This is a genomic window from Paralcaligenes ginsengisoli (assembly GCF_054781135.1).
Window position 1 is genome coordinate 1 of sequence record NZ_BAAGUZ010000010.1, and the last position, 43,978, is coordinate 43,978.

At 57.7% G+C, this 43,978-nt stretch carries 37 protein-coding genes and 1 tRNA gene; 19 read left to right on the forward strand and 19 right to left on the reverse strand.

The genetic code is table 11. The features are described 5' to 3' along the window. Positions 1-184 (forward strand): hypothetical protein (locus tag ACYVIS_RS07205; RefSeq protein ID WP_460873618.1); only part of this gene is annotated, 184 nt, incomplete at its 5' end. Between the two features lie 54 nt (positions 185-238). On the opposite strand, the gene dut is transcribed toward ACYVIS_RS07205, so the two are convergent. The 6 genes from dut to ACYVIS_RS07235 all read right to left on the reverse strand — a co-directional run bounded on the left by dut (position 239) and on the right by ACYVIS_RS07235 (position 6,997). After that, the gene (gene dut, locus ACYVIS_RS07210) at positions 239-688 is read right to left on the reverse strand and encodes a dUTP diphosphatase (protein ID WP_232742861.1); all 450 of its coding nucleotides are present in this window, start codon (positions 686-688) and stop codon (positions 239-241) included. Positions 689-895: 207 nt separating this feature from the next. Next, a complete protein-coding gene (locus ACYVIS_RS07215; protein ID WP_232742862.1) occupies positions 896-1,330 on the reverse strand; it encodes a hypothetical protein in 435 nt (144 codons plus the stop codon). A gap of 10 nt (positions 1,331-1,340) precedes the next feature. Next, the gene (gene coaBC / locus ACYVIS_RS07220; protein WP_232744511.1) at positions 1,341-2,573 is read right to left on the reverse strand and encodes a bifunctional phosphopantothenoylcysteine decarboxylase/phosphopantothenate--cysteine ligase CoaBC; all 1,233 of its coding nucleotides are present in this window, start codon (positions 2,571-2,573) and stop codon (positions 1,341-1,343) included. A 111-nt stretch (positions 2,574-2,684) separates the two neighbouring features. Continuing rightward, positions 2,685-3,212: a signal peptidase II gene (gene lspA / locus ACYVIS_RS07225; RefSeq protein WP_232742863.1), complete on the reverse strand. Its 528-nt coding sequence runs from the start codon at positions 3,210-3,212 to the stop codon at positions 2,685-2,687. Further along, the gene (ileS, locus tag ACYVIS_RS07230; RefSeq protein ID WP_232742864.1) at positions 3,205-6,042 is read right to left on the reverse strand and encodes an isoleucine--tRNA ligase; all 2,838 of its coding nucleotides are present in this window, start codon (positions 6,040-6,042) and stop codon (positions 3,205-3,207) included. The genes lspA and ileS overlap by 8 nt, the downstream gene beginning before the upstream one ends. Continuing rightward, a complete protein-coding gene (locus tag ACYVIS_RS07235) occupies positions 6,032-6,997 on the reverse strand; it encodes a bifunctional riboflavin kinase/FAD synthetase (protein ID WP_232742865.1) in 966 nt (321 codons plus the stop codon). Before ACYVIS_RS07235 ends, ileS begins: the two co-directional genes overlap by 11 nt. Before the next feature lie 48 nt (positions 6,998-7,045). On the opposite strand from ACYVIS_RS07235, the gene purN reads away from it, so the two are divergent. The 5 genes from purN (at position 7,046) to ACYVIS_RS07260 (ending at position 14,027) form a co-directional block, all read left to right on the forward strand. After that, positions 7,046-7,723 carry a phosphoribosylglycinamide formyltransferase gene (purN, locus tag ACYVIS_RS07240; protein WP_460873619.1) on the forward strand — a complete coding sequence of 226 codons (678 nt, stop codon included), beginning with the start codon at positions 7,046-7,048 and terminating at the stop codon, positions 7,721-7,723. Positions 7,724-7,900: 177 nt separating this feature from the next. Next, entirely contained in the window at positions 7,901-9,175 is a 1,275-nt protein-coding gene (locus tag ACYVIS_RS07245; protein ID WP_460873627.1) for an RsmB/NOP family class I SAM-dependent RNA methyltransferase, read from the forward strand. Positions 9,176-9,277: 102 nt separating this feature from the next. Further along, a complete protein-coding gene (locus ACYVIS_RS07250; RefSeq protein ID WP_232742867.1) occupies positions 9,278-10,492 on the forward strand; it encodes a DesA family fatty acid desaturase in 1,215 nt (404 codons plus the stop codon). Further along, positions 10,489-12,855: a UvrD-helicase domain-containing protein gene (locus ACYVIS_RS07255; RefSeq protein ID WP_232742868.1), complete on the forward strand. Its 2,367-nt coding sequence runs from the start codon at positions 10,489-10,491 to the stop codon at positions 12,853-12,855. The genes ACYVIS_RS07250 and ACYVIS_RS07255 overlap by 4 nt, the downstream gene beginning before the upstream one ends. An 851-nt stretch (positions 12,856-13,706) precedes the next feature. Continuing rightward, a complete protein-coding gene (locus ACYVIS_RS07260; RefSeq protein WP_232742869.1) occupies positions 13,707-14,027 on the forward strand; it encodes a DUF1330 domain-containing protein in 321 nt (106 codons plus the stop codon). Here the strand turns inward: ACYVIS_RS07260 and ACYVIS_RS07265 are convergent. The 5 genes from ACYVIS_RS07265 to dapC all read right to left on the reverse strand — a co-directional run bounded on the left by ACYVIS_RS07265 (position 14,015) and on the right by dapC (position 20,203). Next, positions 14,015-15,967, reverse strand: a complete 1,953-nt coding sequence (locus tag ACYVIS_RS07265; RefSeq protein WP_232742870.1) for an ABC-F family ATP-binding cassette domain-containing protein — start codon at positions 15,965-15,967, stop codon at positions 14,015-14,017. The two genes, ACYVIS_RS07260 and ACYVIS_RS07265, sit on opposite strands and share 13 nt — an antisense overlap. Continuing rightward, complete coding sequence (prmB, locus tag ACYVIS_RS07270; protein ID WP_232742871.1) at positions 15,964-16,860, reverse strand: 50S ribosomal protein L3 N(5)-glutamine methyltransferase; 897 nt, start codon at positions 16,858-16,860, stop codon at positions 15,964-15,966. The genes ACYVIS_RS07265 and prmB overlap by 4 nt, the downstream gene beginning before the upstream one ends. Before the next feature lie 85 nt (positions 16,861-16,945). After that, positions 16,946-18,082, reverse strand: a complete 1,137-nt coding sequence (dapE, locus tag ACYVIS_RS07275) for a succinyl-diaminopimelate desuccinylase (protein WP_232742872.1) — start codon at positions 18,080-18,082, stop codon at positions 16,946-16,948. Beyond that, positions 18,082-18,903, reverse strand: a complete 822-nt coding sequence (gene dapD, locus ACYVIS_RS07280; protein ID WP_232742873.1) for a 2,3,4,5-tetrahydropyridine-2,6-dicarboxylate N-succinyltransferase — start codon at positions 18,901-18,903, stop codon at positions 18,082-18,084. Before dapD ends, dapE begins: the two co-directional genes overlap by 1 nt. A gap of 103 nt (positions 18,904-19,006) precedes the next feature. Then, entirely contained in the window at positions 19,007-20,203 is a 1,197-nt protein-coding gene (dapC, locus tag ACYVIS_RS07285; protein ID WP_460873620.1) for a succinyldiaminopimelate transaminase, read from the reverse strand. 209 nt (positions 20,204-20,412) lie between these two features. Here dapC and ACYVIS_RS07290 point away from each other — a divergent pair. Beyond that, positions 20,413-20,497: transfer RNA gene (locus ACYVIS_RS07290), tRNA-Leu, on the forward strand. 545 nt (positions 20,498-21,042) lie between these two features. On the opposite strand, the gene ACYVIS_RS07295 is transcribed toward ACYVIS_RS07290, so the two are convergent. Then, positions 21,043-21,990 carry a LysR family transcriptional regulator gene (locus ACYVIS_RS07295; RefSeq protein WP_232742875.1) on the reverse strand — a complete coding sequence of 316 codons (948 nt, stop codon included), beginning with the start codon at positions 21,988-21,990 and terminating at the stop codon, positions 21,043-21,045. Positions 21,991-22,157: 167 nt separating this feature from the next. Here ACYVIS_RS07295 and ACYVIS_RS07300 point away from each other — a divergent pair, with 167 nt between their 5' ends. The 5 genes from ACYVIS_RS07300 to thpD all read left to right on the forward strand — a co-directional run bounded on the left by ACYVIS_RS07300 (position 22,158) and on the right by thpD (position 25,974). After that, positions 22,158-22,700: a MarR family winged helix-turn-helix transcriptional regulator gene (locus ACYVIS_RS07300; RefSeq protein WP_232742876.1), complete on the forward strand. Its 543-nt coding sequence runs from the start codon at positions 22,158-22,160 to the stop codon at positions 22,698-22,700. A 64-nt stretch (positions 22,701-22,764) separates the two neighbouring features. Then, on the forward strand, positions 22,765-23,298 hold the full coding sequence (ectA, locus tag ACYVIS_RS07305; protein WP_460873621.1) for a diaminobutyrate acetyltransferase: 534 nt from the start codon (positions 22,765-22,767) through the stop codon (positions 23,296-23,298). Between the two features lie 45 nt (positions 23,299-23,343). Beyond that, positions 23,344-24,648, forward strand: coding sequence for a diaminobutyrate--2-oxoglutarate transaminase (gene ectB, locus ACYVIS_RS07310; protein ID WP_232744513.1), 1,305 nt, complete (start codon positions 23,344-23,346; stop codon positions 24,646-24,648). Continuing rightward, complete coding sequence (locus ACYVIS_RS07315) at positions 24,645-25,040, forward strand: ectoine synthase (RefSeq protein ID WP_232742878.1); 396 nt, start codon at positions 24,645-24,647, stop codon at positions 25,038-25,040. The genes ectB and ACYVIS_RS07315 overlap by 4 nt, the downstream gene beginning before the upstream one ends. A gap of 25 nt (positions 25,041-25,065) precedes the next feature. After that, positions 25,066-25,974 carry an ectoine hydroxylase gene (gene thpD, locus ACYVIS_RS07320; protein WP_305072058.1) on the forward strand — a complete coding sequence of 303 codons (909 nt, stop codon included), beginning with the start codon at positions 25,066-25,068 and terminating at the stop codon, positions 25,972-25,974. A gap of 46 nt (positions 25,975-26,020) precedes the next feature. Here the strand turns inward: thpD and ehuA are convergent, their stop codons facing one another. From ehuA to ACYVIS_RS07345, 5 genes are all read right to left on the reverse strand, one after another. Then, complete coding sequence (ehuA, locus tag ACYVIS_RS07325; RefSeq protein ID WP_460873622.1) at positions 26,021-26,797, reverse strand: ectoine/hydroxyectoine ABC transporter ATP-binding protein EhuA; 777 nt, start codon at positions 26,795-26,797, stop codon at positions 26,021-26,023. After that, a complete protein-coding gene (gene ehuD, locus ACYVIS_RS07330; RefSeq protein WP_460873623.1) occupies positions 26,794-27,486 on the reverse strand; it encodes an ectoine/hydroxyectoine ABC transporter permease subunit EhuD in 693 nt (230 codons plus the stop codon). Before ehuD ends, ehuA begins: the two co-directional genes overlap by 4 nt. Before the next feature lie 2 nt (positions 27,487-27,488). Beyond that, entirely contained in the window at positions 27,489-28,160 is a 672-nt protein-coding gene (ehuC, locus tag ACYVIS_RS07335) for an ectoine/hydroxyectoine ABC transporter permease subunit EhuC (RefSeq protein ID WP_460873624.1), read from the reverse strand. Positions 28,161-28,184: 24 nt separating this feature from the next. After that, positions 28,185-29,048, reverse strand: coding sequence for an ectoine/hydroxyectoine ABC transporter substrate-binding protein EhuB (gene ehuB / locus ACYVIS_RS07340; RefSeq protein ID WP_232742881.1), 864 nt, complete (start codon positions 29,046-29,048; stop codon positions 28,185-28,187). Positions 29,049-29,307: 259 nt separating this feature from the next. After that, positions 29,308-30,186, reverse strand: coding sequence for a lipid A biosynthesis lauroyl acyltransferase (locus ACYVIS_RS07345; RefSeq protein ID WP_460873625.1), 879 nt, complete (start codon positions 30,184-30,186; stop codon positions 29,308-29,310). Positions 30,187-30,432: 246 nt separating this feature from the next. Between ACYVIS_RS07345 and tig the strand changes: the two genes are divergently transcribed. From tig to lon, 4 genes are all read left to right on the forward strand, one after another. Beyond that, complete coding sequence (tig, locus tag ACYVIS_RS07350; RefSeq protein WP_232742883.1) at positions 30,433-31,743, forward strand: trigger factor; 1,311 nt, start codon at positions 30,433-30,435, stop codon at positions 31,741-31,743. Continuing rightward, complete coding sequence (gene clpP / locus ACYVIS_RS07355; RefSeq protein ID WP_232742884.1) at positions 31,744-32,400, forward strand: ATP-dependent Clp endopeptidase proteolytic subunit ClpP; 657 nt, start codon at positions 31,744-31,746, stop codon at positions 32,398-32,400. It begins immediately after the preceding gene. A gap of 108 nt (positions 32,401-32,508) precedes the next feature. After that, positions 32,509-33,816 (forward strand): ATP-dependent Clp protease ATP-binding subunit ClpX, encoded by a 1,308-nt coding sequence (clpX, locus tag ACYVIS_RS07360; RefSeq protein ID WP_232742885.1) that lies wholly within the window; start codon positions 32,509-32,511, stop codon positions 33,814-33,816. A 156-nt stretch (positions 33,817-33,972) separates the two neighbouring features. After that, positions 33,973-36,441 (forward strand): endopeptidase La, encoded by a 2,469-nt coding sequence (gene lon / locus ACYVIS_RS07365; RefSeq protein ID WP_232742886.1) that lies wholly within the window; start codon positions 33,973-33,975, stop codon positions 36,439-36,441. 891 nt (positions 36,442-37,332) lie between these two features. Here the strand turns inward: lon and ACYVIS_RS07370 are convergent. Then, entirely contained in the window at positions 37,333-38,319 is a 987-nt protein-coding gene (locus ACYVIS_RS07370; RefSeq protein WP_232742887.1) for a Bug family tripartite tricarboxylate transporter substrate binding protein, read from the reverse strand. Positions 38,320-38,560: 241 nt separating this feature from the next. Here ACYVIS_RS07370 and ACYVIS_RS07375 point away from each other — a divergent pair, with 241 nt between their 5' ends. After that, a complete protein-coding gene (locus tag ACYVIS_RS07375) occupies positions 38,561-40,108 on the forward strand; it encodes an AMP-binding protein (protein ID WP_232742888.1) in 1,548 nt (515 codons plus the stop codon). A 53-nt stretch (positions 40,109-40,161) separates the two neighbouring features. Here ACYVIS_RS07375 and ACYVIS_RS07380 read toward each other — a convergent pair whose 3' ends face one another. Further along, positions 40,162-41,067 carry a LysR family transcriptional regulator gene (locus ACYVIS_RS07380; protein WP_232742889.1) on the reverse strand — a complete coding sequence of 302 codons (906 nt, stop codon included), beginning with the start codon at positions 41,065-41,067 and terminating at the stop codon, positions 40,162-40,164. A gap of 101 nt (positions 41,068-41,168) precedes the next feature. On the opposite strand from ACYVIS_RS07380, the gene ACYVIS_RS07385 reads away from it, so the two are divergent. Then, complete coding sequence (locus ACYVIS_RS07385; protein WP_232742890.1) at positions 41,169-42,332, forward strand: acyl-CoA dehydrogenase family protein; 1,164 nt, start codon at positions 41,169-41,171, stop codon at positions 42,330-42,332. A 12-nt stretch (positions 42,333-42,344) separates the two neighbouring features. Next, positions 42,345-43,481, forward strand: a complete 1,137-nt coding sequence (locus tag ACYVIS_RS07390; RefSeq protein ID WP_232742891.1) for a CaiB/BaiF CoA transferase family protein — start codon at positions 42,345-42,347, stop codon at positions 43,479-43,481. Positions 43,482-43,978 lie beyond the last annotated feature (497 nt).

The following is a 43,978-nucleotide window of genomic DNA, read 5'->3' on the forward strand; positions in this document are numbered from 1 at the left end:
CCGACCGCTGGACGTGCCGGACTACACAGCACCGCCCACCCTGCGGCGTCTTTATAGAATTAACCGTCACCAACACCGCAACGCACAGCCCAAAGTCATCGCTCAAGCCAGTACAGCCTACCCAAGCCTAAAAGAAGCTCAAAACAAAAGTCACAGAAACACGTTCAGCGCCGTAAACACCTAAACCGAAAATGCACTAGCCTTCGTTGCTTCGAAGCGATCTTGTGGCCGCCACCGCTCAGGCGCGGCCGGTGCTGCCGAATCCGCCGGCGCCGCGCTCGCTGCCCTGGAAATCGTCGACGATATCGAATTCGACCTGCTGCACGGGCACGATCACGAGCTGCGCCAGACGCTCCATGGGCTGCAGCACGAATTCGCGCTGGCTCCGATTCCATGCCGAAATCATTAATGGCCCCTGGTAATCCGAATCGATCAATCCCACCAGATTGCCGAGCACGATTCCATGCTTGTGTCCGAGGCCGGAGCGTGGCAGGATCATGGCGGCATAGGCTGGGTCGGCGATATGTATGGATAAGCCGGTAGGTATCAGTTCGCTTGCGCCTGGCGCTATGGTAATTGGCGCATCCAGGCAGGCGCGCAGGTCAAGGCCGGCAGAGCCTCCGGTGGCATACGCCGGCAAACAATCGTTCATGCGGGGGTCTAGAATTTTCAATGCAATTTTTTTCAATTGATGACTCGGTTTGGCTGATATTCGGAGGGTGGTTCAGGTTCGGCGTTGATCGTTGCGAACAAAAAAAGCAGCCTCGATCTAGGGCTTCAACATTCGGGGTAATGATAATTTAAAGTGGCGATTCAAAAACAGGAGTTCAACTTGGGCTCCGGGTGGATCTGCCGATATTGCGGTATGCGCTCGATGGCGCGTAGCGTTGTCCAATCAGTAATCGACATGTTCCGGAAAGCTTTTGCCTGGGTCCTGAGGCTTGGTGCGGGGATTGCGCGCGGCGCGCCCCGCGCCAAGCAGCAGGCGCGCGGCAATGAGCATGAAGCCGACTGGAATCCAGTCGTCGATGCTGGCGGGAGAAGTTTGCATGATATGAATGCCTTGCCGCAAGGCGGCAAAAAGCAGCACATAGGCGCTTATGCTCAACAGTATTCCTATGCGACGCGGGGCCTTGAGTGTCGCGCCGGAATCGACCCTGGCGGCTGGCTTACCTGCGGCTTTTCCCGGCTGAGGCGATTTCCCGGCGCGGATGGAGTGGCCTGTTTGGACGGGTTCTTCAGTACCGGGCGTGTCTACGGGTTTGTGCTTGCCCAGGTTTTCGATGTATTTGGCGTAATCGCCATCGTGAGGACCCATATGTTGCGCCATGGCCAAGCCCCTACTGAGCCGCTTTGCGGGCCGTAACGGCCTTCAGGCCGTGGGGCAATCTAAGGGCAATGGCTTCGATCAATCGCCGTGCGGCTTCGATTTTAGGCAGCACGGGCAGGGCTGTCTGGCCCTGATCGTCGAACAGCACCAGTTCGGTGTCGTCGGCGTTCATGGCGTACTGCGCCAGGTTGCCTACCAGCAGGGGTATTTTTTTGCGCTGGCGTTTGGCTTCGGCATATTCATGCAAATTTTCGGTTTCGGCGGCGAAACCCACGCACCATGGGCCGTTGGCCAGTTGTGCCACCTCGGCCAGAATGTCGGGGTTGGGCGCAAACTCGATCTCGGGTGCGGTTGCCGTGCCGGTTTTTTTGATTTTGCTGTTACTGGCATTGCTTACGTACCAGTCGGCGACGGCGGCAACGGAAATGAACAGATCGGCTCTGCTTACCGAGTTCATGACCGCCGCGTACATGTCTCTGGCGCTTTCCACATTGATCCGGCTTACTCCGTAGGGAGAGGCCAGCACCGTCGGCCCCGAGATCAGGGTAACCTCGGCGCCGGCTTCGCGCGCCGCCTGGGCGATGGCATATCCTGTCTTGCCCGATGATCGATTGCTGATGACCCTGATCGGATCGATTTTTTCCGCGGTTGGGCCGGCGGTAATGACGACATGCCGCCCTGCCAGAATCTTGGGCTGGAAGAATGCAATCAGTTCGCTGAGAAGCTCGTCGGGTTCAAGCATGCGGCCGCTGCCGATCTCGCCGCAGGCCTGGTCGCCGACTCCCGGGCCCAGGATGGCGGCGCCGTCGTCCCGAAGTTGACGCACATTGCGCTGGGTGGCCGGATGCAGCCACATTTCGCGGTTCATTGCCGGAGCAACCAGCAGCGGGCACTCGCCCTTGGCCACGCAAAGCGTGGACAAGAGATCGTCGGCCAGGCCATGAGCCAGCTTGGCCATGAAATCGGTACTGGCTGGCGCAATCAGAATGGCGTCGGCCCCGCGAGTCAGGTTGATATGGGCCATGCTGTTGGGTATGCGGGCATCCCAGGCTTCGACGTACACCGGCCGTCCCGACAGGGCCTGCAGGGTCGTTGGCGTAATGAAGTGCGTGGCGGCTTCGGTCATGACGACATCGACAATGGCGCCCCGTTCGATCACGCGGCGTATCAGTTCGGCGGCCTTGTAGCAGGCAATGCCGCCGGTCAAACCTAAAACAATCCGTTTTTGTGCGAGGTCTTGTATCACAGAGGTGTGCTCGTAATAAGGTCCAGGGGTGTGCAGAGGCGTTGGTTAACGGTTGGTACAAGAGTTGATCATACCTCTACGCCGCGCTTCCTGGGATCACCCCCTTGCCTACGAAAGGCGACGACGCTCGCGCCGGAAACGCAGCAATTCGTCCAGTATGAGCAATATCGCGCCGCAGGTAATGGAGACATCGGCGATGTTGAATGCCGGAAAATACCAATTATTCCAGTAAAACAGCAGAAAATCGATTACGTGTCCGTGCTGGATACGATCAACGACATTGCCGACCGCGCCGGCCAGGATGGCCATGAGCGAGCAGCAAAACAGCCATTGGTTCGGATCGCGCCGCAGCAGATTGATGATCAGGGCCGCCGCGCCCAGCGCAATAGCTGTGAATAGCCAGCGTTGCCAACCGTGCCCTTCGGCCAGGAAGCTGAAAGCCGCACCGTTGTTATGCAGCAGGGTGAAGTCGAAGAAAGGCAGCAAATGCCAGCGTTCCGCATATTGCAGGTGTGTATTGAAGTATGTCTTGCTGAGTTGATCCAGGATCACAATCAGCAGGGCTCCAAGCAGCCAGCCCCAGAAACGTCGCGCGTTTTTCGGGCGGGCCGGGGCTGAGGAACCGGGCTTAGGCATGATGACGCGACTCGCCTTTGCCGAACAGGTTGTCGACGCAGCGGCCGCATATTTCCGGATGCTCGGGATCGCTGCCCACATCGGCCCTGTGATGCCAGCAACGTTCGCATTTCTTGTTGGACGTCGCGTTGACTTCAATGCGCAGGCCGCCTTCGCTCTGATGCAGTGTGGCGCGCGACACGATATAGACAAAACGCAAATCGTCTTCCAGCGTGGCAAGCAATTGATAGTCGTCGCCGCTGGCGTATACATCGAGTTCGGCCGCCAGCGACGAGCCTATATCGCCCGTGCCGCGTACATCTTCGATTTTACGCATGACATCGGCCCGTATTTCGCGCAGCCGGCACCATTTTTCGATCAGCACGTGCGCGTCGACCTGGTTGGGCAGCGCGTGAAAGAGTTCGGTAAAAATAGTGGCGACTTCGCGGCCGGCATGCAGGTCTTTCCAGGCTTCCTCGGCGGTGAAGGAAAGTATTGGGGCGAGCAACTTGAGCAGCGCGTGCGTGATGTGGTGAAGCGCGGTTTGCGCCGAGCGCCGCGCCGCGCTGTTCTGAGCGGCGGTGTACAGGCGGTCTTTGAGCACATCGAGGTAGAAAGCGCCGAGATCTTCCGAGCAGAAAATTTGCAGTCGCGAAACCGCGGGATGAAACTCGTAGCGCTCGAAATTGGCGAGTACCTCGGCCTGCATCTGTGATGTCATGGCCAGGGCATAACGATCGATTTCGAACATTTTCTCAAGCGGCAGCGCATCGGCGCCGGCGTTGAAATCGTGGATATTGCCCAGCAGGAATTTCAAGGTATTGCGGATGCGGCGATAACCTTCCACAACCCGTTTGAGGATTTCGTCGGAAATGGACAGTTCGCCGGAGTAGTCTGTCGTCGCTGTCCACATGCGCAAGATTTCAGCGCCCAGAGAGTCGGATATTTTTTGCGGCGCAATGACATTGCCGACCGACTTGCTCATTTTGCGGCCCTGGCCGTCGACCACAAAGCCGTGCGTCAGCAAGGCCTTGTAAGGCGGTTCGCCGTACAGCATGCAACTGGTCAGCAGTGAAGAATGGAACCATCCGCGGTGCTGATCCGAGCCTTCGAGATACAGGTCGGCGGGCCATTTGAGTGCATCGGCATGCGAGCCTTTGATGCCGTGGTCCCGGCCACCGAGTACAGTCGCATGGGTGCTGCCGGAGTCGAACCAGACATCGAGGGTGTCATGATTCTTGACATACTGGTCGGCTTCGTCGCCGAGCAGATCCCTGGGGTCGAGCGACTGCCATGCTTCTATGCCCTGCTTTTCGACGCGCAGGGCGACTTGTTCCAGGAACTCCACGGTACGCGGGTGCAGTTCGCCGGTTTCCTTGTGCACGAAAAAGGCCATGGGCACGCCCCATTGGCGCTGGCGCGACAAGGTCCAGTCGGGCCGGTTGGCGATCATGGCATGCAGACGGGCGCGTCCCCAGGCTGGGAAGAATTCGGTTTTATCGATCCCTGCCAAGGCTGTTTCGCGCAATGGCTTGCCGGTATTTGGCTGGCGATCCATGCTGGCAAACCACTGGCTGGTGGCGCGGTAAATGATCGGCGTCTTGTGGCGCCAGCAGTGCATATAGCTGTGTTTGTGCTGTTCTACCTTGAGCAGGCTGCCTGTCGATTCCAGCGCTTCGACAATTTTTGGGTTGGCTTTCCAGATCATCAGGCCGCCGAAAAGGGGCAGGCTTTCAACATAGTGGCCATCGCCCAGGACCGGGTTGACGATCTGTTCATCGGTCAAACCATGGGCTTTGCAGGACAGGAAGTCTTCAATGCCGTAGGCGGGAGAGGAGTGCACAACGCCGGTGCCGGCGTCGAGTGTTACGTAATCGCCCAGATAGACCGGCGACATGCGCTGATAGCCGGGATCCAGGTCGTATAAGGGGTGCTTGAATTCCAGGTTGGCCAGGGCCGAGCCTTTGGCCGTGGCCAGAATCGTTCCGCTCAGCTCCCATTGCTTCAGACAGGCATCGACCAGATCCGCCGCTATCAGTAAAACGGGACCAGTGGCGCGCGGTTGATCGAGCCTGACCAGTGCGTAGTCGATGTCGGGGTGTACATTCAAGGCCTGGTTGGCAGGCAGCGTCCAGGGGGTGGTGGTCCAGATGACGACAGCTCCGTCGTCGACGCTGGGCAGGCCGAAGGCATGGGCCAGCTTGGCCTTGTCGCTGAATTTGAACGCCACATGCACGGCGGGGTCTTTGCGGTCGGCGTATTCGACCTCGGCTTCGGCCAGCGCCGAGCCGCAGTCGAAACACCAGTTCACCGGCTTGAGACCGCGATAAATATAGCCTTTGTCGAGCACGCGCGCCAGAACGCGCAATTCGTCGGCTTCGTTGCTGAAATTCATGGTCAGATAGGGATTTTCCCAATCGCCAAGAACGCCCAGGCGCTTGAAATCCTTGCGCTGGCGGTCGATCTGCTCGAGCGCGTAAGCGCGCGCTTTGGCCTGCACCTCGGCAACCGGCAGGTTCTTGCCGTATTTCTTCTCGATCTGGATTTCGATCGGCATGCCGTGGCAATCCCAGCCCGGCACATAGGGTGCGTCGAAGCCCGCCATCGAGCGGCTTTTGACGATAATGTCTTTCAGGACCTTGTTGACGGCGTGGCCGATATGGATGTCGCCATTGGCGTAGGGGGGGCCGTCGTGCAACACGAATTTGGGGCGGCCTTTGCTGGCCTCGCGTATCGCCGCATAGACTTTTTTTTCTTCCCATTCGGCAATCCATCCCGGCTCGCGCTTGGCGAGATCGCCCCGCATGGGGAATGGGGTTTCGGGCAAATTGAGCGTGTTTCTATAGTCCATGGAAGGCGAAATAATTACGAGCGCTTTGCGCATCGTTGTCGATGGCGGCGATCATAGTGGGTAGGTCGGGAAATTTTTCTTCGTCCCGCAAGTATTTGAGGAACTCGATCCGTATGAGTTTACCGTATGCGTCGACCCGGCAGTCGAGCATGTGCACTTCGAGGGTTACAACGCCGCTGTTGCTGACGGTAGGCCGCACGCCCAGGCTGGCTACGCCGTTGATGGCCTGTCCGGCCAGGCCATGCACGCGCACCACATAAACGCCGGAACGCGCGGCACACAGGGGCGGGACGCGAAGATTCAGGGTTGGGTAGCCTATGGTGCGCCCGAGTTTCTGCCCATGCACTACATGGCCGCTTATGTGGTAAGTGTGGCCCAGCAGGTGTTCGGCGCGTTCCAGGTCGCCCACGGCCAGCGCGGTGCGCACTTCGGAGCTTGAAATCCGGTGCCCATGCTCATCGGCTACGTCGGCAATGGTTTCGACGTCAAAATTGTGCCGCTTTCCCATTCGCCGTAATAGATCGATATCGCCGCTGCGCTTGTGGCCGTAGCGGAAGTCTTCGCCGACCAACAGCCAGCGGGCATTCAAGCCGCGCACCAACAGCTGTTCTATGAAGGTTTCAGCCGACATGTCGGCCAGTTGCCGGTTGAAGCGTTCGAGTACGATCTGTTCTATGCCGTGATGCGCCAGGGACCAGATTTTGTCGCGCAGGCTGCTGATTTGCGTGGGGACGAGTTCGGGGCGCTGCCCGCGCGAAGCGAAATAGGCGCGGGGATGCGGTTCGAAGGTCATGACCGTCGGCGCCCAGCCACGTTCGGCAGCCAGTGCGCCGACACGGGCGAGGATGGCCTGATGGCCGCGATGCACACCGTCGAAATTGCCTATCGTTACCGCGCTGGGGCAGCGGGAATCGAAGCGGGGCAGGGAACGATAAATTCTTTGAGTGGTTTTCACATCCGAGAGTTTACAATTTTAGATTGCCTACGCTTGGGAATTTTTATTTTGCCTGCCACTTTTTCTCGCCCGCGCCGTCTTGTCGTGCTCATCTCCGGGCGTGGTTCCAATATGCAAACCATTGTCAATACTGTGCGTGAGCAGGATTTGCCGGCTGAAATTTGTGCGGTAATAGCCAACAAGGCCAACACCTTGGGCCTCGATTGGGCGCGCGCCCAGGGAATTGAGGCTAAACTGGTCGCTCATCGCGATTACGCCTCGCGCAGCGAATTCGATCAGGCGCTGGCGCAAGTCATCGATACCTACCAACCCGATTATGTCCTGCTGGCAGGCTTTATGCGTGTCCTGACGCCCGAGTTCGTCGAACGCTTCAATGGCCGCCTGCTCAATATCCATCCGTCTTTATTGCCGGCCTTCCCAGGCATGCATACGCACCAGCAGGCCCTGGCGACCGGAGTGCAATGGCATGGCTGCACCGTTCATTTCGTGACCCCGGTGCTCGACCACGGTCCCATTGTGGCCCAGGGCGCTGTCCAGGTTCTGGCCGGGGATACTCCCGAGAGTCTGGCCGAAAGGGTGCTGGGCATGGAGCATCTGGTTTATGCCCGAGTTGTGCGCTGGCTCGCGGAAGGCCGGGTCACCCTGGATACAATGCAGCGCGTACACGTGCACGGGGTGGGTAGCCGGTCGTTTGTAATGATGCCCGATAACGGCCAATCAGAATAAGAGTAGAAAATGAACAAGGCAGAAAAATCCGGGCGCACCTTCACAAAGCGCTCCACAACCCGCGATGGCGGGAGCCGTGGCGGTTCGGCGGCGGATCGTCCGCGGCGCGACGCAAAAAGCGGACAGCGCCCTGTCGCGCGGAAGACGGCGCCGGCTGACGAGGCGCCGCGCTATGTCATGGCTGCCGTGCGCATCGATCAGGTGCGCAGCGTACTGGGTGAAATTCTGCAATGGGAATACCCGGCCGATGCGGCCTTGTCGCATTGGCTGCGTGCGCACCCCAAGCTGGGTTCGCGCGATCGCGGCGAGGTGGCCGAAGCCGTATTCGACGTGTTGCGCCATTTGCGCCGGTATCGCCATTTTGCGGAAAGCGGCTTCGGTCCGGCGGCGCGGCGCCTTGCCATCCTGGGCCTGGCCTCGGTTTTCAGCAAAGATGTTTTGTATGCCGGCCTGCATGAGGGCGAGCAGGAATGGCTGGCGCGGGTGCAGAGCATCGATCCCAAAAGCCTGCCGCGAGCAGTGCGCGACAGCTTGCCCGATTGGCTCGACGAGCGGTTGGCGAAACTCGATGACCCCGACGCCTTGATCGAAGCCTTGAACCGCTCGGCGCCGCTGGATGTGCGTATCAATCCACTCAAGACCGACCGTGCCGCCATGCTGCAAAAAATGCGCGAAGGCGGCGCTTTGCGCTACGATCCGGAGCCCACGCCTTATTCTCCGTGGGGCATACGCCTGCAGGGACGTCCGCCCGTGAATCGATGGCCCATGTTCGAGAACGGCGAGATCGAGGTTCAGGACGAGGGTAGTCAGATCCTGGCGGCGCTTGTGGGACCCAAGCGCGGCGAGATGATCATAGACTACTGCGCCGGCGCCGGCGGCAAAACCTTGCTGATCGGGGCGCTGATGCGATCTACCGGACGCTTGTACGCCTTTGATGTGTCGGCGGCCCGCCTGGCTCGAGCCAAGCCTCGCCTGGCCCGCAGCGGCCTGTCGAATGTGGTGCCGGTGGTGATCAGTGCCGACAACGACCAGCGCGTCAAGCGCCTGAGCGGCAAGGCTCATCGTGTGCTGATCGACGCTCCCTGCAGCGGCCTGGGAACCCTGCGCCGCAATCCCGACCTGAAATGGCGCCAGCATCCCGAGTCCCTGGCTGAATTACAAAAGGTGCAAGCACGCATTCTCAAGCAGGCGTCGCGCTGCGTCGCTCCGGGAGGGCGGCTGATTTATGCGACGTGCAGTATCCTGCCCGAAGAAAACGAGCAGCAAATAGAGGTGTTTTTGGCTGAACATCCCGACTTTAAACTGCTGGATGCCAGCAAAATCGTACTTGATCGTTGCGAAAATCTGACACTTGACGGTCCTTATCTGTCCATGCGCCCCGACCGGCACGGCACCGATGGCTTTTTTGCCGCTGTACTGGAGCGCTCCGTACCCTCTGAAACCCTTGCTTAGTCATTGATTTTCCTCAAAAACTATTTTGAGGTTTCACTGTCATAAGAATACCAAGTGGGCTAAACTGCTAGGTGTCTTCAAAGCGAGGCCTTAACAAGGTTTATGGACTACATACTTAATTTTCTCTCGGGTGGCTTGCTGCAGCTGTCGTGGTGGCAGGTTGTTCTGGTTACTTTGGTGTTGACCCACATCACGATTGTGGGCGTTACCGTTTTCCTGCACCGCAGCCAAGCGCACCGGGGGCTGGACCTGCATCCGGCCATCATGCATTTTTTCCGTTTCTGGCTGTGGTTGACTACGGGCATGGTCACGAAAGAGTGGGTAGCCATTCACCGCAAGCACCATGCCAAATGCGAACGCGAAGGCGATCCTCATTCGCCGGTCGTGTTTGGCATAGGCAAAGTTTTTTTCCGTGGCGCCGAACTTTACCGTGAAGAAGCGACCAATCCCGAAACCCTGAAGCGTTTCGGCCATGGTACGCCTGACGACTGGCTCGAACGCCATGTGTACACCCGTCACAGCTTGCTGGGCGTGCTCATCATGCTGGCCATCGACCTGTCGCTGTTTGGCTTGCTCGGCCTCACCGTCTGGGCTGTGCAAATGGCCTGGATTCCCTTCTGGGCGGCCGGCGTGGTCAATGGCCTTGGCCATTTCTGGGGCTATCGCAACTATGCCTGCCCCGATGCCAGCACCAATGTGTCGCCCTGGGGCATCATCATCGGTGGCGAAGAGCTGCACAATAATCACCATGCTTACGGCACGTCGGCCAAGTTTTCGACCAAATGGTACGAGTTCGACATAGGCTGGGGCTATATTTCGGTGCTGCGTTTCTTCGGCCTGGCTACGGTCAAGAAACTGGCGCCCAAGCTCAAGCTGGAACCCGCCTCGGCCAAAACTTCGGTCGACTTGAGCACCTTGCAAGGGGTGATTACGCACCGCTACGAAATCCTGGCTCGCTACACCGATTTGGTAAAACGCGCCGCCAGCGAAGAGCTTGCCAAACTCAAGCCGATCCGCAACGAAGGCAGCGCCGATTGCCGGTGGTCCATACTAAGCCGCGCCAAAGAAGCGCTCAGCCGCACCGACGACGCCCTTGAGCCCGCCCAGCGTATCGAACTCGACACGATTCTGGCGGATAACAAATCACTTTCCACGCTGGTGCAGATGCGCCGCGAGCTGGTTCGCCTGTGGGAAAGCTCGAGCGCCAGCAGCGAGCAATTGCTTAGCGATTTGCAAGCGTGGTGTCTGCGCGCCCAGCAAAGCGGCATAGAGGGCCTGGAGCAGTTTGCTAACCGGTTGCGCCGCTACGCGGCATGATCGACAAGCTCAACCCCGAACAACAAGCAGCGGTCACACTCCCTCCTCAGCACGCACTGGTTCTGGCCGGTGCGGGGAGCGGCAAAACCCGGGTACTCACGACCCGCATGGCCTGGCTGATTCAAACCAGCCAGGCCAGTCCATTTGCCCTGCTGGCTGTTACATTCACCAATAAATCGGCGCGTGAAATGCTCACGCGCTTATCCAGCCTGCTACCCATCAATACCCGCGGATTGTGGGTGGGAACTTTCCACGGCCTGTGCAATCGCATGCTGCGGGCCCATTATCGGGATGCCGGGCTGGCGCAAACCTTTCAGATCCTGGATAGCTCCGATCAACTGGCGGCCATCAAGCGTCTGCTCAAGGGCGCCGGAATAGACGATGAAAAATATCCGCCGCGCGATGTGCAACGCTTTATCAATGGCGCCAAAGAGCAGGGCGAGCGTCCTAACGATATCGAAGCCTGGGATGCGCATCGTCGGCGTCTGATCGAGATTTACCAGTTGTACCAGGCCCAGTGCGAGCGCGAGGGGGTCGTTGATTTTCCCGAACTGTTATTGCGTTCTTATGAACTGCTGCAGCGCAATGCCCCCATACGCGAACATTACCAGCGGCGCTTCCAGCATATTCTGGTCGACGAATTCCAGGATACCAATGCATTGCAATATCGCTGGCTGAGACTGCTGGCGGGCGGCGGCGCTTCGATTTTCGCCGTGGGTGACGACGATCAGTCGATCTATGCGTTTCGCGGCGCCAATGTGGGCAATATGGCTGATTTCGAACGCGATTACGCCCACGGCACAGTGATCCGGCTGGAACAGAACTATCGCTCTTATGGCCATATTCTCGACTCGGCCAATGCGCTGATTGCTCACAACACGTCGCGTCTGGGTAAGAACCTGTGGACCGAACACGGCGAGGGCGAGCCGGTGCGCGTCGTGGAACAGCCTTCGGATTTGCTTGAAGCGCAGTGGATAGTCGAGGAGGCCAAGGCCTTGATCAACGACGGCCGTTTGCGTCGGGAGATTGCCGTGCTGTATCGCAGCAACGCGCAGTCGCGAGTCATCGAGCACGCCTTGTTTTCAAGTGGAATTCCCTACAAGGTATATGGCGGCCTGCGTTTTTTCGAACGGCAGGAAATCAAGCACGCCCTGGCTTATTTGCGGCTCATGGATAATCTGCATGACGATACGTCATGGCTGCGTGTCGTCAATTTCCCCACGCGCGGCATAGGGGCTCGTACCCTTGAACAGCTGGCGGATCTGGCGCGCGAGCAAAGCGTCAGCCTGTGCAAGGCTGTTCCACTGATGAGCGGCAAGGGCGGCAGCAATCTGCTGAAATTTGCCGCACTCATCGAGAGCATGGCCCATGAGGCGCAGGTGCTGTCGCTGCCCGAATTGATCGAGCATGTCATTCATCAGAGCGGTCTGTTCGCCTACTATCAAGGCGAAAAAGAAGGCACGGACCGGCTCGAGAATTTGCAGGAGCTTGTAAACGCGGCGGTGATATTTGCTGGTGAGGAAAATTTTGAGGGCTTGCCGGCCGGGCGCATTATCGAGCAGCCGATACCTCCCTTTGGGACTCCCGCTGTGGATCAAACTGCATCGGATCTGCGGGATGCCTCGGATCCCCAGACGCCGGACGTCGGTCAGGAGCTGGAACAGGCCATGTCGCCATTGGCGGCATTTTTGACGCATGCCTCGCTCGAAGCCGGAGATAATCAGGCTCAGGCAGGTCAGGATGCGATCCAACTTATGACTGTACATGCCGCCAAAGGCCTGGAATTCGATTCTGTATTTATCACCGGTGTCGAAGAAGGCTTGTTTCCGCATGAAAACAGCTTGCTTGAACAGGCAGGGCTTGAAGAAGAGCGCCGCCTGATGTATGTGGCCATTACCCGGGCCCGGGAACGTCTGTACCTGACGCTGGCGCAAAGCCGCATGCTGCATGGGCAAACCCGCTATGCCATGCGTTCGCGTTTTCTGGATGAAATTCCCCAGGAGCATCTCAAGTGGCTCAGCCCCAAAGTACGTGTGCCGGTTTCCGAAGGGTGGGGATCGAATGCGGGTGCTGGCGCACGTGAAAATACCTGGTCAGGCGCCTATCGCCGCGGGGATGCTTATGGCCGTCCTTCCAGTGGCGCGATTGCCCCTCGTGTGCCGCGCAGTCTGACGTCGGGAGTGACTGTGGGGGAGCAGCATTTTCGCATTGGCCAGGGTGTGCGCCACCAGAAATTCGGCGATGGCACGATCATCAGCCTGAGCGGCATGGGGCAAGACGCTCAGGCGCAAATCCAGTTTCGCGATGTCGGCACCAAGACATTGGCCCTGGGCATCGCCAGGCTGGAAGTGATAGCCGCCTAGTGTCTTTTCGGTTTAAGTGTGGTTACGGCACTGAACGTGTTTCTGTGGCTTTCGTTTGAGCTATTTTTAGGCTTGATCTGTGGGGTTGGACTGTGTTGTGGTGTTGTCTGTGCGGGCGGTTCGTTCTATAAAGACGCCGCAGGGTGGGCGGTGCTGTGTAGTCCGGCACGTCCAGCGGTCGTGGTGCTACGCACCCCGACTGCCCGGGTCTGCCTCGTCCAGGCGGGCGTCGGGCCAACTCGCAGTGCCTCGCGTGCGAGGCACTGCTCAGACAGGGCCCGCCGAAAGCCCCCGCCTTCCCTTCGTCAGCACCCGGCGCTGGACTACCGCCGGACTACACAGCACCGCCCACCCTGCGGCTTGCGTTGAGGCAATGCATAGAGGTATATGCTGGGGCCGGCAAGTTCATTCCAGGCAGGCCATTACGCGAGCCGTCTATCGGGGCTTGGGGTCAGGGCCGGCGTAAGGCGTGCGCCGGATGCTACCGTGGGGAAGGCGGGGGCTTTCGGCGGGCCATGTTTGAGCGTAGCCGCGCCAGCGGCGTAGCGAGTTTGGCCCGACGCCCGCCTGGACGAGGTAGATCCGGATCAAGCACGCCGTGCCGGTCCTGACCCCAAGCCCCGATAGACGGCGTCTTAAAATACCAAAGCTACCACCCCATCAAATCCCGTAAACAATTCGACCCAAAAATGCTCTAGCGGCGCGTGTTAGCCCCCTTGAGTACATAAACGTCAAGTAAATTCCAGACTCGTATAATGAAGATGCTGCCGCCAAACCTTGTTTGGATGTCGCGCGAATAGTGTCCGGATACTATCGCATCCCGGGTCGCAGATTTATTTTGATGAGAAAAAATGGAACAGAACGATGGTTCAAAATCCGGCTTGCCCGCGGCAGCTTGCATAGTTGGGCATGTGACGGTCAAGGACGCAGCCAGATGGGCGGAATACTGCAGCAAGGTACCTGCCACGATTGTCCCCTGGGGTGGACGCCTGGTATTGCGCGGCAAGCGCTCTTCGGTCTTGAGCGGCGAGCATACCCATACCGATGTGGTAGTGATCCAGTTTCCCGATGCCCGGGCGATCGAGGCTTGGCATGGCTCGCCTGAATACCAAGCCTTGATTCCCATACGGGAGCAGGCGGTCGACCTGGTGCTGGTCAGTTACGATTGCTGAGCGCAGGAAGGTTTTTCGAGTTCTTCGAGCTCTTCGTGCAAACTCAGCCATTGGTCTTCGAGTTCACCTGATTTCTTATTCAGCTCACCGTGCTCGCTGAGCACTTTCAGACGCTCGTCGCGACGCGCATCCGAGTAAAAGTCCTGGTCGGCTATAAGTGCGTCGAGAATCTGCATGCGCTGTCGTGCGGCATCGAGCTGGGTTTCGACTTTCTTTATTTTCGCCTCGATAGGCTTGCGTGATGCGGCTTGGCGTTGCCGTTCTTCCGCTTCGAGGCGGCGTTGGGCCTTGCGGTCGATGGCGCCGGTATCCGGCCCCGCCGACTGCGCTTCGCTGCGGGCTTCCGCCCGGGCCTCGGCGGCGCGCGCAACCAGCCAGTCGCGATAGTCTTCCAGATCGCCGTCGAACTCGTGTACGGCGCCATCGGCCACGATCCAGAAACTATCCACGGTGGTACGCAGCAGATGGCGATCGTGCGACACCAGCAGCACGCTTCCCGCGAATTCGGCCAGGGCGGTTGCCAGGGCTTCGCGCGTATCGACATCCAGGTGGTTGCTGGGCTCGTCCAGCAACAGCAGATTGGGCTTTTGCCAGACTATCAGGGAAAGAGCCAGGCGAGCTTTCTCGCCGCCCGACATGGGGGCGATTTTGCTGGTGACGGTGTCGCCGCTGAAGCCGAAGCTTCCCAGGTAATTGCGCAGTTCCTGTTCGCGTGTCTGGGGCGCCAGACGCTGCAGATGCTGCAAGGGCGTTGAATCCAGATCGAGCATGTCCAGTTGATGCTGGGCAAAGTAGCCGATTTCCAGGCCTTTGGAGGCACGGCGCTCGCCGGCCAGCGTTGGCAGTTCTTCAGCCAGTGTTTTGATCAAAGTGCTTTTGCCTGCCCCGTTGACACCCAGAACGCCTATGCGGCTGCCGCCACGCACCATCAGTTGCACGTCGCGCAGAACCGTTTTGGTTTCGCCCGTAGCCAGACGATAGCCAGTGCTGATTTTGTCGAGAATCAAGAGCGGGTCGGGCATGTTCTCGGGTGTGGGCAGGCGTATGTCTATGCCCGCCTCGGCATGCAAGGGAGCCAGGGTTTCCATGCGGGCCAGAGCCTTGACGCGGCTCTGCGCCTGTTTGGCTTTGGTGGCCTTGGCCTTGAAACGATCGATAAAACTTTGCAGGCGGGCGGTTTCGCGCGTCTGCTTGTCCCAGGCCAGTCTGGTTTGCCGCAGGCGTTCGGCGCGCTGAGTCAGAAAGTCTTCATAGCCGCCGCGATAGCGGGTCAGTTTGGCCTGATCGAAATGCAATATCGATTTGGCGACGGCATCCAGAAATTCGGTGTCGTGCGAAATCAGCAGCACTGTACCCTGGTACGCATTCAGCCAACGTTCCAGCCAGAGCATGGCGTCGAGATCCAGATGGTTGGTGGGCTCGTCCAGGAGCAGCAGTTCCGACGGCGCCATCAGGGCTCGCGCCAGCGCCAGGCGCATTTGCCAGCCCCCTGAAAAACTGCTGACCGGGCTAAGCCACTGCCCCGGTGCAAAACCCAGTCCGGCCAGCAATTGTTCTGCGCGTGAAGGGGCGCTCCAGGCGTCGGCTTCGACCAGCGCTGCCTCAAGTTCCGCAATGCGGTGGCCATCATGGTCGGGTGTGGCCAGGCGTTCGGCCTGTAGAAATCGCAAATGAGTATCGCCGTCGATGACGAACTCGCGCGCCGCCAGTGTGTTGTCACTGATTTCCTGCTCCACGCTGGCAATGCGCCAGCCGGCAGGAATGGTCAGCGTTCCGGCGTCGGCGTCCAGAAGCCCTTGCAGCAGGGCGAACAGGGTTGATTTTCCCGCTCCATTCTTGCCGACGATGCCGACACGCTCACCAGGGTTGACCACAAAATCGGCTTCGTCCAGCAATACCTTGGTGCCGCGGCGCAGCGTTAAGCCTGTAGCACGAATCACGATGCCAATTGTTCCCGGGTAAGCAGCAGAATCTGGTCTTCGGTATGCTCGGTGCTGAGCCAGACCGGATCGAGATCGGGGAAAGCCGCCAGGAAATTCTCGTATTCGTTGCCGATTTCAAGCACCAGGATTCCGTCGGCGGCCATGAAATCTGGAGCATTGCGCAGCAGGCGCCGAATGAGGTCCATGCCGTCTTCGCCGCCGGCGAGCGCCATTGTGGGTTCATGCCGGTACTCAGGCGGCAGGGATTCCATGGAGTGGTTGTTCACGTAGGGCGGGTTGCACACAATGACGTTGTATTCGCATTGCGGCAGTTGATCGAATAGATCGCTGCGATGCGTGGTGATCCGCCCGTCAAGGCCGAAATGTTCGATGTTCTGATCGGCTACCTCGAGAGCATGTTCCGATAAATCGACCGCATCGACCTGAGCATTGTCGAAAGCCAGGGCCGCCAGCACGGCCAGACAACCTGAGCCTGTGCAAAGGTCGAGCACGAATTCCACGTCTTCCGGATTGGCTACCCATGGCGCCAGGTCCTGGGCGAGCAGTTCGGATATGGGCGAACGCGGCACGATGACTCGCTGATCGACAAAGAACTGTTGCCCTTGAAGCCAGGCTTCACCGGTCAGATAGGCGGCGGGCAGGCGTTCGTTGATGCGCCGTTCAACCAGTTTCAGGTAGCGTTTGCGCTCTTCGGGCAGAACCCGGGCATCGAGAAAAGGATCCAGCGTATCGAGCGGCAGGTGCAGGGTGTGCAGCAAGAGGTAGACGGCCTCGTCCCAGGCGTTGTCGCTGCCATGACCAAAGGCCAGTCTGGACGAGTTGAATTGGCTGACGGTAAAACGCAGCAGGTCGCGCAGAGTGCGCAATTCTTGATGAGCAGATTCGTACATGCTGGCTCCAGTAAGAGGAATCGAATGTCTGTTTTGCGGGCTGGTCAAAGCCATCGGGGCAAGAGCGCCACGGATGGCAGTGCGCTTAATCGAGCAAAAGATTTTCGAGTGTGCGGCGATAGATGTTTTTCAAAGGTTCCAGAGTGTCGAGCCGGATATGTTCGTTGATCTGGTGAATGCTGGCATTGATGGGACCGAATTCAATGACTTGCGGGCAGATTTTGGCGATGAAACGGCCGTCCGAGGTGCCGCCGGTGGTGGAAAGCTGGGTAGCTACGCCGGTTTCATCTTGTATGGCCTGGCTCAGCGCTTCGCTCAGGCGGCCCTTGGGGGTCAGAAAGGGTTCGCCTCCCAGGGTCCAGTCCAGTGTGAATTCGAGCCCGTGCCTGTTCAGTATCTGGATAACTCTTTCTTTGATCTGCGCGGGAGTGCTGATGCTGGCAAAGCGGAAGTTGAAGTCGATTATTGCCTCGCCGGGCACCACATTGGTGGCTCCGGTCCCCGCGTGCAGATTGGATACCTGGAACGTGGTGGGCGGGAAATATTCGTTACCCTGATCCCACTCCGTTTGCGCCAGTTCCACCAGGGCCGGCGCCAGTAGATGGATGGGATTGCGTGCCAGATGAGGGTAGGCCACATGCCCCTGTTTGCCCTTGATGGTCAGCTTGCCCGACAGGGAGCCGCGTCGGCCGTTCTTGGCGGTGTCGCCCAGGCGGTCGACCGAAGTGGGTTCGCCGACGATGCAGTAATCCAGTACTTCATTGCGTGCCGTCAGGGCCTCGCAAACCTTGACTGTGCCATTGATCGAAGGGCCTTCTTCGTCGGAAGTGATGAGCAGGCCGATCGACCCCTTGTGTTGAGGGTGAGCGGCAACGAATTCCTCGGCCGCCACTACGAAGGCGGCGATCGAGCTTTTCATGTCCGCCGCGCCACGGCCGTATAAATTTCCGTCCCGCTCGGTCGGCGCAAAGGGCTCGCTGGCCCATTTGTCGAGCGGGCCGGTGGGAACCACATCGGTGTGGCCGGCAAAAACGACCAGGGGCGTCGAAGTGCCGCGCCGCGCCCACAGATTGGTGACATCGTCGAACACCAGGGTTTCGCAATTGAAACCCGCCGCACTCAAATGCCCGGCCAGTTTTACCTGGCAATCGGCATCGGCCGGGGTGACCGAGTTTCGTGCGATCAGATCTTTGGTCAGACGCAGAACGGCAGAATCGCTCATCAGGCTCTCAGCAAGTCATTGATACTGGTTTTTGAGCGCGTTTGCGCGTCGACCCGTTTGACGATGACAGCGCAGGCCAGGCTGTGCGAGCCGTCGGCCGATGGCAGGGAGCCGGGTACCACGACCGAGCCCGATGGAATGCGTCCGTACGTGATGGTGCGGCTTGCCCGGTCGAAGATCTTGGTGCTTTGAGAAAGGAACACGCCCATGGCCAGAACCGAGTTTTCTTCGACGATAACGCCTTCGACTACTTCGGAGCGAGCGCCGATAAAGCAGTTGTCTTCGATGATGGTGGGATTGGCCTGGAGCGGCTCGAGTACGCCACCTATGCCTACACCGCCCGATAGGTGGACGTTCTTGCCGATTTGGGCGCAAGAGCCCACAGTGGCCCAGGTGTCGACCATGGTGCCTTCATCGACATAGGCGCCGATATTGACATAGGACGGCATGAGCACCACGTTTTTGGCTATGAAGGCGCCTTTGCGGGCGACGGCCGGCGGTACCACACGGAATCCGCCAGTGGCGAACGCCTGGGCGCCGTATTCGCCGAACTTGAGCGGCACCTTGTCGTAAAACTGCATGGGCGCCTGACCCATGATTTCGTTGTTTTCGAGCCGGAACGACAGCAACACGGCTTTTTTGATCCATTGATGCACGACCCATTCGAAGTTGATCTTTTCGGCAACCCGCAGATGGCCCGTATCCAGGGCATGTATCGTGTGCTGAACAGCTTCCCGCACGGCGGCGCTTTCGGCGCCTGGAGCGACTTCGGCACGATGTTCCCATGCATGATCGATGGTGCTTTGTAGGTCAAGAGTCATAGTCGTTTAGTCTGGTTAGAAGTAATAATCAATATAAAAAAACGCGGCGCATGATATTTGGCATGCTCAACGGGTACCGAGGCGGAATCTGGCGCATGCTGGATTACGCTGTTTTTTCAAGAAACCGAACAATGCGCCCTGCGGCTTCCAGGCATTGCTCTTTGGGTGCTACCAGAGCGATGCGAATCCGGTTTGCGCCCGGGTTGACGCCCTGGGCTTCGCGTGCCAGAAAGCTTCCCGGCAGGACGGTAACGGCGGTTTGGCCATACAGGTCGCGAGCAAAATCGGCATCGGCATAAGGGGTTTCAGCCCATAAATAAAACGAAGCCTGAGGCCATTCTACATTGAGTACCGGCCCAAGGAGTGGCATCAGCGCCTCGAATTTTTCACGGTACAGGCGGCGGTTTTCAATAACATGGGTCTCGTCGTTCCAGGCGGCGATGCTGGCCTGCGAGACCACGGGGCTGATGGCGCTGCCATGATACGTACGGTAAAGCAGGAATTGCTTTATCAGCGCCGCGTCGCCGGCCACGAAGCCAGAGCGCATGCCCGGTACGTTTGAGCGCTTGGACAGGCTCGAAAAGCACACCAGGTTCTTATAGTCGTGGCGCCCGAGAAGGCTGGCCGCCTGCAGGCCGCCCAGCGGCTTCTTGGCTTCGTCGAAGTAGATTTCCGAGTAGCATTCGTCCGAAGCGATGACCAGATCGTATTTGTCGGCCAGGGCGAACAGGGTTTTCCATTCGTCCAGGGCCATGACATTGCCCGCCGGATTGCCTGGCGAACATACGAACAGCAGCCGGGTTTTACGCCACACGTCGTCTGGAACCGACGCCCAGTCGAAGCCAAAATTGCGGCTTGCCTGCGCGTTGATGAAATAAGGCTGGGCGCCGGCGAGCAGGGCGGCCCCTTCGTAGATTTGATAGAACGGATTGGGGCACACGACCCGCGATCCGGCGGAGGGGTCGATGACGGTCTGGGCGAAGGCAAACAAGGCTTCGCGCGAGCCCAGCGCGGGCAATACCTGCGTTTCGGGGTCGGGCCGCGCGATACCGTAGCGCCGCGCAATCCAATCGGCGATCGCGTTGCGCAATGGCGAATCACCCTTGGTCGGCGGATAGACCGACAGGCCAGCCATGGCATTTTTCATGGCTTCCACAATGAGCGGCGGGGTTGGGTGCTTGGGTTCGCCTATCGAAAGATTGATGGGCTGCAGATCGGCCGGTGGCGTGGGTGCCTGGGCCATCAATTGCCGCAGTTTTTCAAAAGGATAGGGGTGCAGAGCACGTAGTCTGGGATTCATGGCCGCCAATGAGTTCGGATTTATAGCCGCTGATTTTAGCAAGCCCCCGGAGATTCTGCCGTGCCTGGCCGATTTATGGATTTGACGGGAGATTGATTGCAATTGGCAACGGATACAGCAAAGTTCAGATTCAATAAAGGGCTGTTGGTGCCAGCGGCTGCTTGCGACCCTCCCTAAATGAAGCTACACTTATTGGCTTGAATTTTTTAGCGAACGTGGCGGAATTGGTAGACGCACCAGATTTAGGTTCTGGCGCCGAGAGGTGTGAGAGTTCGAGTCTCTCCGTTCGCACCATTATAAGGCCCTGATTTACAACAAAGCTTTGTGAATCATGGGCCTGAAAATAAAAAACAAGTAATAAAAAAAACAAGTGCAAAATAATATATGGGTTTTATGTAGGCTGGCGAGAAACCGGCCCTGTACACCCGTACGCATAAGTGTGGCAGCCAAAGTTATTGGCTGCGGCGCATCATTCCCAATGACCTGCAAGCGCGTTATCACAAACGCGAAATCGCATTTTGCTGCGAGAGCTGTTAACAAGCAATGAAATGCTGATACCTTTTGCAAGGTGCCCCCGTGTCTGCGTGACTAGAATCGATAGGCAATTATTGGAGATCCCTATGAAGATTCTTATTGTTATCGCACTTATCTCTGCGCTCGTTGGCTGTATTGTTGTTCCGGGTGGCGGATATCGTCATGGGGGCTACCACCGAGGGTATTATCACGATGGTCCGCACTATTAAGAGGGTTCGTGCTATTAACGTACGGGCGGTCCTTGTGGCCGCCCGTTTCGTTCAAGGGGCATCCATACGGGTGGCCGCAAAGGCCGCCCCTACCAATCATTCTGGTGCGTCCTGTTCTTCTATCTGCGGCTCCGGCTGGACGGTTGCATGTCGCGACGCCAGAAAGTTCAGGACATGCAGGGCTTCGGCAGGCAGTTCCTTGGCGCTTCGAACACCGAGCCACAAGGTGCGTGAAGCCCAGCCGTCGGAAAGTGGGATGGCGCGCAGCCCCGCTCCCAGTATTTCCTGCCGAACCGCGCCGCGTGGCAGCACGCCTATGCCCAATCCGGCTTCGATCATGCGGCATATGGCATCGAAGCTGGCAACCTGGACCCGCAGTTTCAATGCGCGTTCCAGGACGGCGGCCGCGCTGTGCATGCGGACCAACAGGGAACTGCCTTCGGTAAGTCCGACGAAATCATAGTCCAGCGTATCGGCAAAGTCGACGATGTCCCGCCCTGCGAGGGGATGGCTTCCGGGAACCAGCACGACGAGCTGGTCGTGTCGATACAGGCGCTTTTCCAGTGACAGCGAGGGGGTGTTGTCCGCAAAGATGCCGATATCGGCAATGCCATGAGCCACTGCATTGATGGCGTCTTCACTGATTTTTTCTTCGAGAATGATCCGGATGCCTGGGTGCTGTTCCATCAGTACGGCAAGATCGACAGGTAAAAACTGGATGATGGAGGAGGTATTGGCCCAGATGCGCACATGGCCGCGTACGCCCAGTGCGTAATCGTTCATGTCCAGGGCCATGCGGTTCACGCTGTTCAGCAGGTTTTGCGCATGATCGGCCAGGTTTTGACCCGCGGGCGTCAATGCCAGGCCGCGCGGCAAGCGAACAAACAAAGTGCAGCCTATGGTCTTTTCGAGCTCGGAAATACGCTTGCTCAGCGCCGACAGCGTCATGTGCGAGCGTTCCGCAGCCTTGGTAAGGCTGCCTGCCTGGGCTGCATATAAAAAAACACGTAATGACTGGATATCGAAATGAACCGGATTGACCATGGTTTTGCAAGAGCCTGTTAGCGGGTGGCTGGACCCAGTTTATCAAGGCCCTTCCTGCTGCGCCTTGATGATTACCCGGGAGCCGGCAGTAGCTTGACAATATTGATTGGCAATCATATTATTTGAGTAGAAATTAATTTAACTGAATACTTTTTATTGCGCGTGCTATGAACGAACCTCTGATAACCACACAAGCTTACGATCTGCGCATTCTGCGTGCCTTGCGCCGCATAACGCGATCTATTGCCTTGCATTCGCGTCATTTGGCAGCTTGCAGCCACATCACGGCACCGCAACTGATCTGTTTGCGGGCAGTCATCGACAGCGGGCCGCTCACTGCCACGGCAATCAGCCGCGAGATCCATGTCAGCCCCAGCACCGTCGTGGGGATTCTCGACCGCCTCGAAGACAAGGGCTTGATCTGCCGTGAACGCAGCCGCGAAGACCGCCGCATCGTTTTCGTCTCGGCTACCGAGGCGGGTGTTGTGCTGGCCAGGGATACACCTTCGCCTTTGCAGAAAAAACTGGCTGATGCGCTCAACGCCTTGCCGGAACTGGAGCAGCTCACCATCACGATGTCGCTGGAGCGCATTGTCGGCCTGATGGAGCCGCAGGGCGTGCTTCCGCCAGAAGCGCCGGAGGAGCCGGGCTCGCCTATTCTTGATGTCGGTGTTGGCGGTGCGCCTCCAGAATCGGGGTTGGTGGTATGAGGCGCGATGCAAGAACGGCTCCTGCGTCGAATCCCATAATGCCGGCAGGTTTGTGGAAAGGCTGATGGAGCTGCGTCCACTCAGCAAGGTTGATGGGCTTGCCGTCCATCGCTTGGTTGGCGAGTGTCCGCCCCTGGATTTGAATTCGGTTTATGTGTATCTGCTTTTGAGCGAACATTTTTCCGACACCTGTGTGCTTGCCGAAAACGCGGGTGTCGTGAACGGTTTTATTTCGGCCTATATGCCCCCAGCCAGGCCGGAGGTGTTGTTTGTCTGGCAGATTGCCGTGCATTCCCGTGCGCGGGGCCACGGCTTGGCGCGCCTTATGTTATGGAATTTGCTCGAGCGCCCTGGCTTGAGCGGGATTCGATATATCGAAACCACGGTCGGCCCCGACAACGCCGCGTCTCGCAATGTGTTTGCGGGAATTGCCCGGCAATTGCGGGCACCCGTTGTCGACAGCCCACTGTTTGAACGCGAACTTTTCGGCGCCGGCGAACATGCCGACGAGCGGCTTTTGCGTATCGGTCCGTTTGATGCTTCGCAGCGTCAGGCTCAAGCCGGTGGGCATTTCACCAAAGAGGCGCCAGGGTTGTGAGTAAGCCGCCCTGGAGAACGCCTCGTAACCCAGAGGGAGAAAATGATGGACTTGAGAATATTTGACCGGATGGAGTCTGAGGTGCGCGGCTACGTCCGGTCGTTCCCGGTAATTTTCGATCAGGCGAAAGGGTCCCTGCTGTTTGACGAAGCAGGCAAGCAATACATCGATTTTTTCAGTGGCGCCGGAACCCTGAATTATGGCCACAATAATCCGGTTCTTAAAAAGAGGCTGCTTGATTACCTCGACAGCGACGGGGTTGTGCATGGCCTTGATATGGCCACCAGTGCGAAGAAATATTTTCTGGAAACGTTTGAGCGGGTACTGCTCAAGCCGCGCGGCTGGCAATACACCCTGCAATTCACCGGCCCGACCGGGACCAATGCGGTCGAGGCGGCCCTGAAGCTTGCGCGCCTGGTGAAGGGCCGGCAGAACATCATATCGTTTACGCACGGGTTTCACGGCGTCAGCGCGGGTTCGCTGGCGGTCACTGCCAATTCAAAGTTCCGCAAGGCGGCAGGTGTGGCGCTTGCCAACACCACATTCATGCCGTACGACGGCTATATGGGCCCCGATGTCGACACGGCGGCTTATCTGGAGCGCCTGCTCGATGATTCGAGCAGCGGCCTGGATCATCCTGCCGCAGTCATCGTGGAGACGGTGCAGGGAGAGGGGGGCGTCAACGTCGCAACCTGGCGCTGGCTCAAGCAGTTGGAAACGCTTTGCCGCCGGCACGATATGTTGCTTATCGTCGACGATATCCAGGTGGGTTGCGGACGCACTGGCGGCTTCTTCAGTTTCGAGCCGTCCGGTATTCGTCCGGACATCATCACGCTGTCGAAATCCCTGTCGGGATTCGGCTTGCCCATGTCCCTGGTATTGCTCAAGCCCGAACACGATGTATGGAAGCCGGGAGCGCACAGCGGTACGTTCCGCGGTAACAACCTGGCGTTTGTGACCGCGGCGCAGGCACTTGACAGCTATTGGGCCACGGAAGCGTTTGCGGCCGATACGCAGCGCAAGGAAGGGCTGGTGCGCGACTGGCTGGAAAACCTGGCATACAGTTATCCGGCGGCAGGTTTGAGCGTTCGCGGGCGCGGTCTGATACAGGGCCTGGCAACGCCGGCCGATAGCGGCTTGGCCGGCCAAATCGCCGCACGGGCGTTCGAGCACGGTGTTGTTATAGAAACTTCCGGCGCAAATGACGAGGTGCTCAAGGTATTGCCGGCGCTGACCATCGAGGACGAGCTGCTGGAGCGCGGGCTTGAAGTCATCGAGCGCAGCACGGCGGAGGTCCTGGCCGGGCAGGCCAATGCCAAGGTATTGAAATTTGGAGGGCAGCGTCGATGATAGTCAAAAATGTCAATGATGTGATTGGAACCGAATACGAGGTGAAGACTCGCAATTGGCTGAGCCGGCGCGTGTTGCTGCAGAAAGACGGTATGGGTTTTTCCTTTCACGAAACTATTATTTTCCCCGGCACGGAAACGCATATTCACTATCAGCACCACCTGGAAGCGGTTTGGTGCATCGAAGGCGACGGCGAAGTCGAAACGATTGCCGACGGAAAGAAATATGCCTTGGGGCCCGGGGTGGTCTATGCCCTGAACGAGAACGATGAGCACTGGCTGCGTGGCGGCAAGGCTCCGCTCAGGGTGATTTGCGTATTCAATCCGCCCCTGACAGGCCAGGAAGTGCATGACGAGAAGGGGGTATACCCATTCCTGTCGAACGCAGCTTGAACTGCAGGGTCAAGTAACGGTGATTATGATGAGTGATATTTACGATTCACGCACTGACCGGAGCTCGGCAATCATTGCGCGGCGCGACCCGGTCGTGCATGGCGACGGCCATTACGCCGATGTTTTGTCGGCCGAGCAGATCAGAGCTTACGAAAGCGATGGATTTTTGCTGCTGGAAGATCTGTTCGGTTCGCAGGAAACGGAGTCTTTGCTGGCCGAGGTCAAGCGTATGAGCCGCGACCCGTCGATTGCCGGCAGCGAGGTGGCTATTGCCGAGCCGGGCAGCGATGCCGTACGCTCGGTATTCAGAGTGCATGAGCTCAGCCCCATGGTGCAGCGCCTGGCGCGCGATCCGCGTCTGGCCCATGTGGCTCGGCAGATTTTGGGCTCCGAAGTCTACATACACCAATCCAGGGCCAACATGAAGCCTGGCTTCAAAGGCAAGGAATTCTATTGGCATTCCGATTTTGAAACCTGGCATGTGGAGGATGGCATGCCAGGCATGCGAGCCTTGAGTTGCTCGGTGCTACTGACCGACAACAACGAATGCAACGGTCCGTTGATGGTCGTTCCGGGCTCGCATCGCCATTTTGTGTCCTGCCAGGGCCGCACGCCCGAGGACCACTACCGTCAGTCGCTCAAAAAGCAGGAATATGGTGTGCCCGATCCCGTCAGCTTGCAATTGCTGGTTGAGCAAGGCGGAATCCGGGCCATTACAGCCAAGGCCGGTTCGGTGGTTTTTTTCGATTGCAACACCATGCACGGATCGAACGGCAATATTTCACCGTGGCCCAGGGCGAATGTCTTCATGGTTTACAACAGCGTGGAAAATCGTTTGAGCCCGCCAAAATATGGCTTGAAGCCGCGCCCCGAGCACATTGCCAGTCGGCAAGGCGATGCGGTGATCGAGCCTTTGGACGTCTCGACAGCCTGAAGCCGGCGCCGGACCGGGATGCATCCGGTCCGGCGCCTCGATGGCGTCAATCGGGGTTGATGAAAGCTTTCAGGAATTCACGTGTGCGCTCTTCCCTGGGCTGCGTGAACAACTGTTCAGGTGGCCCTTCTTCGACAATGACGCCTTGGTCGAAAAAACAGACCCGGTCCGAAATCTGTTTGGCGAATTGCATTTCGTGGGTCACCAGCAACATGGTCAGGTCGTGTTCTTCAGACAGGCGCTGGATGACATTGAGCACTTCGCCCACCAGTTCCGGGTCGAGGGCCGAAGTCGGTTCGTCGAACAGCATAATGTTCGGACGCATGGCCAGGGCACGGGCAATCGCAACGCGTTGTTGCTGGCCGCCCGAGAGCTGGCCAGGAAATTTATCGGCCTGGTCGGTCAGTCCCACCAATTCCAGGTAATCGTCGGCGCGCTGCCTTGCCTTGCCCTTGGACAGGCCCAACACCTGCACCGGAGCTTCGGTAATATTGCGGCGCACTGTCATGTGCGGGAATAAATTGAACTGCTGAAAAACCATGCCCATTTCCTTGCGCATTTCGCGCAGATGGGCTTCGTCGGCCGGCACCAGCTCGTCATTCCGGTACTGGTGCCACAGCGGTTTCCCCGCTACGTGGATCATCCCTTCGTCGATATTTTCCAGGGTCATCAGAATGCGCAGCACGGTGGATTTTCCCGATCCGGACGGCCCGATGATCGTGACCTTTTCGCCTTTTTCAACCTGGAAATCGAGGGAGTCCAGCACCGTGACATCGCCGAAGCGCTTGCTGACTTTTTCGAGCTGAATAATAGAGTCGTTCATCGCAGGGGTAATCCTTGTTTTGGCAGGTGCTTGTCGATGTAGCGTACGCCGGCCGACGCCACAATCGTCAGCACGAGGTACAGCGCCCCCACCATGGAAAGGGGGATCAAATAGTTGAATGTGCGGTCGCCGATGATTTTGGCGACATTGAGCATTTCGAAGACCGATACGACCGACAGCACCGGTACGTCTTTCATGATTGATACCAGATAATTGCCAAGCGCCGGAATAATGCGCGGCAAGGCTTGCGGAAGAATAATGAAGCTGAAGGTCCGGAAGGCTGAAAGATCGAGCACGCGCGCGGCCTCGATCTGGCCGCGGACGATGGCCTCGAGTCCAGCCCGGTACACTTCGGAGGTGTAGGCGCTGTATTGCAGTCCCAGCGCCAGCGCACCGGTCAGGAAGGCGGGCAGCACGATGCCGTAGTTGGGCAGCACGTAATACAGGAAAAACAGCTGGACCAACAGCGGGGTGTCGCGGATGAATTCGCAGACTATCCGGGCGGGCCACGCTATGCTGCGGAATCGGGATCCCTTCAGCGCGGCAAGAGCCAGGCCCACGATGGCGGCAACGGCGAAGCCGAGCACGGTGGCCTCGATAGTGACCAGCAGTCCCCGCAGCAGGATAGGGAGAATGGAATTGGCAAACGCCCAGTTGTTGCTGGTGTCCCAATGGATGCCAAATAACATGTTCAGGCCTTTGTGGTGCGCCAGCGCCCCACGGAGCGTTCAAGCAGTTTCATGATGGCCGTCAAGACCAGCGCCATGCCGAAGTACATGAACAGCAGCAAGGTGTAGATCGTTGTGCTGTCCTGCGTGAAATTACGGATTTGCTCGGCGCGGAAGGCCAGGTCGCCCAGACTGATCAGCGAGACCAGTGCCGTGTCCTTGAGGTTCTGAACCGCCAGATTGCCGAAACTGGGCATCATTTCGGGAACGGCCTGGGGGATGGCAATGCGCCACAGAGTTTGCCGGGGAGTGAAATCCAGCGCCTTCGCGGCTTCATATTGCTCTCGCGGTACAGCCTGGATGGCGCCGCGCACTACTTCCGCCCCATAGGCGCCGATGTTCAGGCTTAACGCCAGTACGCCTGCGGCGACCGGCGGTAGGCGCAGATCCATGCCTATGGCCTGGCCAAGGATAGGCAAGGCAAAATATAGCCAGAACAGTTGTACGAGCAGCGAGGTACCGCGAAATACTTCAATGATGGCAATCGACACCAGCCGGCAGGGTCTGTTGCGTGCAAGCTTTCCCACCCCAAGGGCAAAGGCAACAACGGCACCCAGCAAGGTCGAAAATACCGTCAGTTGCACTGTTACCCAGGCACCCTGAAGCAAGGGCTCGCTATAGCTTGTCCAGTTCATGGTCTGCGCCGCCCTTGAGGCGCTTTACTTGGCACAGAGCTGGGCCGTGGTCTTGTTGAAGGAATCTTCGGCGTCGGTGGCTGTGAATCCATATTGGGTCATGATTTTCTTCCATTCCGGCGTTTTCTTGAATTTTGCCAATTCGGTGTTGACCGCGTCGCGCAAGCCCGCCGACTGTTGGGCGAAGGCAAATCCCCCCCAACTGCGGGCAGGCGCGCCATTGATGACCGGATCGGTGAAATTTTTGGCCATGCCCACCTTTGGGCTTTTACCCGCAAGCTGGCTGACTGTCAGGCCGGTCGCCGCATAGGCGTCTGCACGGCCGGTTGAAACTGTGGAAATGGCGTCGGCGTTGTTGGAGATCGTCACAATATGATTATCGGGAACGCCAAGTGCCTGCATCATTTCGAGCTGATCGGCCCCTGCCATGATCGCGACCTTGGCGCCTTTTTTTACAAAATCCCTGTAAGAGTGCAACTGTTTGGGATTGCCCTTGGCTACCAGCAGGCCTTCGCCATACGAACTATTGGGTTCGGAGAACAATATTTCCTGGCAGCGCTGGGGAAGAATAGCCATTTCCGCCGCAACCATGTCGAAGCGACCAGCCTTCAGGCCGGGTATCAGCGAGCCGAAATTGGTGCTTATCCAGTCTATTTTCTTGATGCCCAGCTGTTTCATCACGTGGGCGGCGACATCGGGGCCGGCGCCTTTGGCATGCCCGTTCAAATCTATATATCCGTACGGAATTTCGTTGGCTACGGCGATGCGTATTTGGCCGTTTTTCCTGATTTGATTCAAGTCTGCCGAGTTGGCCGCACTGGTGGCGCCGGCCATGAGCGCAAGCGTCATGGCCGCGATGGTGGCTTTGAGCCGATAGGTTTTGTTCATAGTGCATGTCCTTTGTCTTGAATGAAGCTGCTGATGGGTCTCCTTTTCTTGTTTCGCCATCAATTGTATCTAAAGAAATAGTACATCATAAAATGATTTCAGTTCAAATTAATAGCATAAAAGGCTTCTGACAAGAGCAAAAGAAGGGGTGGCGGAGAATGGGCAAGTCCGGTTTCAGCCGGAATGTCTTTGCCGCGAGGGGCGACTTCAAGCCCGCCCGGAGTTGTTCGCGAAAGGCCGGTGGTGTTCCGGCATTACGTCAATATACGGGCTTTTCGCCCGCGGGGCGTCGTTTGAAGCGGCGGTGAACCCAGTAGTATTGGTCCGGGATAAGGCGAATCTGAGTTTCCAGGAATTGATTCATCCGCAGGGCGTCCATGCCGGCGTCGCCGCAGGGGAAGGCTTCAAGAGGCTCAAAAATACTCAGCTTGTAGCCGCGGTATCCAGGCAATACTGCGGCCACGAAGGGGACGACTCGGGCGCCGCTGAGTTGCGCAAGGCGGGAAACGGCGGTCAGGGTGCAGGCTTGCACGCCGAAAAAGGGCACAAAGACGGAATCTCGCAGGCCAAAATCCATATCGGCGGCAAGCATGATCGGTTTGCCGGATTTGAGTATTTTCAATGTCTGGCGCGCGCTGCCGTTGCGGGGAATCATTTCAGTGCCGAAGCGTGCCCGCTGCAGGCGCGCGATATCGTCGGTGGAGTGATCCGACATGGGGGTGTATATCGAGGCCACCGGGTGAAGAATAGAGTAGTACATGCAGCCGGCTTCTATCGCGGCAAAATGGAAGCCGAGAAAAATGGTGGGCTGCTCGTAGGTATCCATCAGTTTGATGGCGCTTTCCAGCTCGACAAGCTGCGACAAAGCCTTGGCGCTGCCGTACCACTGAACCCCGCGTTCCATGTAACTGCGTATTACATGACGAAAGGTAGAGCGCGCCAGTTGTTTGCGTTCGGACTCGTCCTTTTCGGGAAAACAGAGGCGCAAGTTCGTATCGAGGATGCGTTTGCGCCTGCTTGGAAGCAGGTAGAGCAATGAACCCAGGGTTTCACCAAGGCGGGCAACAAGACCGTAGGGAAGGGCGGAGAGCATGCGGAGCACGCCCGATGTCAGGGAGTTTTGTGTGCTGTTTTTCATTAATAGGGGCATTCCTTGCGGATGCCCTTGAGAGGCGGGAGGATGTAAGCGCTACACCCTGTAGTCCATGCTACCACGTGCCCGGTCGTGCGGCTCCGCTTGGAAACGGTATGAAACACTTCTTCCGGATTTGTTTTGGCAAAGCTGGCTATATATATAGGCCGAGGCACTGGTTACATCGGCTTTTGCAGTTTCCGGTAAAATACCCTGTTCTTTTGTTCAATTACTCATTTATATAGGTCTCTAATGCAGCCCGTGGTTGAAATTTTGTCCGGCCTGGAGCGCCGTGTTGATCTGATCGTTTCGGTCGCCGATGTAGAAAAAGAAGTCCAGGCGCAACTCAAACGCGTGGCTCGTACCGCCAAGGTTCAGGGCTTTCGGCCTGGCAAGGCTCCGCTTGCCATGATCGAACGCAGCCATGGTCCCGGCATACGCTACGACGTTATCAATAACGAGGTCGGCCGCTCGCTGGACAAGATCATCGGGGATGCCAAGCTTCGTGTCGCCGGGGTTCCGAATCTCGAGCCAAAAACCGAAGGCGTGGAAGAGGGTTCCATGGCATTTTCGGCCACTTTCGAGGTATACCCCGAGGTGTCTTTGCCCGATCTGTCCGCCTTGCAGGTCAAGCGCGCCACGACCGAAGTCGGCGATGCCGAGGTCCAGCAAACCATCGATATCCTGCGCAAGCAGCGTGCCAATTATGAGGCCCGCGATGGCCGTGCCGCGCAAGACGACGATCGTGTAACACTGGATTTTGCCGGTACTATCGATGGCACACCCTTCGATGGCGGTTCGGCCGAAAAATTTCCTTTCGTCCTGGGCCAGGGCCGCATGTTGCCCGAGTTCGAAACGGCCGTGCGCGGCATGAAAGCCGGCGACAAGAAAACCTTTCCGCTCAACTTTCCCGCCGACTACGGTGGCAAGGAAGTGGCTGGCAAGACTGCCGAGTTCGCCATTACCGTGACTGAAGTCGCAGAACCCGTGTTGCCCGAACTCAATGCCGAGTTTGCCAAATCTTTGGGTCAAGCCGAAGGCGATGTGGAAAAACTGCTGGCCGACGTGCGCTCCAACATCCAGCGCGAAGTCAAGTCGCGTGCCCAGGCCCGCACCAAAGGCAGCGTCATGGATGCCCTGGTGTCCGCCTGCACATTCGACGTGCCCAAGGCACTGGTCGAAAACGACGCCCAGGGCCGTGTAGTTGCCGCCCGCGAAGAACTCAAGCAGCGTGGCGTACCCAATGCCGAGTCGGTGCCTATTCCGGTTGAAGCCTTCACGGCCGAATCCGAGCGCCGCGTGCGTCTAGGCCTGCTGGTTTCCGAACTGGTCAGCAACGCCAATTTGCAAGCCAAACCCGAACAGGTTCGCGCGCGCATTGAAGAGTTTGCGCAAAATTACGAACAGCCGGCCCAGGTCGTGGCGTACTATCTGTCCGATCGCCAGCGCCGCGCCGAAATCGAAGCTATAGTGCTGGAAGACAACGTAGTGGATCACGTTTTGTCCAAGGCGCAGGTTGCCGACGAAAAAGTGGCTTTTGACGAACTCATGGGGACTGCATAAATGCAGCGGTTTACTGATTTTTACGCGGCGATGCATGGCGGCGATTCGGTTGCGCCCACAGGCTTGGGCTATGTGCCCATAGTGATCGAACAGTCCGGGCGTGGTGAGCGCTCGTACGATATCTATTCTCGCCTGTTGCGCGAGCGGGTCATCTTTTTTGTCGGGCCGGTCAATGATCAGTCGGCAAATCTGGTGGTTGCCCAGCTCCTGTTTCTGGAGTCGGAAAATCCCGATAAGGATATTTCGCTTTATATCAACTCGCCGGGTGGGTCAGTCTATGCGGGCATGGCCATCTATGACACCATGCAGTTCGTCAAGCCGGACGTGTCCACGCTGTGTACCGGTCTGGCAGCCAGCATGGGCGCGTTTCTGTTGGCGGCCGGCGCCAAAGGCAAGCGTTATACCTTGCCCAACTCACGCATCATGATTCACCAGCCTTCGGGTGGTGCGCAAGGGCAGGCGTCCGATATCCAGATCCAGGCCCGCGAGATCCTGAGCTTGCGGGAGCGCCTGAACAGTATTCTGGCCAAGCATACGGGGCAGCCGATCGACCGTATCGAGGTCGACACCGAGCGCGATAATTTCATGTCGGCCGAAGATGCGGTATCGTACGGTTTGGTAGATAAAGTACTGGTCTCTCGTTCCGACGAGGCTTGAGGACCAGCCGGTCGGCTGGCGGGATCCAACCTGTTGGCCGGCGATTATCCGATAGTCGAATGGTTTCTGTTCGTGCTGTCCATAGATAGATACTAATCGAAGAGTTTTATGCCTGAAAAAAAAGGATCGGCAGACGAAAAAGTGTTGCATTGTTCGTTTTGCAATAAAAGTCAGCACGAGGTTCGCAAACTTATCGCCGGACCATCGGTCTTTATTTGCGACGAATGCATTGATCTGTGCAACGACATCATCCTCGAGGAAACCCACGAGGCAGCCCGGGACGCGATTCGTAATGAATTGCCCACTCCTTACGAAATCAAGAGCTTTCTCGATGGCTACGTCATCGGGCAAGATACCCCCAAGCGCAATCTGGCGGTAGCGGTTTATAACCATTACAAGCGCATACGCTACGGAGAAGTCAAAGGCGACGACGTCGAACTTTCAAAAAGCAATATTTTGCTGATCGGGCCGACCGGCTCGGGCAAGACTTTGTTGGCCCAGACGCTGGCGCGCATGCTTGACGTTCCATTTGTCATGGCCGATGCAACCACGCTGACCGAAGCGGGCTACGTTGGTGAAGACGTCGAAAACATCATTCAGAAGCTGTTGCAGAACTGCAATTACGATGTGGAAAAGGCGCAGCGCGCCATTGTCTATATCGATGAAATCGACAAAATTTCACGCAAGTCCGATAATCCGTCCATCACCCGTGATGTATCCGGCGAAGGCGTGCAGCAGGCTTTGCTCAAGCTGATCGAAGGGACTGTCGCGTCGGTACCGCCGCAGGGCGGGCGCAAGCATCCCAACCAGGATTTCGTTCAGGTCGATACCACCAATATCCTGTTCATTGTTGGCGGCGCTTTCGATGGCCTCGAAAAGGTCATACGCGATCGTACCGAAAAGTCCGGCATCGGATTTTCAGCATCGGTGCATGCCAAGGCCGAAAGCAGCGTGGGCGAGTTGTTCTCCGAGGTCGAGCCCGAAGATTTGATCAAGTTCGGACTGATCCCCGAGCTCGTTGGTCGCTTGCCGGTTGTGGCCACTCTTGAAGAGCTTCAGGAAGACACCCTGATCCGCATCCTGACCGAGCCTAAGAATTCGCTCATCAAGCAATTCCAGAAATTATTTGAAATGGAAGATGTCGAACTGGATGTCCGCCCGCAGGCGCTTAGCGCCATTGCCCGTCGCGCGCTCAAACGCCGGACGGGTGCCCGCGGCTTGCGTTCCATCGTCGAACAGGCTTTGCTGGGAACCATGTACGAACTTCCTTCGCAGAAGAATGTCAAACGGGTGGTGCTGGACGAAAATGCAGTGGAAGGCAAAGGCTCGCCATTACTTATTTTCGCCGATCAAGATACCAAGCTCGCTCCCGAGCATAAGTCGGATCGACCGAAACTCAAGGATGCGGCTGCTTGAGCACCATGATTGAATAACCTTGTAAAAAGTAGGTTTATAGACGTCAGGGCTTGAAAATTTGGCTATCGTCCATACATACACCTACATGTAGTGCTACGAAAGGGAGGCTAATGCTTCCCTTTCGTTTCCAAAGTGGTGTTTTTTAAGGAAATTACTATGTCTGCGAGCCAGATTCTCTCTTCAGAACCCATGGACTTGCCCCTCTTGCCTTTGCGTGATGTGGTGGTTTTTCCGCACATGGTGATTCCCCTGTTTGTGGGTCGGCCCCGTTCCATCAAGGCGCTGGAACTGGCAATGGAAGCCGGCAACAACATCATGCTGGTGGCCCAGAAATCAGCCAGCAAAGATGATCCCACTCCCGATGACTTATACGAAATCGGCTGCGCGGCCGGCATTTTGCAAATGCTCAAATTGCCCGATGGCACGGTCAAGGTGCTGGTCGAAGGCTTGCAGCGTGCCCGTATCCAGGAGGTCAGCGATGCCGAAACGCATTTTATGGCCAAGGTTGCTCCGGTCGAACCCGACACCGAACAAGGTGCGGAGTCCGAAGCTTTGCGGCGCGCAATCGTTGCCCAGTTCGAACAATACGTCAAGCTGAACAAAAAAATACCTCAGGAAATCCTTACCTCGTTAAGCGGTATCGACGATGCGGGCCGTCTTGCCGATACGATCGCCGCTCATTTGCCGCTCAAACTTGAGCAAAAGCAAAAGATGCTCGAGTCCGTCGCAACGTCGGAACGCCTTGAAAATCTCCTGTCCCAGCTCGAAGGCGAAATCGATATCCTGCAGGTCGAGAAGCGCATACGCGGCCGTGTCAAGAAGCAGATGGAAAAGAGCCAGCGCGATTACTATCTGAACGAACAGGTCAAGGCGATCCAGAAAGAATTGGGCGAAGGCGAAGAGGGTGCCGACCTTGAAGAGCTCGAGAAGAAAGTCGTGGCTGCCCATATGTCCAAAGAAGGGCATAAAAAGGCCGACTCCGAGCTTAAAAAGCTCAAGCTCATGTCGCCGATGTCGGCCGAAGCCACCGTGGTCCGCAACTATATCGATACCTTGATCGGTTTGCCGTGGCGCAAGAAGAATCGCATCAATAATTCGATTCCCAATGCGGAGCACGTGCTTGACAGCGATCATTACGGTCTGGAAAAAGTCAAAGAACGCATCGTCGAATACCTGGCCGTACAGCAGCGGGTCGACAAGCTTAAAGCGCCTATTCTTTGCCTGGTCGGGCCTCCCGGAGTCGGTAAAACTTCCCTGGGCCAATCCATTGCTCGCGCCACCAATCGCAAATTCGTGCGCATGGCGTTGGGCGGGGTACGTGACGAAGCTGAAATTCGCGGGCATCGCCGTACGTACATCGGATCCATGCCGGGCAAGATTTTGCAGAACATGACCAAGGTCGGTGTGCGCAATCCCTTGTTTCTGCTCGACGAAATCGACAAGATGGGCGCCGATTTCCGTGGCGATCCTTCCTCGGCCCTGCTCGAGGTGCTGGATCCCGAACAGAACCACACGTTCCAGGATCATTACATCGAGGTCGACTTCGACCTTTCCGATGTCATGTTCGTGGCAACGAGCAATACGCTGAATATACCGCCTGCCTTGCTCGATCGCATGGAAGTCATACGATTGTCGGGATACACCGAAGATGAAAAAGTGCATATCGCATTCGACCATCTGTTGCCCAAGCTCATGAAGAACAATGGCGTGCGCGAAGGCGAAATGACCATTGAAGAATCGGCCATTCGCGATATTGTGCGTTATTACACTCGTGAAGCCGGGGTGCGTGCGCTCGAGCGCGAAGCCAGCAAGATCTGCCGTAAAGTGGTCAAGCAGATGTTGGCGCAGTCTTCCGATGCGGCAGGCGGCGGCAAAAAGGCCGGTTCGGGCAAGCCTGCGGTCGGCGTCACGGTAAACGCTGAAAATCTCAGCGACTTTCTGGGCGTACGCCGGTATAGCTTTGGCATGGCCGAAAAAGAGAACAAGGTCGGCCAGGTTACGGGTTTGGCCTGGACTGAAGTGGGCGGCGATCTGCTGACCATCGAAGTTGCCGATATGCCAGGAAAAGGCGTGGTGCAGCGTACGGGCTCTCTGGGCGATGTGATGAAAGAATCGGTCGAGGCGGCACGAACGGTTGTGCGTGCCCGGGCGCAGCGCTGGGGCATTGCCAATACGGCATTTGAAAAGCGTGATCTGCACGTGCACTTTCCGGAAGGGGCAACCCCTAAAGACGGCCCTTCGGCGGGTATTGCAATCACTACAGCCATGGTGTCGGCCCTGACGGGCATCCCTGTTCGCGCCGATGTGGCCATGACGGGCGAAATCACGCTGCGTGGTGAAGTCCTGCCGATAGGTGGCCTTAAAGAAAAGCTGCTGGCGGCGCATCGCGGCGGGATCAAGGTTGTCATGATTCCCGAGGAAAACGTCAAGGATCTGGCCGAGATTCCCGATAATGTGAAAAATCATCTGGAAATCATTCCGGTGCGCTGGATCGATCGGGTACTTGAAGTGGCGCTGCAGCATATGCCGACGCCTTTGTCGGATGAAGAGGTTGCCAGGCTGGCGGCCGAGTCGGTGGCCAATGCCAAGCCTAGCGATGATCCGTCGGGGGTGATGAAGCACTAGTGCGTTTTCGGCTCGAGTGTTTTACGGCACTGAACGCGTTTCAGTCATGTTTTTGAGCCGTTTAGGTTTGAGCGATGGCTGTGGGCTGTATTGCTGTGTTGTCTGTGTAGGCGTGATGGTATTTCTATAAAGACGCCGCAGGGTGGGCGGTGCTGTGTAGTCCGGCACGTCCAGCGGTCGTGGTGCTACGCACCCCGACTGCCCGGGTCTGCCTCGTCCAGGCGGGCGTCGGGCGAACTCGCCCGGCCTCGCGAGGCCGGGCTCAGACAGCGCCCGCCGAAGGCCCCCGCCTTCCCTTCGTCAGCACCCGGCGCTGGACTACCGCCGGACTACACAGCACCGCCCACCCTGCGGCTTGCGTTGAGGCAATGCATCGAGGTATGCATTGGGGAAGCCGCGTTGAGCCAATCACAGGCTACGTTGAGGCATCGGGCGCTTAATAAATCCAGGGTTTGGCACATCGTGGTGTAGTGGCCACGCGATAAAGGTACGGGTGCACGCACGTTAACGGTTCTATGGATGCAGGCCCATTAACGGTAGGTGCAAGCAGGTAAATTCCGGGCATCCCGTGATGCAATTCCAGGCATGCCATTACGCGAGCCGTCTATCGGGGCTTGGGGTCAGGACCGGCGTAAGGCGTGCGCCGGATGCTACCGTAGGGAAGGCGGGGGCTTTCGGCGGGCCATGTTTGAGCGCAGCCGCGCCAGCGGCGTAGCGAGTTTGGCCCGACGCCCGCCTGGACGAGGTAGATCCGGATCAAGCACGCCGTGCCGGTCCTGACCCCAAGCCCCGATAGACGGCGTCTTCAAATACCAAAGCTACCAAAGCATCGAATCCCGCAAACAACTCGACCCAAAAATTCTCCTGCATGGGGCCCACGTCAGCTGTTTGCTATTTAGTGCTCAGGTGCAGCCTTTCGATGATGGGCTTGTACCTCGCCGCTTCTTGATGAATCAGATCCCGCAGTTGTTTAGGCGGTCCCGGCAACAGGGTAAAAGACAAAGCATGCAACTGCTGCTGTATTTGTGGATCGTCCAAGGCTGATTGAACGGCCTTGTTCAGGCGGTTTACGATGGCGTCGGGCGTCCCTTTCGGTACGGCAATGCCTGCCCAGCTGCCGCTGTCGAACCCCGTGTATCCCAGTTCCGCCACCGTGGGTACTTGAGGCAGCGAGGGCGCGCGTTGCTTGCCGGTAACGGCAAGGGCGCGTATCTTTCCAGCCTGGATAAACGGAAGGGCGGGGGCCACGGCGACAATGGCCAGCCCTACTTGTCCGCCCGCCAGATCATTCAACGTGTTGCTGCCTCCCCGGTAGGGTATGTGTACCGCCTCGAACCCGAAGTGTTCTTTGATTTCTTCGAATGTCAGCTGCATGGATGTACCGACTCCCGGACTTCCGTAGCTGAGCGCCTGCGGATGCGCTTTGCCGTACGCCACCATATCCTTGAAGGTTTTTGCCGGAAAGGTATTGCTGGCCAGGATCACATGCGGGGCGATGCTGATGGCCGCCACGGGCTGAAAATCACCGATGGGGTCATAGGCCAGCTTGGGTGACAGATATTTGGCAATGGCGAAGTTGCCGCCGTATTCCAGCAGTGTGTAGCCGTCGGGTGCGGCCGCGGCCGCTTTCGCACCGCCTATATTGCCGCCTCCGCCGCTCACGTTCTCCACGATGATGTTTTCTTTCAAATCTTTGCTCATCGCCTTCGCGACCAGGCGAGCCAGAAAATCGAACTGCCCTCCCGCACTGAAGGGCACGATAAGCTGGATTGGCCTGGAAGGATATTCGGCACCTGCGGCAAGCGAGGGCAGCGTTGCCGCTGTGCCTATCAGCAGTCCCGCCAAGGCATGGAGTAAGGCGCGCGATCCAGTTTTCATTGATGTCTCCTGTTTTCAAGTCGTGTGTGGTCTGTTGATACACAACAGCCTTGACTCTAGTTGTACCGTGCCGTGGCGCCCAGTCCGATTCCGCACTTGCATTACCCGATAACCATAAAGCATGAGGCGGTATTGATCCCGGTCGATAACAGCCCGTCATCGGAAATCGTGGTCAAGTTATCCCGTCCCTTGCAACATGGAGCCACTATAGGCCTACATCAATCATACGAGATCAGCCTTCATGAACCAGGGACGTTTCTGCAGTCGTAACGCGCGATATTGGCGCGACCGGACGGCAATCATTTTCAAAGACACCTCGATCACTTACGGCCAGCTTGACGCAAGGTCGAACCGCTTGGCCAATGCCTTGCTGGGATTGGGTTTGGCCAAAGGCGATCGCGTGGCTATACAGGCCTGGAACCGGCCGGAAATCATTGAACTGGAGTGCGCTTTGTATAAGGCCGGCCTGGTCAAGGTCGCATTGAATGCCAGATTGTCGCCTCAAGAGATCGTCGACACGGTGAATAATGCCGGGGCCCGCATCCTTTTGGTGGATGAAGCTCATTTTGAAAGCCTCGTATCGGTGGCGGGGGATCTCCATTCGGTCGAAACCATGATTACGATCGGCGGTCTTCACGGGCGGCGCTACGAGGATCTCCTGGCCGCGGCGACCGATTCGAATCCGGACGCGCAAATGAGCGAAAGCGATCTTGCCGTGCTTCATTTCACCTCGGGTTCTACCGGAAAGTTGAAAGCTGCAATGCAGACCGTGGGAAATCGCATGGCCTCTCTGCGCAAAGTAGTGATGGGCCGGATGCGAGCCAATCCGGGCGAAGTGCTGGCGCTTGCGGGGCCGATCACCCATGCAAGCGGCATGTTCATGCAGCCGTTCCTGTTCCAGGGAGGTGCCATCCTGCTGCATGATCATTTCGATCCTGAGTCATTCATGGCTTCCGTGGAAAAACATCATGCCCGCTTCAGCTTCATGGTTCCCACCATGCTCAACATGCTGGTTAGCCACCCCGCCTTCCACCGTTACGATCTCGGCTCCCTGCGGCAGATTTCTTATGGCGGGGCGCCGATGGCGCCGGCGCGCATCCGTGAGGCCTGGGAAGGCCTGGGGCCGATACTGAGCCAGGGATACGGTGCCGGGGAAACGACGGGCGGCATGGTCATGCTCAGTTCCGACGATCACGCGCGGGGCATCGATCAATACCCGGAACTGCTGATGTCTTGCGGCCGTGCCTTTGGCGAAACCGAATTGCGGCTTGTCGATGAACAGGGGCAGCAGGTTCCGGCGGGCGAAATAGGCGAGATCACCGTTCGAGGCCCGGACGTATTCGCCGGCTACTGGCAGGAACCGGAGTTGAGCGCTCAGGCATTGAAAGAGGGTTGGCTGCATACCGGAGACCTGGCGCGCATGGATGAGGAAGGCTTTCTCTATATTGTCGACCGCAGGAAAGACATGATCATTTCCGGCGGCTTCAACGTCTATCCCAGTGAGGTCGAGCAGGCCCTGTACCAGCACCCCGCTGTCTATGAGGCCTGCGTTTTTGGCGTGCCCGATAATATGTGGGGAGAATCCGTCAAGGCGGTCATAGCGCTCAAGCCGGGAATGCATGCCAGCGAGGCCGAACTCATTGCCTATTGCAAATCCCGGCTGGCGGATTTCAAGAAGCCGCGTTCGATCGATTTTGTTGCCGGGCTGCCCAAGAATGCCAACGGCAAGCTTTCGCGCAAGGAATTGAAGGATCCGCACTGGCTTGGGCATCAACGCAACGTTGCCTAGGCCTTTGCGGCCTTTCATCGATGGAATCAGTGGCCGGGCCATCGGACACTTCTTTATTGCGCGGCCATGCCCGGATGCGGGTGCTGTTTGAGCAGTTCCATGAAACGCAGGGCCAGCGGGGACAAATAAGCGCCGCGCCGGGTGGTGATTCCCACAGTGCGCGGCCATACCGCTTCCCGCAAGGGAAATGCCCTCAGGCCATGGCTGCCGGCCTGCTTCATGGCTGATGCGCTGGAGACCGTCAATAAGTCAGTGGCTCGCACCATGCCAATGAGAAAAATGCTGGATGAGCTCGACTCGACTGCCACATTGGGCGCAGGCAGCCCGTGTTCCTCAAAACGCGCGTCGATGGAACGCCTGGCCACTACGCTTTGTCCGGGCAGGATCCATGATTCTTTGGCCAGATCGGAAAAGCGCAGATTGCGTGAAAAGAAAAGCGGGTGCCCCTCACGCGCAACAACATGCAGATTGTCGGTGAACAAGGCATGCTGTTCCAGTTCCGTTTGGGGTTGATTCAGGATCGCGCTGATACTTAAATCGAGATCGCCCAGGCGCAGCGCCGCGAACAACTTGTCATTCAAGCCTATCGTGACGTGTACGCGGGCCGCTGGCCGTTGCTGCAGAAGTATGGCGCAGGCATCGCCGAAATAGCTGGTGTAGTTGGGAGGAACGCCTACCCGCAGCAGTCCCAGCTTGCCCAGATGCAGGTCATTGGCTTCCTTGATGGCCTCGCTCAGTCCGAACTGGACGCCGCGGGCGCGCTGGAAGAAAGCTTGTCCTACTGTGGTGAGCACCATGCCTTTCGGGGTGCGTTCGAACAACTGCAACTGCAGTTCTTTTTCCAGGCGCTGTACTCCTTTGGTCAGGGCCGGCTGACTCTGGCCAAGCCGTTCCGATGCGCGGCCGACATGCCCGGCTTCAGCCACGGCAAGGAAGTAGTTCAGGTCTTCGAGGCGCATGTCATTCCCGCAGGTTATTGAGATCGTTAAATGGATAATCCGCTATCTGTGCCGATGCTGTCAATATGAGTTGTATAAACCATTTGATTGAGGTGGGTTCAATGAGCAGCACACTACCTGGCGCGGAATTTGCCCAGACTCGGGAAAAGTTGAAGTCGTATCTTGACGAGGAATTGATTCCCTACGAAAAAGCCTCCGGCTTTACCTATGAGGACAAATTTTCGAAAGATGCCGTGCGTGCGATATGGAAGCGTTCGCGGGAACTTGGGTTTTATGGGCTTCAACTGCCGCCGGATCTCGGTGGAAAAGGCATGAATGTGGCCGAGCTGTGCGTCCTGAAAGACGATGTGGCCGCTTCTGGCGCAATTCTGTTTCCGCACGTCCTGGGTGATTGGGGCGGCCCGTCGCGCATTGGGAACTTGATCAGGTACGCCAGTCCGTACCAGCTTGAAAACTATATGCTGCCTGTAGTGCGCGGCGAGAAGGGTTCATGCTTTGCCATGACGGAGCCGGCGTCGGGGTCCGATGCCGCCAGCATCAGAACGCGAGCGGTGAGAGAGGGGGATGATTACGTCATCACAGGCCGCAAGCATTACATCAGCGCTTCCGCGTTCGCGGACTTTGCGGTAACCATGTGCGTTACCGATCCGGATAAGGGCCGTGACGGCATTTCGGCCATTCTGGTCGACTTCGATCGCCCCGGGGTCAAATTGACATACGATTATCTGCCCATGACCGGGCAGCACGTCGATGCCGATATTGAACTGGAGCAAGTCCGTGTTCCCTGCGCCAACTTGATTGGAGAGGAGGGGGGCGGCTTCAGGATTGCGATGGATAGGGTCAGTGTGAATCGATTGCTGCATTGCCCGACCATGATAGGCCTGGCGCGCCAGGCCTATCGAATGTCTATCGACTACGCACACCATCGCCAACAGTTCGGCGGCCCGATAAGCCGTTTCCAGGCGATCCAGCACATGCTGGCGGACATGGCGACGGGCCTTTACGCCTGCGAGAGTATGGTGATGGCCGCCGCGCACAAGGCGGACGAGGGCGGCGACGTCCGCAGCGAAGCGTCAATGTGCAAATTGTTTGTCTCTGAAAAATGTTTCGAGATTGCCGACAAGGCGATGCAGATTCATGGCAATGTAGGCGTTACGAAGAATCATCCTGTGGAGTTCATCTTCCGCCGCTTGAGGCTTTACCGGATCGTGACAGGCACCAGCGAGATTCAGCGCAATACCATAGCCAAAGCTATTCTCGCCTGAGCCCGCGCATCCATGCCCGAAATGACCTGCCTGTCCGACACTGTGGTGCTCGACCTTGGTCAATTGCATCCCGGCCCCCATACGGCAATGCTGTTGGGCCAGCTTGGCGCAACAGTCATCAAGGTCGAGCGGCGTGCCGGAGGCGATCCGGCCCGTGCGTTGGGAGCGGACACCTTCGCCAAATACAACCGCGGCAAACTTTCCATCGCACTGGACCTCAAGAATCCCGACGACCGCGTCACGCTGTTGCGTTTGGTGCGGCACAGCCATGCCTTGATTGAGGGCTTCAGGCCTGGAGTGATGGACAGGCTTGGGCTGAGCTATTCTGAGTTGCGGGGGGCCAACCCGGCCCTCGTGATGTGTTCAATTTCAGGCTTTGGGCAAACGGGCCCTTATGCGCAACGCCCGGCCCACGATCTGAATTTCCTCGCTCTGGCCGGCTATTGGGCCGTGCCGTCGCAGGTGGATGATCTCATCGGCCGTCCACACGTGCGCCTGTCTGATTATTGCGCTTCGATGTATGCCGCTTTGGCCATGGTTGTGGCATTGATGACGGCGCGCCAGGAGGGTTGCGGACAATATCTTGACGTGTCGATTCACGATGCAATGATGGCGTGGACCGCGCCCGGTATCGATATCCTGAGGCGGGCCACGAGCGATGATATCGATGGAATGGCTCATATTATGCCGGACAATGACTTGTTTGCGACCTCTGATGGGCGTTATGTGGCGCTTGGAATATTGGAAGAAAAATTCTGGGTGAACCTGAGGGAACGATTGCGGGCGGAGTTCCCCGAAATAGGTTCGCAGGTTTACGATACGCGAGCGGAGCGCATGCGGCGCAAGCGTGAATTGCACACTCTTCTGAAAGGTATTTTTGTCAGCAAGACCTTGGCGCAATGGAAGCAGGTCTTTCATGGCTCGGATATTCCGTGGGCGCCTGTGCTCGATCGTGAAGAAGTATTTGCCGACCCGCACGTGCTGGACCGAGGCCTGCTGAGCGCCGCCCCGGACGGCGGTGGCATGATGGCCGGATTTCCCGTGCGCTTTTCGTCAGGCTTGCCTGAAAGGAGTATGTCGGTGCCGGAACTGGATGGGTCGCGTCGGGCAATCATGGATTGGCTCGATAGCAAAGACGGGAAGCATTAGAGCATTTTTGATTCGGGTGTTTAGGGCACTCGAGTGTTTGTGGCGTTTGACGTTTTGGTCGGTTTGGTATTTACGGTTTGGTATTTAAAGACGCCGTCTATCGGGGCTTGGGGTCAGGGCCGGCACGGCGTGCTTGATCCGGATCTACCTCGTCCAGGCGGGCGTCGGGCGAACTCGCCCAGCCTCACGAGGCTGGGCTCAGACAGCGCCCGCCGAAAGCCCCCGCCTTCCCTACGGTAGCATCCGGCGCACGCCTTACGCCGGCCCTGACCCCAAGCCCCAATAGACGGCTCGCGTAATGGCATGCCTGGAATTACGTTACGGGATGTCTGGAATTAACGTGCCCGCACCCATGCCTCCATCACGTGGTCACGTATACCTCGATGTACGACTCGATTGACTAAACACGGGCTCCCCAACGTATACCTCGCTGCATTACCTCAACGCAAGCCGCAGGGTGGGCGGTGCTGTGCAGTCCGGCGGTAGTCCAGCGCCGG

Excerpts from the sequence above, each read along its gene's own strand:
- ACYVIS_RS07245 (WP_460873627.1), top strand. The coding sequence starts at position 7,901 with ATGGCTGCCGTGCGCATCGATCAGGTGCGCAGCGTACTGGGTGAAATT.
- ACYVIS_RS07250 (WP_232742867.1), top strand. The coding sequence starts at position 9,278 with ATGGACTACATACTTAATTTTCTCTCGGGTGGCTTGCTGCAGCTGTCG.
- ehuA (WP_460873622.1), bottom strand. The coding sequence starts at position 26,797 with ATGAACGACTCTATTATTCAGCTCGAAAAAGTCAGCAAGCGCTTCGGC.
- dapD (WP_232742873.1), bottom strand. The coding sequence starts at position 18,903 with ATGACTCTTGACCTACAAAGCACCATCGATCATGCATGGGAACATCGT.
- ACYVIS_RS07380 (WP_232742889.1), bottom strand. The coding sequence starts at position 41,067 with ATGCGCCTCGAAGACCTGAACTACTTCCTTGCCGTGGCTGAAGCCGGG.
- ehuD (WP_460873623.1), bottom strand. The coding sequence starts at position 27,486 with ATGTTATTTGGCATCCATTGGGACACCAGCAACAACTGGGCGTTTGCC.
- clpP (WP_232742884.1), top strand. The coding sequence starts at position 31,744 with ATGCAGCGGTTTACTGATTTTTACGCGGCGATGCATGGCGGCGATTCG.
- ACYVIS_RS07370 (WP_232742887.1), bottom strand. The coding sequence starts at position 38,319 with ATGAAAACTGGATCGCGCGCCTTACTCCATGCCTTGGCGGGACTGCTG.
- lspA (WP_232742863.1), bottom strand. The coding sequence starts at position 3,212 with ATGCCTAAGCCCGGTTCCTCAGCCCCGGCCCGCCCGAAAAACGCGCGA.
- ectB (WP_232744513.1), top strand. The coding sequence starts at position 23,344 with ATGGACTTGAGAATATTTGACCGGATGGAGTCTGAGGTGCGCGGCTAC.
- ACYVIS_RS07385 (WP_232742890.1), top strand. The coding sequence starts at position 41,169 with ATGAGCAGCACACTACCTGGCGCGGAATTTGCCCAGACTCGGGAAAAG.
- ACYVIS_RS07345 (WP_460873625.1), bottom strand. The coding sequence starts at position 30,186 with ATGAAAAACAGCACACAAAACTCCCTGACATCGGGCGTGCTCCGCATG.
- ileS (WP_232742864.1), bottom strand. The coding sequence starts at position 6,042 with ATGGACTATAGAAACACGCTCAATTTGCCCGAAACCCCATTCCCCATG.
- ectA (WP_460873621.1), top strand. The coding sequence starts at position 22,765 with ATGGAGCTGCGTCCACTCAGCAAGGTTGATGGGCTTGCCGTCCATCGC.
- prmB (WP_232742871.1), bottom strand. The coding sequence starts at position 16,860 with ATGTACGAATCTGCTCATCAAGAATTGCGCACTCTGCGCGACCTGCTG.
- dapE (WP_232742872.1), bottom strand. The coding sequence starts at position 18,082 with ATGAGCGATTCTGCCGTTCTGCGTCTGACCAAAGATCTGATCGCACGA.
- ACYVIS_RS07375 (WP_232742888.1), top strand. The coding sequence starts at position 38,561 with ATGAACCAGGGACGTTTCTGCAGTCGTAACGCGCGATATTGGCGCGAC.
- ACYVIS_RS07215 (WP_232742862.1), bottom strand. The coding sequence starts at position 1,330 with ATGGCGCAACATATGGGTCCTCACGATGGCGATTACGCCAAATACATC.
- tig (WP_232742883.1), top strand. The coding sequence starts at position 30,433 with ATGCAGCCCGTGGTTGAAATTTTGTCCGGCCTGGAGCGCCGTGTTGAT.
- ehuB (WP_232742881.1), bottom strand. The coding sequence starts at position 29,048 with ATGAACAAAACCTATCGGCTCAAAGCCACCATCGCGGCCATGACGCTT.
- clpX (WP_232742885.1), top strand. The coding sequence starts at position 32,509 with ATGCCTGAAAAAAAAGGATCGGCAGACGAAAAAGTGTTGCATTGTTCG.
- lon (WP_232742886.1), top strand. The coding sequence starts at position 33,973 with ATGTCTGCGAGCCAGATTCTCTCTTCAGAACCCATGGACTTGCCCCTC.
- ACYVIS_RS07390 (WP_232742891.1), top strand. The coding sequence starts at position 42,345 with ATGCCCGAAATGACCTGCCTGTCCGACACTGTGGTGCTCGACCTTGGT.
- ACYVIS_RS07255 (WP_232742868.1), top strand. The coding sequence starts at position 10,489 with ATGATCGACAAGCTCAACCCCGAACAACAAGCAGCGGTCACACTCCCT.
- ehuC (WP_460873624.1), bottom strand. The coding sequence starts at position 28,160 with ATGAACTGGACAAGCTATAGCGAGCCCTTGCTTCAGGGTGCCTGGGTA.
- thpD (WP_305072058.1), top strand. The coding sequence starts at position 25,066 with ATGATGAGTGATATTTACGATTCACGCACTGACCGGAGCTCGGCAATC.
- ACYVIS_RS07295 (WP_232742875.1), bottom strand. The coding sequence starts at position 21,990 with ATGGTCAATCCGGTTCATTTCGATATCCAGTCATTACGTGTTTTTTTA.
- dapC (WP_460873620.1), bottom strand. The coding sequence starts at position 20,203 with ATGAATCCCAGACTACGTGCTCTGCACCCCTATCCTTTTGAAAAACTG.
- ACYVIS_RS07260 (WP_232742869.1), top strand. The coding sequence starts at position 13,707 with ATGGAACAGAACGATGGTTCAAAATCCGGCTTGCCCGCGGCAGCTTGC.
- ACYVIS_RS07300 (WP_232742876.1), top strand. The coding sequence starts at position 22,158 with ATGAACGAACCTCTGATAACCACACAAGCTTACGATCTGCGCATTCTG.
- ACYVIS_RS07315 (WP_232742878.1), top strand. The coding sequence starts at position 24,645 with ATGATAGTCAAAAATGTCAATGATGTGATTGGAACCGAATACGAGGTG.